The organism is Mariniluteicoccus endophyticus, assembly GCF_054780035.1.
This window is the reverse complement of record NZ_BAAGXC010000013.1, coordinates 113,647-166,728: the sequence shown is the minus strand read 5'-3', so window position 1 is coordinate 166,728 and position 53,082 is coordinate 113,647. Positions and strand designations below refer to the sequence as shown.

49 protein-coding genes, 4 tRNA genes and 1 pseudogene (1 of these 54 only partly in view) are annotated in these 53,082 nt (G+C 70.5%); 25 read left to right on the top strand and 29 right to left on the bottom strand.

The window, feature by feature from the left end:
- The first annotated feature begins 52 nt into the window (after window positions 1-52).
- Window positions 53-847: an LGFP repeat-containing protein gene (locus tag ACYVGD_RS04320; protein WP_460741758.1), complete on the top strand. Its 795-nt coding sequence runs from the start codon at window positions 53-55 to the stop codon at window positions 845-847.
- Window positions 847-1,545 (top strand): hypothetical protein, encoded by a 699-nt coding sequence (locus ACYVGD_RS04315; RefSeq protein WP_460741750.1) that lies wholly within the window; start codon window positions 847-849, stop codon window positions 1,543-1,545. The genes ACYVGD_RS04320 and ACYVGD_RS04315 overlap by 1 nt, the downstream gene beginning before the upstream one ends.
- Window positions 1,546-1,716: 171 nt before the next feature.
- Here ACYVGD_RS04315 and ACYVGD_RS04310 read toward each other — a convergent pair whose 3' ends face one another.
- On the bottom strand, window positions 1,717-1,962 hold the full coding sequence (locus ACYVGD_RS04310; RefSeq protein WP_460741749.1) for a hypothetical protein: 246 nt from the start codon (window positions 1,960-1,962) through the stop codon (window positions 1,717-1,719).
- Window positions 1,963-2,317: 355 nt separating this feature from the next.
- Between ACYVGD_RS04310 and ACYVGD_RS04305 the strand changes: the two genes are divergently transcribed.
- The 3 genes from ACYVGD_RS04305 to ACYVGD_RS04295 all read left to right on the top strand — a co-directional run bounded on the left by ACYVGD_RS04305 (window position 2,318) and on the right by ACYVGD_RS04295 (window position 6,019).
- A complete protein-coding gene (locus ACYVGD_RS04305; RefSeq protein ID WP_460741748.1) occupies window positions 2,318-3,475 on the top strand; it encodes an IS30 family transposase in 1,158 nt (385 codons plus the stop codon).
- A 149-nt stretch (window positions 3,476-3,624) separates the two neighbouring features.
- Window positions 3,625-4,269, top strand: a complete 645-nt coding sequence (locus ACYVGD_RS04300) for a class I SAM-dependent methyltransferase (protein ID WP_460741757.1) — start codon at window positions 3,625-3,627, stop codon at window positions 4,267-4,269.
- Between the two features lies 1 nt (window position 4,270).
- A complete protein-coding gene (locus tag ACYVGD_RS04295; protein WP_460741747.1) occupies window positions 4,271-6,019 on the top strand; it encodes a TM0106 family RecB-like putative nuclease in 1,749 nt (582 codons plus the stop codon).
- A gap of 93 nt (window positions 6,020-6,112) precedes the next feature.
- On the opposite strand, the gene menD is transcribed toward ACYVGD_RS04295, so the two are convergent.
- From menD to ACYVGD_RS04275, 4 genes are all read right to left on the bottom strand, one after another.
- Entirely contained in the window at window positions 6,113-7,741 is a 1,629-nt protein-coding gene (menD, locus tag ACYVGD_RS04290; RefSeq protein ID WP_460741746.1) for a 2-succinyl-5-enolpyruvyl-6-hydroxy-3-cyclohexene-1-carboxylic-acid synthase, read from the bottom strand.
- A complete protein-coding gene (locus ACYVGD_RS04285) occupies window positions 7,738-8,700 on the bottom strand; it encodes an o-succinylbenzoate synthase (RefSeq protein WP_460741745.1) in 963 nt (320 codons plus the stop codon). The genes menD and ACYVGD_RS04285 overlap by 4 nt, the downstream gene beginning before the upstream one ends.
- Window positions 8,697-9,128 (bottom strand): universal stress protein, encoded by a 432-nt coding sequence (locus ACYVGD_RS04280; protein WP_460741744.1) that lies wholly within the window; start codon window positions 9,126-9,128, stop codon window positions 8,697-8,699. The genes ACYVGD_RS04285 and ACYVGD_RS04280 overlap by 4 nt, the downstream gene beginning before the upstream one ends.
- Before the next feature lie 70 nt (window positions 9,129-9,198).
- On the bottom strand, window positions 9,199-10,179 hold the full coding sequence (locus ACYVGD_RS04275) for a hypothetical protein (RefSeq protein ID WP_460741743.1): 981 nt from the start codon (window positions 10,177-10,179) through the stop codon (window positions 9,199-9,201).
- 77 nt (window positions 10,180-10,256) lie between these two features.
- Between ACYVGD_RS04275 and ACYVGD_RS04270 the strand changes: the two genes are divergently transcribed.
- From ACYVGD_RS04270 to ACYVGD_RS04250, 5 genes are all read left to right on the top strand, one after another.
- Window positions 10,257-11,354 carry an AMP-binding protein gene (locus ACYVGD_RS04270; RefSeq protein WP_460741742.1) on the top strand — a complete coding sequence of 366 codons (1,098 nt, stop codon included), beginning with the start codon at window positions 10,257-10,259 and terminating at the stop codon, window positions 11,352-11,354.
- Window positions 11,351-12,238 carry a 1,4-dihydroxy-2-naphthoate polyprenyltransferase gene (locus ACYVGD_RS04265; protein WP_460741741.1) on the top strand — a complete coding sequence of 296 codons (888 nt, stop codon included), beginning with the start codon at window positions 11,351-11,353 and terminating at the stop codon, window positions 12,236-12,238. The genes ACYVGD_RS04270 and ACYVGD_RS04265 overlap by 4 nt, the downstream gene beginning before the upstream one ends.
- Before the next feature lie 30 nt (window positions 12,239-12,268).
- Complete coding sequence (locus tag ACYVGD_RS04260; protein ID WP_460741740.1) at window positions 12,269-12,526, top strand: PLD nuclease N-terminal domain-containing protein; 258 nt, start codon at window positions 12,269-12,271, stop codon at window positions 12,524-12,526.
- A 322-nt stretch (window positions 12,527-12,848) separates the two neighbouring features.
- Window positions 12,849-13,325: a hypothetical protein gene (locus tag ACYVGD_RS04255; RefSeq protein ID WP_460741739.1), complete on the top strand. Its 477-nt coding sequence runs from the start codon at window positions 12,849-12,851 to the stop codon at window positions 13,323-13,325.
- Between the two features lie 80 nt (window positions 13,326-13,405).
- A complete protein-coding gene (locus tag ACYVGD_RS04250) occupies window positions 13,406-14,053 on the top strand; it encodes a PRC-barrel domain-containing protein (protein ID WP_460741738.1) in 648 nt (215 codons plus the stop codon).
- A gap of 347 nt (window positions 14,054-14,400) precedes the next feature.
- Here ACYVGD_RS04250 and ACYVGD_RS04245 read toward each other — a convergent pair whose 3' ends face one another.
- From ACYVGD_RS04245 to ACYVGD_RS04235, 3 genes are read right to left on the bottom strand one after another with little or no spacing between them, the layout of a single operon-like run.
- Window positions 14,401-15,024, bottom strand: a complete 624-nt coding sequence (locus tag ACYVGD_RS04245; protein ID WP_460741737.1) for a CbiQ family ECF transporter T component — start codon at window positions 15,022-15,024, stop codon at window positions 14,401-14,403.
- The gene (locus tag ACYVGD_RS04240) at window positions 15,021-15,719 is read right to left on the bottom strand and encodes an energy-coupling factor ABC transporter ATP-binding protein (RefSeq protein WP_460741736.1); all 699 of its coding nucleotides are present in this window, start codon (window positions 15,717-15,719) and stop codon (window positions 15,021-15,023) included. Before ACYVGD_RS04240 ends, ACYVGD_RS04245 begins: the two co-directional genes overlap by 4 nt.
- On the bottom strand, window positions 15,716-16,306 hold the full coding sequence (locus ACYVGD_RS04235) for a biotin transporter BioY (RefSeq protein ID WP_460741735.1): 591 nt from the start codon (window positions 16,304-16,306) through the stop codon (window positions 15,716-15,718). The genes ACYVGD_RS04240 and ACYVGD_RS04235 overlap by 4 nt, the downstream gene beginning before the upstream one ends.
- Before the next feature lie 167 nt (window positions 16,307-16,473).
- On the opposite strand from ACYVGD_RS04235, the gene ctlX reads away from it, so the two are divergent.
- Window positions 16,474-17,394 (top strand): citrulline utilization hydrolase CtlX, encoded by a 921-nt coding sequence (gene ctlX, locus ACYVGD_RS04230; protein ID WP_460741734.1) that lies wholly within the window; start codon window positions 16,474-16,476, stop codon window positions 17,392-17,394.
- Between the two features lie 10 nt (window positions 17,395-17,404).
- On the opposite strand, the gene ACYVGD_RS04225 is transcribed toward ctlX, so the two are convergent.
- The 4 genes from ACYVGD_RS04225 to ACYVGD_RS04210 are packed head-to-tail and all read right to left on the bottom strand — an operon-like array spanning window position 17,405 to window position 22,015.
- Complete coding sequence (locus tag ACYVGD_RS04225) at window positions 17,405-18,142, bottom strand: ABC transporter ATP-binding protein (protein WP_460741733.1); 738 nt, start codon at window positions 18,140-18,142, stop codon at window positions 17,405-17,407.
- A complete protein-coding gene (locus ACYVGD_RS04220) occupies window positions 18,135-18,986 on the bottom strand; it encodes an ABC transporter ATP-binding protein (protein WP_460741732.1) in 852 nt (283 codons plus the stop codon). Before ACYVGD_RS04220 ends, ACYVGD_RS04225 begins: the two co-directional genes overlap by 8 nt.
- Complete coding sequence (locus tag ACYVGD_RS04215) at window positions 18,983-20,854, bottom strand: ABC transporter permease (protein WP_460741731.1); 1,872 nt, start codon at window positions 20,852-20,854, stop codon at window positions 18,983-18,985. Before ACYVGD_RS04215 ends, ACYVGD_RS04220 begins: the two co-directional genes overlap by 4 nt.
- Window positions 20,855-20,878: 24 nt before the next feature.
- A complete protein-coding gene (locus ACYVGD_RS04210; protein ID WP_460741730.1) occupies window positions 20,879-22,015 on the bottom strand; it encodes an ABC transporter substrate-binding protein in 1,137 nt (378 codons plus the stop codon).
- A 77-nt stretch (window positions 22,016-22,092) separates the two neighbouring features.
- Here ACYVGD_RS04210 and ACYVGD_RS04205 point away from each other — a divergent pair, with 77 nt between their 5' ends.
- Window positions 22,093-23,982, top strand: coding sequence for an FAD/NAD(P)-binding protein (locus ACYVGD_RS04205; protein WP_460741729.1), 1,890 nt, complete (start codon window positions 22,093-22,095; stop codon window positions 23,980-23,982).
- A 22-nt stretch (window positions 23,983-24,004) separates the two neighbouring features.
- Here the strand turns inward: ACYVGD_RS04205 and ACYVGD_RS04200 are convergent.
- Window positions 24,005-24,081: transfer RNA gene (locus tag ACYVGD_RS04200), tRNA-Lys, on the bottom strand.
- 114 nt (window positions 24,082-24,195) lie between these two features.
- On the opposite strand from ACYVGD_RS04200, the gene ACYVGD_RS04195 reads away from it, so the two are divergent.
- Genes ACYVGD_RS04195 through ACYVGD_RS04185 form a run of 3 tightly spaced genes read left to right on the top strand, consistent with a single transcriptional unit; the run spans window position 24,196 to window position 26,611 of the window.
- Window positions 24,196-24,660, top strand: coding sequence for an NfeD family protein (locus ACYVGD_RS04195; RefSeq protein ID WP_460741728.1), 465 nt, complete (start codon window positions 24,196-24,198; stop codon window positions 24,658-24,660).
- 38 nt (window positions 24,661-24,698) lie between these two features.
- Window positions 24,699-25,988 carry an SPFH domain-containing protein gene (locus ACYVGD_RS04190; RefSeq protein WP_460741727.1) on the top strand — a complete coding sequence of 430 codons (1,290 nt, stop codon included), beginning with the start codon at window positions 24,699-24,701 and terminating at the stop codon, window positions 25,986-25,988.
- Window positions 25,989-26,005: 17 nt separating this feature from the next.
- Window positions 26,006-26,611 carry a hypothetical protein gene (locus ACYVGD_RS04185; protein WP_460741726.1) on the top strand — a complete coding sequence of 202 codons (606 nt, stop codon included), beginning with the start codon at window positions 26,006-26,008 and terminating at the stop codon, window positions 26,609-26,611.
- Window positions 26,612-26,697: 86 nt separating this feature from the next.
- Here ACYVGD_RS04185 and ACYVGD_RS04180 read toward each other — a convergent pair whose 3' ends face one another.
- Window positions 26,698-27,051 (bottom strand): metallopeptidase family protein, encoded by a 354-nt coding sequence (locus ACYVGD_RS04180; protein WP_460741725.1) that lies wholly within the window; start codon window positions 27,049-27,051, stop codon window positions 26,698-26,700.
- 289 nt (window positions 27,052-27,340) lie between these two features.
- Here ACYVGD_RS04180 and ACYVGD_RS04175 point away from each other — a divergent pair, with 289 nt between their 5' ends.
- The 6 genes from ACYVGD_RS04175 (at window position 27,341) to ACYVGD_RS04150 (ending at window position 32,708) form a co-directional block, all read left to right on the top strand.
- Window positions 27,341-28,714, top strand: coding sequence for an SH3 domain-containing protein (locus ACYVGD_RS04175; protein ID WP_460741724.1), 1,374 nt, complete (start codon window positions 27,341-27,343; stop codon window positions 28,712-28,714).
- Window positions 28,715-28,769: 55 nt separating this feature from the next.
- Window positions 28,770-31,415 (top strand): glycosyltransferase family 87 protein, encoded by a 2,646-nt coding sequence (locus ACYVGD_RS04170; protein WP_460741723.1) that lies wholly within the window; start codon window positions 28,770-28,772, stop codon window positions 31,413-31,415.
- 46 nt (window positions 31,416-31,461) lie between these two features.
- Window positions 31,462-31,537, top strand: a tRNA-Glu gene (locus tag ACYVGD_RS04165).
- A gap of 189 nt (window positions 31,538-31,726) precedes the next feature.
- Window positions 31,727-31,800: transfer RNA gene (locus ACYVGD_RS04160), tRNA-Asp, on the top strand.
- A 43-nt stretch (window positions 31,801-31,843) separates the two neighbouring features.
- Window positions 31,844-31,920 (top strand) — tRNA-Phe (locus ACYVGD_RS04155).
- Between the two features lie 38 nt (window positions 31,921-31,958).
- Complete coding sequence (locus ACYVGD_RS04150) at window positions 31,959-32,708, top strand: fructosamine kinase family protein (protein ID WP_460741722.1); 750 nt, start codon at window positions 31,959-31,961, stop codon at window positions 32,706-32,708.
- A gap of 6 nt (window positions 32,709-32,714) precedes the next feature.
- Here the strand turns inward: ACYVGD_RS04150 and ACYVGD_RS04145 are convergent, their stop codons facing one another.
- The gene (locus tag ACYVGD_RS04145; protein WP_460741721.1) at window positions 32,715-33,971 is read right to left on the bottom strand and encodes an NAD(P)/FAD-dependent oxidoreductase; all 1,257 of its coding nucleotides are present in this window, start codon (window positions 33,969-33,971) and stop codon (window positions 32,715-32,717) included.
- Between the two features lie 167 nt (window positions 33,972-34,138).
- On the opposite strand from ACYVGD_RS04145, the gene ACYVGD_RS04140 reads away from it, so the two are divergent.
- A complete protein-coding gene (locus tag ACYVGD_RS04140; protein WP_460741720.1) occupies window positions 34,139-35,575 on the top strand; it encodes a short-chain fatty acid transporter in 1,437 nt (478 codons plus the stop codon).
- A 136-nt stretch (window positions 35,576-35,711) separates the two neighbouring features.
- On the opposite strand, the gene ACYVGD_RS04135 is transcribed toward ACYVGD_RS04140, so the two are convergent.
- On the bottom strand, window positions 35,712-36,668 hold the full coding sequence (locus ACYVGD_RS04135; RefSeq protein WP_460741719.1) for an alpha/beta hydrolase: 957 nt from the start codon (window positions 36,666-36,668) through the stop codon (window positions 35,712-35,714).
- A 52-nt stretch (window positions 36,669-36,720) separates the two neighbouring features.
- Between ACYVGD_RS04135 and ACYVGD_RS04130 the strand changes: the two genes are divergently transcribed.
- A complete protein-coding gene (locus ACYVGD_RS04130; RefSeq protein ID WP_460741718.1) occupies window positions 36,721-38,958 on the top strand; it encodes a WGR domain-containing protein in 2,238 nt (745 codons plus the stop codon).
- A gap of 83 nt (window positions 38,959-39,041) precedes the next feature.
- Here the strand turns inward: ACYVGD_RS04130 and ACYVGD_RS04125 are convergent, their stop codons facing one another.
- From ACYVGD_RS04125 to ACYVGD_RS04095, 7 genes are all read right to left on the bottom strand, one after another.
- The gene (locus ACYVGD_RS04125; RefSeq protein WP_460741717.1) at window positions 39,042-39,272 is read right to left on the bottom strand and encodes a DUF3073 domain-containing protein; all 231 of its coding nucleotides are present in this window, start codon (window positions 39,270-39,272) and stop codon (window positions 39,042-39,044) included.
- Window positions 39,273-39,408: 136 nt separating this feature from the next.
- A complete protein-coding gene (gene purM / locus ACYVGD_RS04120; protein ID WP_460741716.1) occupies window positions 39,409-40,470 on the bottom strand; it encodes a phosphoribosylformylglycinamidine cyclo-ligase in 1,062 nt (353 codons plus the stop codon).
- A complete protein-coding gene (gene purF, locus ACYVGD_RS04115; protein WP_460741715.1) occupies window positions 40,463-41,935 on the bottom strand; it encodes an amidophosphoribosyltransferase in 1,473 nt (490 codons plus the stop codon). Before purF ends, purM begins: the two co-directional genes overlap by 8 nt.
- A gap of 56 nt (window positions 41,936-41,991) precedes the next feature.
- A complete protein-coding gene (locus tag ACYVGD_RS04110) occupies window positions 41,992-42,456 on the bottom strand; it encodes a DnaJ family domain-containing protein (protein ID WP_460741714.1) in 465 nt (154 codons plus the stop codon).
- A complete protein-coding gene (locus ACYVGD_RS04105; RefSeq protein WP_460741713.1) occupies window positions 42,449-43,783 on the bottom strand; it encodes a M20/M25/M40 family metallo-hydrolase in 1,335 nt (444 codons plus the stop codon). Before ACYVGD_RS04105 ends, ACYVGD_RS04110 begins: the two co-directional genes overlap by 8 nt.
- A 479-nt stretch (window positions 43,784-44,262) precedes the next feature.
- Window positions 44,263-44,460: a hypothetical protein gene (locus tag ACYVGD_RS04100; protein WP_460741712.1), complete on the bottom strand. Its 198-nt coding sequence runs from the start codon at window positions 44,458-44,460 to the stop codon at window positions 44,263-44,265.
- A 478-nt stretch (window positions 44,461-44,938) separates the two neighbouring features.
- The gene (locus ACYVGD_RS04095) at window positions 44,939-46,603 is read right to left on the bottom strand and encodes an HNH endonuclease signature motif containing protein (RefSeq protein ID WP_460741711.1); all 1,665 of its coding nucleotides are present in this window, start codon (window positions 46,601-46,603) and stop codon (window positions 44,939-44,941) included.
- 318 nt (window positions 46,604-46,921) lie between these two features.
- On the opposite strand from ACYVGD_RS04095, the gene ACYVGD_RS04090 reads away from it, so the two are divergent.
- On the top strand, window positions 46,922-47,137 hold the full coding sequence (locus tag ACYVGD_RS04090) for a GNAT family N-acetyltransferase (RefSeq protein WP_460741710.1): 216 nt from the start codon (window positions 46,922-46,924) through the stop codon (window positions 47,135-47,137).
- Entirely contained in the window at window positions 47,138-47,302 is a 165-nt protein-coding gene (locus ACYVGD_RS04085) for a GNAT family N-acetyltransferase (RefSeq protein ID WP_460741709.1), read from the top strand.
- A 490-nt stretch (window positions 47,303-47,792) separates the two neighbouring features.
- On the opposite strand, the gene purL is transcribed toward ACYVGD_RS04085, so the two are convergent.
- From purL to ACYVGD_RS04055, 6 genes and pseudogenes are all read right to left on the bottom strand, one after another.
- Window positions 47,793-50,051, bottom strand: coding sequence for a phosphoribosylformylglycinamidine synthase subunit PurL (purL, locus tag ACYVGD_RS04080; protein WP_460741708.1), 2,259 nt, complete (start codon window positions 50,049-50,051; stop codon window positions 47,793-47,795).
- A gap of 127 nt (window positions 50,052-50,178) precedes the next feature.
- Complete coding sequence (locus tag ACYVGD_RS04075; protein WP_460741707.1) at window positions 50,179-50,793, bottom strand: hypothetical protein; 615 nt, start codon at window positions 50,791-50,793, stop codon at window positions 50,179-50,181.
- Between the two features lie 38 nt (window positions 50,794-50,831).
- The gene (locus ACYVGD_RS04070) at window positions 50,832-51,407 is read right to left on the bottom strand and encodes a hypothetical protein (RefSeq protein WP_460741706.1); all 576 of its coding nucleotides are present in this window, start codon (window positions 51,405-51,407) and stop codon (window positions 50,832-50,834) included.
- A gap of 111 nt (window positions 51,408-51,518) precedes the next feature.
- Window positions 51,519-52,202, bottom strand: coding sequence for a phosphoribosylformylglycinamidine synthase subunit PurQ (gene purQ, locus ACYVGD_RS04065; RefSeq protein WP_460741705.1), 684 nt, complete (start codon window positions 52,200-52,202; stop codon window positions 51,519-51,521).
- A gap of 143 nt (window positions 52,203-52,345) precedes the next feature.
- Window positions 52,346-52,585: pseudogene (purS, locus tag ACYVGD_RS04060) on the bottom strand (phosphoribosylformylglycinamidine synthase subunit PurS); the annotation flags it as partial.
- Window positions 52,586-52,629: 44 nt separating this feature from the next.
- Window positions 52,630-53,082 carry the 3' portion of a hypothetical protein gene (locus ACYVGD_RS04055; RefSeq protein WP_460741704.1) on the bottom strand. The gene runs 684 nt beyond the window's last position, so only the last 453 of its 1,137 coding nucleotides appear in the window; the start codon falls outside the window, past its right edge; it ends in the stop codon at window positions 52,630-52,632.

The window sequence follows — 53,082 nt, the reverse complement described above, 5'->3', positions numbered from 1 at the left end:
CTATCCCCGGACCGACGCGCCCACACCGCCATCGACCGCTACACCCTCATCTGTGAAGAGCCGGATAACTAGGATCCTTACTACAGCGTTGCTTCTGCCCCTCGTTGCGGCCACCACGTTCATCAGTCCGCCCCCGGCGCAGGCCGAAACCACCGTCACCTTCACCTGCGGGCTACGCAACTATGGCTGTTACTCGCACAATGGGGGGGTCTCTATCTATGTTGGCCCGCCCGGGGCCCACACGATCGCGGGCCTGATCCGAGACAAGTATCAGTCCACCGGGTGGGAAAATGGGTTCCTGGGTTATCCGACCAGCAGCGAGTTCTGTCACCTGCGCGACGGGGGGTGTGGGAACAGGTTCGAAGGGGGACTGGTACTTTACAGTCAGGCCACCGGAGCGCATTACGTACGTGGCCTGATTGGCGACAAGTACGCCTCGATGGGATGGGAGAACTCGTCTTACGGATACCCCACTTCAGATGAGTTCTGCGGGCTCACGCGAGGGGGTTGCGGGCAACATTTCGAGAACCATCAAAACGGTTCAATCTACTGGTCTCCGGGGTCAGGGGCGCACTCGGTGCAAGGGCTCATCAAGGACGCTTGGGCTGGTGCAGGGTGGGAGAACAGTTGGACGGGATACCCGATCAGCGATGAGATGCCCGAGGGCGATGGACGAATCTCGAAGTTCGAGTACGGGTTCATCTCTTGGCACCCCGCTACCGGGATCTACGGCGAGGGGTACCTCGACAGCGCACGCAGCGACCGGACGTCAGCCGTGCCGAGGATCGGCACGCCACCCCCCGCTCCTGAACTTGAGAGGATCCGAGCGGCGGCCGGACGCCGATGATGGACGAGCGCCCCGCTGATCTCACGCCCTGGCCCGATGTCAACGAACGCATCACCATATGGGCCAATGAGCGGGCCTCGCTGAAACGTGAGGCCCGCGCAGATCAGGCGTCCTACCCTGCTCTCCTCGACAAGGCTCACGGCTGGGTCCGGAGCAAGGAGTCCGACCTGGTCATCCAAGCCAGGACAACAGCCTGCACGATCGCCAGCAAGTCCGAAGACCCCGAGACCGTCAACAGCGCGCTGGAGCTGTTCACCTCCAGCCTCCACATCCCCGTCAACGCCCCACCTCAGAGCGAGAAGTACCTCGACTACAGCTTTTGGGGCGTGGAATGGACTGACGTCCGCCTCGACTGGAGCGGCGTCACCTTCGACAACGCATGCATCGGGATCGAAATGAGCCAGGTGACCGGCTCGATCATCGACCTCAGCGGCACCACGTGGAAGAACGGAGCGGTGATCGCGTTCGGCGCCACCGTGTGCGAACGCAGCCAGTTCCGCTTCGTCGACGCACATTTTGAAGGGAACCAAGGCATCGGCGTCGCCCGCTCACACCTTCACGACTGCCGCATCGACCTCACCGGAGCCACAGGACTTCCACTTCGCGCCGTTACAACCAGCTTCGACAACACCCAGATCGTCCCGACCCCCGACGGCGAGCCCACTCCCGGACGATTTCTCAAATGCAGATGGGCATAGACCCGCCAAGGTTGCAGAGCCATCACCCTCGGCCTGCTCGAACAGCAAGGGATTGCCAGATGTCCAGTCCGGTCACGCCGCCGCTGGTCCATAACCACAATTGCGAGACAGCCACTCAACAACAGTGCGTCTGCCTTTGCAGTTCCGTGCAACACCAGAGCCGCGTGGTTCCTAGGCTCGGGACGGTGCGTGCGGCTCGTTCGATGTCTGCTGCAGTGGGTGGCCAAGCGGACAGCCCAGCATCTCTGCGCAGGTCGGTCTGATCAGTCGCTCGAAAAAATCGAGAGTATGACCGGCGGCCACGAAGAAGCTCGTGATCAAGGCCATGGTGGCCGCCGGTTCCCTCGGGTCCTTCTTGTCCTGGTCCTCCTCATCGTCGTCATCATTGTGGTTGCGCTTGTTCGTGGCTGCGTTCATACGCACCCTCCGTTTCTGGACGTCTGGCGTCCCTCGGGAGGGGGGCACTAACCACTTTAAGGGCGGTGTCTCCCGCTGTCGCCTGCGCATCCACAGGTTTCTGAGAGATCCTCAGAAAAAATGCTCATATACGAGGAAACAGGCCCGAATGTGATGTTCATCATCACCAGATACAGACCGAAGAGGACCGCCACGAGCGCGATGAGCGCGGCAGCAGAACTCAAAGCCTTGCCCAAGCGGTCCAAGTAGAGCGAGACCAGAGCCGCCACCAAGTCACTACGGAACGGGCGGATTCAAGCGGTCAGCGCAACGAGTCCTGTGAGATGAGGCAGTCACTGTTCACAGGAGGATTCAGATGCAGGGCAAGCACGGTCATCTCAGCCGGGAGCAGAAGCAGCTGGCGCTTAGGCTCCACGCGAGGGGTTGGCGGCTGGTCGACATCGCCCAAGAGATCGGCTGCAGCGCGCCGATGGTTGGGATCATGGCCCGCACCGGCAGGCACGTCGACGCACAGCCGTTCGGCTGGGAGCCACGCCAGGGTTGCCTGACGATTGACGAGCGCGAGCAGATCCTGGTGGGGATCAATCGTGGCGACACCTTCACCGCGATCGCCGAGCACCTGGGGCGTGCGGTGTCGACTGTCAGTCGTGAGGTGAAGCGTGGCGGGGGTCGCTGCGGCTACTCGGCATGGCATGCGCACGAACGTGCTCGCGATCAAGCGCGTAGGCCGAAGCCGTTCAAGCTCGCGTCGGGTCGGCTGCTCGAGGAGGTCGCCAGCCGACTGGAGCAGTTGTGGTCGCCGCAGGAGATCGCGGCGCGCCTACGGTTGGATTACGCCGATGATCCGGAGATGCGGGTGAGCCACGAGACGATCTATCAGTCCCTGTTTGTCCAGGGCCGAGGCGCGTTGCGCCGCGAGTTGGCGCGGTGTCTACGCTCCGGAAGAGCGGCCCGCAAGCCCCGCGGCACCACTGATGGTCGCGGCCGTATCCCCGGCATGGTGATGCTTAGCGAACGCCCCGCAGAAGCCGACGACCGCGCCGTGCCCGGGCACTGGGAGGGCGATCTCATCCTTGGTGAGGGCAGCCGCAGCGCGGTGGGGACGCTCGTCGAGCGCTCGACACGAATGACGCTGCTTCTGCACCTCCCAGATGGCAAGAGCGCAGAGCAGGTCGAGGCAGCGATGCGCGCCGCGATCAGCAAGCTGCCATCCTCGTTGACGCGCACGATCACCTGGGACCAGGGCGCGGAGATGTCGCAGCACGCCGCGTTCACCACCGCCACGGGTATCCCGATCTACTTCTGCGATCCGCACTCGCCCTGGCAGCGCGGGAGCAACGAGAACACCAACGGTCTGATTCGCCAGTATCTACCCAAGGGCACCGACCTGAGCATCGTCAGCCGGGAGGAGTTGGACGCGATCCAGGACAGCCTCAACGGACGCCCACGCAAGACTCTGGGCTATCTGACACCATCAGAGAAACTCGCAGAGTTCCTTGCGCTCACCGCTTGAATCCGCCCTGGTGAACACCCCCATCGTTTCCCAGTTCGGCCCCGTCGCTCCGAGAAGCACCTCGTGTCGGTGCCATCCCCTAGTCTGTGGACGTGCCGAAGTCCGATCACCGTGCCACCCTTGCCAAGCGCCGCGCCGATGTCGCGGCCATGTTCGACGGGGTCGCGCGCCGCTACGACCTGATGAACGGCCTGATGACCGGGGGTCTCCACCTCGCGTGGCGCCACGCCACCGTCGCCGCCGTCGACCCGAAGCCGGGCGAGAAGGTCCTCGACCTCGCCGCCGGCACGGGCGTGTCGACCCAACCGTTCGCCGACGCCGGCGCGACCGCGATCCCGTGCGACCTGTCGCTCGGCATGCTGAAGGTCGGCAAGGAGCGCCTGCCCCGGCTTCCGTTCATCCAGGCCGACGCGCTGAACCTGCCGTTCGCCGACGCCGCGTTCGACGCGGTGACGATCTCCTACGGGCTGCGCAACTTCGAACACACCGTCGACGCGCTCGCCGAGATCCGCCGCGTCACCCGGCCCGGCGGGCGCATCGTCGTGCTCGAGTTCTCCACGCCCGTGGTGCCCCTGGCCGCGCCGGTCTACAAGAACGTCGTCCTCGGCGCCATCCCCCACCTGGCCCGAGCGTTCGCGTCGAACCCGGCGGCGTACGTCTATCTCGCCGAGTCCATCGCCGCGTGGCACGACCAGCAGACCCTCGCCGGGCTGATGGCCGAGGCCGGCTGGCGCGGCGTCGAGTGGCGCAACCTCACCGGCGGCATAGTCGCGCTCCACCGGGCGGTCGCCTGACATGTCGGTCGGCGGTGACGCGCGGCCCGACGTCGTCCTGGACGCGTACGCCGCCCGCACGTGCGCGGTCAAGACCTGGAACCGGTTCGCGCCCGGGGTGGAGGTCCCCCGTCCCAGCGAGGAGATCGACAAGGCCTCCGGTGACGAGGCCCTCCGCGAGGGCTTCGACGGGGGCCAGTCGTTCACCGACATCGTGCTGGCCGACCTGCTGGCGCGCTGCCCGGGACCGGTCACCGACCTGCGTGGGTTGGCCGAGCAGCCCTGGGCGCGGCAGGAGCAGGAGTGTTCGGCGGCGATGGACCGGGGGGACGCCGTCATCATCGGCGGTGTCCTGCCGCTCGACCTCGACGGCCACCGCTCCGGCCGCGCGACGTTCTGGGTGCGGGGCGCCGACACCGCCGACGGGCGGCCCGGCTACCACCCGGTGGTCGTGAAGCGGCGCCTCCAGACCGAGAAGAGGCAGTCGGGCCGCGAGACCCACTGGGCCGTGCCCGTGTCGACGCTCGACCGCCCCTCCCCCGACGACGCGACCGAGTGGCCCGACCGCACGATCCGCACCGGCCGCGACGGCGACCTCCTCCAGCTCGGCCACTACTGGCGTCTGCTCGAGGCCGCCGGCCGCGCCCCCCGCAACCGCCTCGGCGGCATCGTCGGGACCGACATGCGACCCGACGACGACCGTTTCATGATCGCCTGGGTCGACCTGGCCGAACCCCTGATCCGGACGTTCTCGCGCTCCAGCGAGACCGGCTGGCGGCTGCGTACCGTCCTCGAACGCTACGACCACGAGCACGACTTCCGCGTCCGCGTCGCCGAGAACGCACTCACCGGCGGCGACCCGCTCGTCCTGCCCATCCGCAACCGCGAGTGCGATTCCTGTGACTGGTGGGAGGTCTGCCGGCCCACGCTCGGCGAGGACGACCTCTCGGTCCGCATCGACAAGGCCCCCCTCGACGTCCGCGAGATCCAGGCGCTGCGCCGCCTCGGCGTACGCACGATCACCGACCTGGCCGCCGTCGACCTCGACGCGCTCAAGCCCGACTACCTGCCCGAGGTCCGCCACCGCGACCGCGCCGAGCAGCGCCTCGAGACCGCCGCCCACCGGGCGCGGCTCATGGTCGACGAGGTCGACCTGGAACGCATCTCCACCGGCCCCATCGACATCCCCGGAGCCGACCTCGAGATCGACTTCGACATCGAGACCGCCAGCGACGAACGCGTCTACCTGTGGGGATTTCTCGTCAACGACACCCGCACCGATGACCCGCCGCGGTTCGTCGCGTTCAGCCGCTGGCACGACATGTCGCGCGACGAGGAGGGCGAGCTCGCCGTCGAGGCGATGACGTGGCTGCGATCGCTCGTCGAGTCCGACGCGACGGTGCGGGTCTACCACTACTCCAGCTATGAGGTCGTACGCCTGGGCCAGGTCGCCGCAGCCTATGACCACCCGGTGCTCGACTGGGCGCTGACGTACGCACGCTCGGAGTTCGTCGACCTGTTCCAGACCATGAAGGACCACTGGTTCGGCGCCCGCGGGCTCGGGCTGAAGGTGGTGGCGCGGCTCGGTGCGGGCTTCGAGTGGCGCGACGAAGACGCGGGCGGTCTCAACTCGCAGGCCTGGTACGACGAGGCCTGCCACGGTGCCACCGACGAGGCCCGGGACGCGGCGCGGCGACGCGTGCTCGAGTACAACGAGGACGACGTACGCGCCACCTGGCAGCTCCGCGACTGGCTCCGCGGCCAGGACTGATCCACCCCCTCCCAGATCCCCGCACGCCCCGCCCCGAACCCCAACTTGTGCCCAAACACGCTCGAGCTGGTCCGCGGGAGGCGCGGGAGGGGGTCAGGCGTCCGTGCCGAGGCCGCGGATACGGGCGTCGAGGGCGCGGCGGTCGGTGCGCTCGATGGGCACCTCGACGATCGACGTGCCGCGTACGGGCTCGGCGAGCAGCGCGGCCAGTTCGTCGCGCGACGCGGCCTTCGCGTACGCCCAGCCATACGCCTGTGCCAGCGGCTCCAGCGCCACCCCGGTGGGCGTGCCGAAGACGCGCTCGAAGGAGGCCGCGTGCTCCGGCGCACCCTGTTCCAGGGTGTGGAAGATCGAACCGCCGTCATCGTTGGCGACCACCACGCGCAGGTCGGGGCGCCGCTCTTGAGGTCCCACGAGCAGGCCGCCGACGTCGTGCAGGAACGTCAGGTCACCCATCAGCGCGGTCGTCGGCAGGCCGGAGCTGAGCGCGATGCCCTGCGCGGTGGCGATGGTGCCGTCGATGCCGGCGAGGCCACGGTTGGCGTACGCGGGGAACGGCTCGGCGGGGACCGGCGCGAGGTCGAGGTCGCGGATCGGGTTGGACGAGCCGGCGACGAGCACCGAGGGCGCGGACGCGACGACCTCCGCGGCGACCACCGGGCCGGTGAGGCCGACGGCGAGTACCTCGTCGAGGCGTGCGGACAGCTCTGCGTCAGCGGCGGCCCAACGCTCGCGCCAGTCGGTACGCGACGGCTTGGCGGTCACCCCCGGCACGATGACCGCGTCACCGCGCGGCACACCCCACGAGGCGGTGCCCGCGACGACGACGAGCTGGACGTCGGCCCGGGTCAGCAGCGATGACACCGGCCGCGAGAGCGTCGGGTGACCGAACACGACCACGCGACGGATCTCCTTGCCCAGTCGCGTGCCGAGCACCAGGCGGTAGGTGCGCACGGCATCATCGCAGCGGGCGTTCGACGTCGGCTCGGCCAGCAGCGGCAACCGGGCGTCTGCGGCGAAGGTGCGCGCACGCTCCCCGATCGCAGGCGACGCGTCGCCGACGAGCACCACGGTCGGCACGTCGCCGTGCAGGGCGTACGCGTCGTCGGTGACCAACGGCGGGTGGACGTGGCTCGCGATCGCGGGCGCGTGAGCGGGGCCCTTCGCCACCAGCGGCGGGGCCAGCGACACGTTGAGGTGGACCGGACCGGGGTCGCGGGTGAGCGTGCCCGACGCTAGCGCCGCGAGCCGGGAGACCTGGAACGACCACGTCGACGGGTCGCCCTCGCGGTCGGAGATGCGCGCGTCGCCACGCACGAAGCCGCCGAACAGCCGCACCTGGTCGGTGGTCTGGTTGGCCCCGGTGTGGAGCATCGACGACGGCCGGTCGGCCGACACCACCATCAGCGGCGCGCCGGAGTGGGCGGCCTCCATGACGGCGGGCAGGAGGTTGCCGACGGCCGTGCCCGAGGTGGTGATGACGGGCACGACGGGGCGTACGTCGTCGTCGACGTCGGGCAGCTCGCGGGCGAGCCCGAGCGCGAGGAAGCCGGCGGCCCGCTCGTCGATGCGGACGTGGAGCTCGATCGCACCCTCGCGCGCCGCCTCCTCGAGCGCCAGCGCCAGGGGTGCCGAGCGGCTCCCGGGGCACAGCACCGCGTGGCGGATCTCCAGCGCGCGCAGCGTCTCGACGATCGTGCGGGCGCACTGCGTGGCACTCATCGGGCCTCCAGCCGTCGGGTCGTCTCGTCCAGGCGCGTACGCCAGCGCGCGGCCTCGGTGTCGTCCGCGGCGGTGCGCGCGAGGGTCTCGGGCGTGGGCTCGACCGGGCGCACGGGCAGCGTGCCGTCGACGGCGACGAGCGAGTCGTCGACGACGTCGTCGACCAGCAGGGCACGGGTGTTGAGCCCGCACGCGTACGGCAGCTCGGGAAGCGCTGCAGCGAGCGCGACGCCCGCGGCCAGCCCCACCGAGGTCTCCAGCGCCGACGACACGACCACCGGAAGGCCGAGGTCGTCGGCGAGCTGCAGGCAGCGGCGTACGCCACCGAGGGGCTGGACCTTCAGCACCGCGACGTCGGCGGCCTCGAGGTCGCGTACGCGCTCGGGGTCGCCGGAGCGACGGATCGACTCGTCGGCGGCGATCGGCACGCCGATGCCCTTCCGCGCCAGCGTGCGGCGCAGCGTCGCGAGGTCGTCGACGGCCATGACGGGCTGCTCGGCGTACTCGAGGTCGTACCGCGCCAGCTCCCGCAGCGCGGTCTCGGCGTACTCGAGGTCCCAACCGCCGTTGGCGTCGACGCGTACGCGCCCACCCGGCCCCAGCGCATCGACCACGGCCTCGACGCGCGCGAGGTCGTCGGCGAGCGTCTGCCCGGGCTCAGCGACCTTGATCTTGGCGGTCCGGCAGCCGGAACCGGCGGCGATGGCGTACGCCTTCTCGGGGCCGACCGCGGGGATCGTGCAGTTCACGGGTACGAGGTCGCGCACCGGCTCGGGGAAGCCGAGGTCGGCGGCCTCGTGCGCGGCGGCGAGCCACGGGACGATCTCGTCACCGTGGTAGTCGAGGAACGGGCTCCACTCGGCCCAGCCGGCCTCACCGCGCCACAGCACGCCCTGCCGGCGCTCGATGCGGCGGAAGCGCGTGGTGAGCGCGATGTCGTAGGTGTGCAGGGCGCTCACTTGACCCGGGTGACCAGGACGTCGCACTGCGCGTGCTGGACGAGCTGTTCGGAGACCGAGCCGAGCAGGAGCCGGTCGAATCCGCCGAGGCCGCGGTTGGCGACCACCAGCAGCGAGGCGTCCTTCGACGCCTCCACGAGCACGCGGGCGGGCTTGCCCTCGACGACCTTCAGCTCGACGGTCACGTCGGGGTGGGAGGACAGCAGCGGGGCGAGGTCGGCCTCGAGGCGTCGGCGCGTGTAGGCCTCGAGCTCGTCGATGGTGGGCACGGACCCGAACGGCAGGTCGTCGGGCCAGTCGCTCTGGCGCAGGCCGAACACGCGGACGACGACGACATCCTCACCCATCGCGGCGGCGACCCGCAGGGCCTTCTCGACCGCAGCCTGGGCGTTCTTCGAGCCGTCATGGCCCACGACGATTCCGGACATCTCGACCTCCTTGGATGGTGTGGACGATCCTATCCGTCACCCGGCGGGGCGTGTGGGCACGGGCCCGGGCTCACAGCGGGTTCCCCTTCTCGTCGAGCTCGACGGAGCTCCACTGCCGCGAGTCCTCGACCCGGTAGACGAGCTTTCCGTCGCGGCGCTGCAGGATCCCCTTCCACGAGTCCGGTCCCGCGCCGAGGCGCGTACGCCCCTTCTCTACCACCGCGTGGTCGTAAGCGGACAGCGGGAACAGGTTCGGCGGCACCGGCGCCGGGTCGTCCCGGACGGTCAGCGAGAACGCGTCGCGCTGCGCCTTGCCCCGGTGGAGGCTGGCGTACGCCGGGTCGGCGTCCTTCGGCCCGAATCGGGCGTCCCACGGCGTGACAACGCTGGCGTTCGAGGCGTGGACGAGGACCTGGCTGACCTCGGTGACACCGCCGAGCTCGGCCAGCTCCCGCACGGCCGTGGCCACGTCGGAGGCCCGGTTGAGGTCGAGCGCCGGGACGGGCCGGTACGCCGGGTCCACCTGCACGCCGCGCGGACCGTGGTGGGTCATGTAGGCGGCGGTGCCGATGGCGGGCCCCCACGTCTGCTCGGGCGACACCTCGAGGTGGAACATCCCGTCGTCGACCTCGGGATGGGCGGCCTTGAGGCGGGGCAGCAGGGTGGGCCACGAGTCCAGCGCCCAGCCGTCGACGTCGATCGGCCGCCGGTCGGGGTGGTCGCGCTCCTGCTCCTTGAGGACGTCGCCGGTCAGCGTCACCCTGCTGGTGGCGTACGTGACCTCGATCCGGTCGTGCCGCACGGCCAGCGCGTACCGATCGCCCCCGCCGACGTGGTCGTGGATGCGGCGCAGCGCCGCCGGGATCGACCCGGGCGCCTCCCAGGCCGACGCCCCGCTGGGCGGGGGCGGTGGGTACGGGTAGGGCCCCCGCAGGGTCGGCGTGGATGAGGGCGGGTTGCCCGGTGCACGCCACGGGAACACGCAGGCGGTCAGCGCGTGGGCGCCTGCGGCTGCTGCGGCGACCAGCAGGCCGCGGCGGGTGATGGTCATTCCTCAACGGTAGGAAGTCACGGGTTCACGTTCGCGAAGATCGGGCGCCCGTGAGGCGGGCGGCGTACCCTCACCCCGTGCCGATCTCCGCCCTGTCCGTGCTCGACCCGCGCTTCCTGGACGCGTTCGCCGCCGCGCTCGACGGCGGCCCGACGCTCGCGCCGCTGCCCGGCGACGACCGGTCCGCCGCCCCCGTGCGCGCGATGCTCGCCGCCGACGACGACCCCGGAGACGCGGCCCTGATCGTGGCGACGTCGGGCTCGACGGGCACGCCGAAGGGCGTACGCCTGTCCGCGGCCGCGATCCGCGCCTCGGCCGAGTCAACGCACCGCTTCCTCGGCGGCCCCGCCGACTGGACACTGTGTCTGCCGCTGCACTACGTCGCCGGCGCCATGGTCGCCGCCCGCGCCCACGTCGCCGGCACCCGCCTGGTCCAGGTCCGCCCGGACCTCGCGGGACTTCCCACGCCGACCACGCCCGCGTACGTGTCGCTGGTGCCGACCCAGCTCGCCCGCGCGCTCGACCACCCCGCCCGCACCGAGGCGCTCGCCGCCCACCGGGCGGTGCTGCTGGGTGGCGCGGCCGCCGCACCCGACCTCCTCGCCCGCGCCCGCGACGCCGGGATCACCGTGGTCACGACCTACGGCATGTCGGAGACGTCGGGCGGCTGCGTCTACGACGGGACACCGCTCGACACGACCACCGTCACGCTCGACGACACGGGCCGGATCGACCTCACCGGTCCGATGGTGTTCTCCGGCTACCACGGCCGACCCGACCTGACCGCCGAGACGCTCGTCGACGGCACGGTCCGCACCCGTGACCGCGGCGAATGGGTCGACGGCCGGCTGCGCGTCCTCGGCCGCATCGACGACGTCGTGGTCTCGGGCGGCGTGAACGTCGACCTGGCCGCACTTGAACGCCTGCTGAAGCAACACCATCCCGAGGCGGTCGTGGTCGGCGTGCCCGACCCGGAGTGGGGTACGCGCATCGTCGCCACCGGACCGATCGACCTGCCGCTGCGCGAGCTGCGCACCCGCCTCGACGTCGACGGCCCGGCCCGGCCGCGCGGACTCCTGCGCCTCGATTCGCTTCCGCTGACCTCCAACGGGAAGATCGACCGTCAGGCCCTCGTCGCGGCCTGGGAGTCGACCACCGACAAGGAGATCTGGTGAGCACGCTGTCCGACTGGGTGGAGGGCGCCCGCCCGCGAACGCTGCCCGCCGCGCTGTCGCCCGTCCTCGCCGGCTCCGGCGTGGCCCACTGGGCCGGCGGCTTCGACCTCGGCATGGCGGTGCTGGCCTTCGTCGTCGCGCTGGCCCTGCAGATCGGCGTGAACTTCGCCAACGACTACTCCGACGGCATCCGCGGCACCGACGAGGAACGCGTCGGGCCGATGCGGCTGGTCGGGTCGGGCGCCGCGAGCCCGAAGGCCGTCAAGACCGCCGCGTTCACGTGCTTCGGCATCGCCGCCGTCGCCGGGCTGGCGCTGACGCTCTGGTCGGGCCACCACTGGCTGATCGCCGTCGGCGTGATGTGCATCCTCGCCGCCTGGTACTACACCGGTGGCAAGAAGCCCTACGGCTACATGGGTCTGGGAGAGGTGTTCGTGTTCGTGTTCTTCGGGCTCGTCGCCGTGTGCGGCACCGCGTACGTGATGCTCGACCGCGTACCGCTCGCCGCTGTGTGGAGCGCCTGCGCGATCGGCTTCCTCGCGTGCGTGATCCTCGTCGCCAACAACCTGCGCGACATCGCCGGTGACGTCGAGGCCGGCAAACGCACGCTCGCCACGCGTTTGGGCGACCGGGGTACGCGCCGGTTCTTCGTGGGGCTGCTCGCCGCCGCCGCGGTTGCGGTGGTCGCGACGGCGCTGGCCAGCACGCCATGGGCGCTGCTGGGCCTGGTCTTCGTCCCGGTGGCGGCGCCCGCGACCGTACGCGTGCTCCGCGGCGCACTGGGCCCCGACCTGATCCCCGTGCTGAAGTCGACCGGCTTCGCCGAGCTCGCCTGCGCGGTCGGGCTGCTGGCTGGTCTCGTGTTGGCCGGCCTCGCGGGCTGAACGCGACCACCACCGGCCTACACTCGCCCCATGGGTCGCGTACTGGCTGTCGTCGTCGTCATCTGCCTGACGATCTTCTGCGTCGTCGAGGTCGCCCAGGCCTCCCCCGACGAGGTACGCCGCGCCCCCCGCTGGCTGTGGGCGGTGGCGGTGATCTGCCTGCCGTTGGTGGGCTCGCTGGCCTGGCTGGCGCTGGGCCGCCCGAACGCCGAGTCGATCGCCGAGGCCGAGCGTGACCGTCATCCCTCCGCTCCCGACGACGACCCCGACTTCCTGCGCAGGCTGTGACGTTCCACCCGTGCGGCTACGCTACGTGCGCCGTAGACGACTCGAACCCCAGAGGACGTGATCCCATGCGACGCATCGCTGCCCTGGCCGTCGGCCTGACCCTCGCCGTGACCGCGTGCGGAGGTGACAGGGCCGCCCAGGAGCCGCCGGAGGAGAGCATGCCCCCCGAGACCTCGTCGCCGGCGCCGGCCACCAGCGAGGCACCCACCTCGACCGGCGAGCCGACCCCGGGCCAGCCCGGCCAGAGCGGGCAGCCGGGCAGACGTCGCCCGGCCAGACGGCCCCCGAGAAGCTCGACGACGCGCTCCTGCAGCCCGCCGACATGACCGGCTGGGAAGCGACCGAAAGCCTCGGTGACTACGCCGAAACCACGGTCGACCCCGAGGCGTGCACGGCGCTGCACCACGCGACGATCGGCAAGGTCGCCTCCGACATGGGCGCCACGAAGGCCTACACGAAGGAAGACCTGTTCTTCCAGGAATACCTCGAGGTCGTCGACAAGGGCGCCGACACCGTCGCCGAGGTCGAGAAGATGGTGGCCTCGTGCACGGCGTTCACGATGGTCGACCACGACGAGCGCACGCCCGTGACCGTCGCGAGGTTCGACGCACCGGGCATCGGCGAGAAGTCCGTCGGCGTGAAGCTGACGATGCAGGGCGAGGCGCCGGTCGACCTGCTGGTCGTCGTCGCCGGCTCGAAGGACGTCGTCATGACCACCACGCTGCAGGGCGAGAACACTCCGCAGCCCCAGGCGGTAGAGCTCGCGAAGAAGTCGATGGAGCGGCTGAAGAAGATCTAACGCGACCCGCTGGCGGGTCGCGTCCGCGGCCTGCTTGACTGGTGACGAGACCGGTGGCCCTGACGAGACTGGAGGACCCGATGACCGACAACAGCGCCCTGTACGAAGCTCTTGCCTCGGCGAAGGTCGTGGACGAGAACGGCAAGGAGGTCGGCGAGGTCGGCCAGCTGTTCCTCGACGACCAGACCCACAAGCCCAGCTGGGTGACGGTGAAGACCGGGCTGCTCGGAGGCAAGGAGTCGTTCGTGCCCTACGAGGGCGCCGACTACCACGACGGCCAGATCCGGGTTCCCTACAGCACCGATTTCATCCATGGCGCCCCGTCCGTCGGCCCCGACGGCCACTTGGGCCGTGAGGACGAGGACAAGCTGTACGCCTACTACCGCATCGACGCCACCCGTGCTGACGCCCGCGACCAGAGCGACCCGATGCACGACATGGTGCCGCCCTCGCAGCGCGACACCGACGGCGCCCTGTTCAACAACACCGCCGGCTTGACGGAGCCGCGCCCGGTCGAGGCCGAGCGCACGAGCGACGCCGACGGCGGCATGGACAAGCCCGTCGTCCCCGCCGCAGCGGCGATCCCGCCCGAGGTTGGCGCCGAGGGTCCCTCAGTGACCGCCCGCCAGGGTGACGGTACGCCGGGCTTCCGTGGCGAGCAGGGCCTCAGCGGTCAGGGCTCGTCGAAGCAGGACGTCATGCGCTCGCCGGAGCAGGACAAGATCTGATCCGTCCGCAGACGGAGCGACCACGGTCGGGGCGCGCAGGTGCCCCGACCGTGGCAATTCTCCGGCCTTCAGCGGAGGTTCCGAACGAGTGGTTTGCGAAGGTGCGGAGCGCGCTGAATCGGCGAAAAGTTCTGCTCGGCGCGCCGCCCTAGGGCATCTGGAGGCAACTCTCTGATGATTTGGCACGGGTCCCTCAAAGGGCTTCGGGGGCCAGCCACGACCCGCGACCACCCCACCACTTCAATCCCACGTACCCGCGTGGTCCACAGGGGAGACCCACGCGTCGCTTCAACGCCTCACCGCCCTGGCACTCCGCTCCCCCGCAGGCACTCCGCTCCCGCGCGGGCTCAGTCGTCACCCTCGCCGAGGCCGCGCGCGGCGAGCGCATCGCCGGTGGCCTGGGCGTAAGCCACGGCGTCGACGACCACCGGAGTGACGCGGGCGAGCATGTTGCGCTCGAGCCCGCGGGCGCGGGCGGCGTCGCGCACGTCGTCGAACGAGCCGAGCAGGTAGGGCACCGAACGCAGCATGAGCGCGGCGGCGAGGCCGACGCGCTCGGGGTCGACACCGACCACCCGCAGCGGCCGCACCACGGTCACGAGGGTGTCGAGCAATGCCGGCACGGGCGAGGTCAGGGTCAGGGCGCGGCTGGAGTACAGGCAGCCGATCACGTTGGCCGCGACCAGCGCGCCCTCGACCCACGAGGTCCAGAACAGCTGCGCGACGAACAGCACCGCCAGCACGACCAGCAGCGACCACGGGATCCACAAGGCCCGGCGCACGGGCAGGCGGGCGGCCAGCAGGCCGACCACCACCACGGCGCAGACGGCCGCGGACACGGCCAGCGAGCGGGGCACCACCATCAACAGCGAGACCAGCAGGACGCCCAGCATCTTGGCGCCCGTGGGCGTGCGGTGCAGGAAGGAGGTGCCGGGGACGTACAGGCCGAACAGCTCGTGCTGGGCGCTCATCGCATGAGCTCCCGGTAGTGGGCGATCGCGTCGGCCGCAGGCCCGTCGAAGACGAGGCGTCCACCGTCGACGACCAGGGCTCGGTCGGCGTCGGCGGCGAAGTCGAGGTCGTGGGTCGAAAACACGACCTGCTGGTCGAGCCCGGCGAGGGTGTGCCGCAGGCGCTCCCGGTTGCGCAGGTCGAGCAGCGTCGTGGGCTCGTCGGCCACGACGACGGCCGGTTGTACGGCGAGCACGGCGGTCAACGCGACCTGTTGGCGTTCGCCGCCGGACAGGTCGTAGATCGACTGCCGCGCCACTGGTCCCAGCCCGCGCGCCTCCAGCAGGGCGTACGCGGCGGCCTCCCGCTCGCGCCGGCCGCGTACGCGCTTGCGCAGCGACAGCTCGACGTCTTCCAGGGGCGTGGGCATGACGAGCTGGGACAGGGGGTCGGTGAACACGAACCCGACGCGGCGGCGTACGGCCCTCACGTCGTCGAGGGTGTCGTGGCCGTCCACTACGACCCGACCGCGGGTTGGCCGGACGAGACCGTTGAAGAGGCGCAGCAGCGTCGACTTGCCCGACCCGTTGGCGCCGATGACGGCGATGCGGCGCTCGGCGAGCGTCACGTCGACGCCGTCGAGGAGGGTCTTGCGGGTGGGCGTGCCGAAGGTGAAGTCCTCGACGTCCACCCCGACGCCGCGCAGCTCGATCACGCGCCGGCGGGCTCCGGGTCACGGACGGTGTCACCGCGCAGCAGGGCCGGGAAGGCCTTGTGGACGCTGACGGCGATCGCCGCGGCGGCCAGGTTCTTCAGCACGTCACCGATCCAGAAGCCCAGGTCGGTGGCGAACGCCTTGGCGAACGGCATGTGGGCGTTGACCATCAGGCCGGCGATGCCCATGGGGTGGACGATGATGAAGCTCGCGGCCAGGCCTGCCAGGAACAGCCAGACGTAGCGCGGGCCACCACGCCGGATGAACAGGTACGCCAGGCCGCCCGCGATCGCCGCCGCGATCGGGAACGACAGCAGGTAGCCGGCCGATGGCTTGGCCAACACGCCGATCCCGGAGGTGAACTTCGCGAACACCGGCAGGCCGACGAAGCCCAAGACGAGGTAGAGCAGCGTGGCGAGGAAGCCGCGCAGCGGCCCCAGGCACAGGCCAGCGGTCGCGACGCCGAGGGTCTGCAGCGTGATGGGCACCGGCCCGATGTCGAACCCCGGCACGAGCGAGAACGCCGTGATCAGGGCGGCGAAGACGGCCACGAGCGCGAGGTCGGTGGCGGTGGAGCGACGGTGCATGGTTTCCCTTTCAGCGTTTGAACAGTGTTCAACCAGACAGAGCATAGTGCGTAGGTGCCGGTGGGTGCGCACCCTTGTCGAATCTCGCCGCGTAGGCCACCCTGTGGGACGGGCTACGAGCCCGCAGCCCCAGGGCCACGAGCCCCGTAGAACCACAGGAGACACCCGTGCAGGCACCCAGCGCCGTCGTGATGGTCCGCCCCCATCGCTTCGCCCCCAACCCGTCCACGCTGATCGACAACAGCTTCCAGCGCGAGAGCGATGAACCGGCCGACGTGCTGGCGACGCGGGCGTACGCCGAGGTGACCGCCCTGGTGGACACACTCGAGGAGATCGGCGTGCGCGTCCACCTGTTCGAGGACGACTCCGACCTCACGCCCGACTCGGTGTTCCCCAACAACTGGTTCTCCACCCACGCCACCGGCGACATCGTGCTCTATCCCATGACGGCCGAGAACCGGCGCCTAGAGCGCCGGCCCGAGGTGATGCTGGAACTGCGCCGCGAATACGTGGTGAACTCGATCGTCGACTACTCGGTGATGGAGGACTCCGACGCCTTCCTGGAGGGCACCGGGGCGATGGTGTTCGACCATCCCAACCGGATCGTCTACGTGTGCCGGTCGACGCGCGCCACCGAACGCGCGGTGAACACGTTCACCAACGACTTCCGCTTCGAGCTGGAGATGTTCGACGCCGTCCACGGCGACGAGGCGATCTATCACACCAACGTGATGATGTCGGTCGGCAGCGAGGTCGCACTCGTCGGCTTCGACGCCATGCCCGACGAGGTGGAGCGCGCGGCGGTGCGCGCTCGCCTCGAACAGACCGGCCACGAGATCATCGAGCTGACCGACGAACAGCTCGAGAACTTCGTGGGCAACGCGCTGGAGGTCCAGGGCACCGAGGCCCGCCACCTCATCATGTCGAAGCGCGCCGAGCGCCACCTCACCGCGGAGCAGCGTGCAGTGCTCGAGAAGTATGTCGTGATCACCTCGGTGGACCTGCCGACCATCGAGCTGGCCGGCGGGTCCGCCCGCTGCATGATCGCCGGCGTACACCTGCTGCCGAAGATGCGCCCGGAGGGCTGAGCCCGACGCCTCAGTGGGCCGGCGCCCCGCCCCCCAAGTAGGCCTCCCGCACCTCGGGGTCGTCGATCAGTTCTCGAGCCGGCCCGCTGAGGCGTACCACCCCGTTGTGCAGCACGTAGCCGCGGTGGGCGATCGACAGGGCGAGCTCGGCGTTCTGCTCGACCATGAACACCGCCACCTGCAGCTCCTGGTTGATGCGCTCGATCGTGTCGAGGACCTGCTCGACGACTTTGGGCGCCAGGCCCATGGTCGGCTCGTCCATGCAGATCAGGCGCGGCCGTGACATGAGCGCGCGGCCGAACGCCAGCATCTGCTGCTCGCCGCCCGACATGGTGCCAGCCTGCTGGCGGCGGCGCTCGGCCAGGCGGGGAAACAGGGCGTACTGCTCGTCGAGGAGCGCCCTGAGCTCGCGCCGATCACGCGTGTACGCCCCCACCAGCAGGTTGTCCTCGACCGTCATCTCGCTGAACACGCGGCGGGCCTCCGGCACCGAGGCGATGCCGCGGCGGACGGCGTCGGCCGTGGTCGCGCCGAGCAACGACTCACCGTCGAGGCGGATGTCGCCCGACGTGGGGTCGACCAGACGCAGGATCGACTTCATCGTGGTCGACTTGCCCGACGCGTTGCCGCCCAAGAGGCAGACGATCTCGCCTGTGTCGATGGTGTAGGTGACGTCCTGCAGGGCGTGGAACGCGCCGTAGTGCACGTTCAGCCCGACGACATCGAGCAGCGGTGTTGTCTCAGCCACGGTGGGCCTCCTCCCTCACGCGGCGTGTCCCGAGGTAGGCCTCGATGACCGCCGGGTCGTTGCGGACCTCCGCCGGGGTGCCGGAGGCGATGATGCGACCCTGGTCCATGACGACCACGCGATCGGAGACCGTCATCACCAGGTCCAGCTTGTGCTCGACCAGGAGCATGGTCTGGCCGGCGGCCTTCAGGTCGAGCAGCTGGTGCAGCACCTCGTTGGTCTCGGAGGTGTTCATGCCGGCCGTCGGCTCATCGAGCACGAGCAGGCGGGGACGCGACGCGAGCGCGCGGGCGATCTCGGTGCGGCGGCGGTTGGCGTACGACAGGGTCGAGGCGAGCTGGTGACGCCGCGGTTCCAGCCGGGTGCCGAACCGGGCGACCTCCTCGTCTACGCGGGTCCGCGCCTGCTCGTCCTCCCGACGCAGCGCCGGGCTGCCGGTCACCGCGAGGGCCAGCTCGGCCAGCAGGGAGACCCACCGCAGGCCGGGGATGCGGCGCAGCCCCGCGAACGGCCGACCGGCCGTCAACACCGGCGTCAGCCCGACCAGGACGTTCTGGTCGACGGTCGAGTTGCCGAAGACGCGCCCGTTCTGGAACGTACGCCGCAGCCCCGCCCGGGCCACGTCGTCGGGCGACGCCCCGGTGATGTCGCGTCCGTCGAGCAGGACGCGTCCCGCGTCGGGGCGCAGCTCGCCGCTGACCAGGTTGATCGTCGTGGTCTTGCCGGAGCCGTTCGGGCCGATGATCGAGACGACCTCACCCTCGGCGACGGCGAACGACGTACCGTCGACGGCCTTGAGCCCGTCGAACGCGCGAGCGAGCCCGGTGACCTCGAGAACGCTCATCGCTCGGCCCCTTCCACCGCGACCGCGGTGCGCCGGCGCAGCCACGTCGGCCTGGCCGAGCGCGTCCACAGGCCCTGGGGCCGGAACCGCACGAGCAGAAGGAGGACCAGGCCGTACGCGAGGAGGCGTACGTCGTTCGCCGCCCGGAACACCTCGAGCCCACCCACGAGCACCAGGGCACCCAAGACGGCACCGAACGGGCTGAGCATGCTGCCGAGGACGGCGATGGTGACGATCTGGAAGGACATCTGCGGCGAGAAGATCGTCGGGTCGATGTAGCCGTACTGGGTCGACCAGAACGCGCCGCCGAGACCCGCGAGGAACCCCCCGACGCCGAAGGCCAGCGACTTGTACTGCGGGGTCTCGAGGCCGGCCGCCCGCGCGGCGACCTCGTCGTCGCGCAGCGCACGCCAGGCCCGGCCCACGCGCGAGCCGAGCAGGCGGTGCACCAGCGCGAGGCTGGCCAGCAGGATCGTCAGGCCGAGCAGGTAGACCTGCCAGGTCTCGACGAGCGGGATGCCGAAGACCTCCGGGGCGGGGATCATCGACAGGCCCGAGCCGCCGCCCGTCAGCGGCGTCCAGACCAGCGCGACGGCCGAGATGGCCGCCCCCGTGGCGATGGTCGCGATGCCCGGGTAGTGGCCCGACAGCTTCCAACTGGGGGCGGTCAGCAGCGTGATCACGACCGCGGCGAGCAGGCCCGCCGCCAGCAGCGCCACCGGGAAGGGCCACCCGAGGTGCTTCATGAGCAGCCCCGCGGCGTACGCCCCCACGGCGACGGGACCCGCCTGGCCCAGGGAGAGCTGGCCCGCCGCGCCCCCGATGACCACCATCGACAGCGAGACGAGCGCGAAGGCGACGACCTGGATGCCGATCTGCACCGCGTACCCCTGGAGGAGGCCCGGGACGCCGGGCAGCACCGCGAGAACGATGAGCAGCGCCACCTGCCAGCGCGTGAACCGGAGAGGTTCGGCGCGGGCGAAGAAGGTGCCCGTCAGCGGTTCGGAGCGAACCGCGCGACGCCCGAGGAGGCCCTGCGGTCGCACCCAGAGCACCAGCAGCAGAACCCCGAACGTGACCAACTGGCGAGCCGCGTCGCCCCACAACGTGACCCCGACCGCCTCCAGCAGCCCGAGGAGCAGGCCGCCGACGACCGCCCCAGGAAGCGAACCGAGCCCGCCCAACGTCGCCGCCGCCAGCCCGGCCAGCCCGACCTGGAACCCCTGCTGCGGCCCGAACGAGGTGAAGTACGCGGCCACCAGCACGCCGGCCAGGCCACCCATCGCCGAGGCGATGACGAACACCAGAGACTGGACCCGGCGCACGGGCACACCCATCTGGGCCGCCGCGTCGCGGTCGAGCGCGGTGGCGCGGATGGCCCGCCCCAGTCGTGTCGACCGCAGGAACAGCGCCAGCACGACCATCAAGGCCACCGAGGTGGCGAGGATGATGACGTCGATGAGGCCGACCGCGACGCCACCGACCTGCAGCCGCGACTGCGGCAGGCCCGAGGAGAACCGTCGGATCTGCGGACCGAAGACCATCTGCAGCCCGCTGTCGAGCATGATCATCACCGCGATCGTCGAGAGCACGGCCGCGACGGGGGCCTTGCCCGACACGGGCCGGATGGCGACGACGTCGATGAGCCAGCCGAGCAGGCCGGTCAGCACGACCGCCGCCAACACGGCGGCCGCGAACGGCAGGTGCAGCCGCTCCATCGCCCACCAGCCCACCAGTGCGCCTGCAGCGAAGACCGAGCCGTGCGCGAAGTTGATGACCCCGGCCACGCCGATCACCAGCGAGAACCCGAGCGCCACGAGTGCGTAGGCGTTGCCGTTGACCAGCCCCACCCAGACCATGTCGAGCATGTTGACCTCCTTGAGGCGCGCGGCTCAGCGGGTGGGGTCCGACTGGACGAACCGGCCCTGCTGGACCTGCAGCCAGGTGAACGTGGGGTTGTCGATGCGTCGAGTGGAGTCGTAGCGCACCTTGCCGTAGATCACCGACGGGATGTCGGCGTCGGTGGCGAGCACCTTCTGGATGCCCTCACGGGTGCCATTGCCCTTGCCCGCGGCGTACGCCAGCTGGAGCACGCCGTCGTAGGCCACGGCGTTGAACGAGTTCGGCTCGTGGTGGTACTTGGCGGTGAAGTCCCGGACGAAGGCGCGCGTGGCCTCGTTGGAGCTGCCGGGGAAGAACGCCGTCGGCAGGCGTACGCTCTCGGCGCCGTCCTTGGCGAGGTTGAGGAACTCCGTGGAGTAGTTCGAGCTGACCGCCACCTGCGGCACCGCGCCGAGGCCGACCTGGTCGGCCTGCTGCACGAGCAGGGATGTCGTCGCGTAGTAGGTCAGGAAGACCACGACGTCGGGCTTCGCGTCGCGGGCCTGGATGAGCTGCGGGCGGAAGTCGGTGGACGCCTCGGCCACCGGGGCGGTGGACACGATGGTCATGCCGTCCTTCTTCGCCTGGTCGGCGAAGACCTTGTACGCCGTGTTGCCCCAGTCGGTGTTGAGGTGGAAGACCGCGACGTTCTTGCCGAGCTTGGCGACGCCGTCGGCGAGGAATCGCTGCTCGACCTCCTGAGTGATCGACGGGGCGAAGATGTAGTCGCCGGCCTTGGTGAAGTCGGGGTGGGAGTTGGTGATCCCCAGCTGGACGAGCTTGCCGCGCTGATAGATGGGGCTGGCGACCATGGAGGTGGCGGAAGAGAAGTCACCCATGACCGCCGAGATCTTCGAGTCCGAGACGAAGCGCTGCGCGATCGTGCTGGCCTGGGCGGCCTCCCCCTGAGAGTCCTGGAAGTCGATGGCAACCTTCTTGCCATTCACGCCGCCGCGGGCGTTGATGGTTTCGACGGCCAGGTCGAAGCCCTCCTGCCAGTCGGCACCGTAGTGGGCCTGGTTGCCCGTCTTCGGCCCGGAGACGCCGAAGGTGATCGTGTCGCTCCCGCCGGTGCCACCCGCGCACCCGGTGGCCCCGAGGGCGGCGACCACGGAGGCGGCGATGAGGGCGCGTACTCGTCTCAACATATTTCCCATTCCTATGCATTGATTGCTTCCTGCAATACTCGCCGTACCCAACCAGCCCCGAGTAGGATGTGTTCCCCGTGACCACACTGCGAGACGAAGTCCGACCCGCGATCGCGATCGTCGGGATGGGCCCGCGCGGAACCTCGACCTTGGAACGGATCGCGGCACGCGCGCCGGCCGGGCCGCTCGACCTGCACCTCATCGACGACGCCGAGCACGGGCCGGGGCGTGTCTGGCGCACCGACCAGACCCCCCTAATGTGCATGAACACCCTCGCCGGCGCGGTGACCCTGTTCACCGACCCCTCGGTGGAGATGTCTGGACCCGTCGCCGAAGGACCGACCCTTTTGGAGTGGGGGCACCTGGCCAGCGAGATCCTCGCGCGCGGCGGCCGCGCCGGCCTCGCTGGGGCGGGCCTGGACGATCGCCTGGCCGACTTCGCCGCCGAGCTGGCGGCACTGCGTCCCGAGTCGCACCCCTCGCGCGCGCTCTTCGGGCACTACCTGCGCTGGTGCCACGCCCGAGCTCTCGCCGCGCTGCCGTCGGATGTCCGCGTGACCCACCACCACCAGCGTGCCGTCGGTCTCGACGACGCCGAGGGACGCCAGCACGTGCGGCTCGCCGACGGGACCGGCGTGGCGGTGGACGCCGTCGTCTGGGCGCCGGGCTGGCTGCCGCGCGAGGACTCCCCGACCGACCTGGCCCTGTTCGGCCACGGCACTCGCGTGGCCCCCGACTCGCCCATCGACCAGGACCTCGCCGCGGTGCCCGCCGGCGAGCCTGTCCTCGTCCGCGGACTGGGCATGGGCTTCTTCGACACGCTCACTTTGCTGACGCTGGGCCGCGGCGGTCGCTTCGTGCCGGGGGCCGGAGGGCTGGCGTACGAGCCGTCGGGGCGCGAACCTGTGGTGCACGTCACCTCGCGACGCGGCGTACCGTTCCGGGCGAAGTCGCGCTATGGCGGGCTGCCACCCAAACCGGAGCACCGGTTCCTCCGGTCGGTCGACTGGGCCGCCCGGCGCCGGGAGGCCAGGGCGCGCCCCATCGACTTCACCACCGAGATGTGGCCGCTGATCCAGCGCGATGGCTACGCGGGCTTCGTGCGCACCCTGGCCCGCGTGCGCCCCCAAGCCGCACCCGGGGGGTTTCTCGAGGTGGAGGGCGCCGTGACCGACTCACCCCTGTCTGAGCTGCCCGGCGTGCTCGCGACCCTGCTCCCCGACCCGTCCGACCGCTTCGACCTACCGGCGCTCATGCACCCCGCCGAGCGCCCCTTCGACTCGCCCGCCGCCTTCGACGCCTTCGTCGAGTCCTACGTCGCCGACGACCTCGCCGAGGCCGACCTCGGGCTGGACAGCCCGCTCAAGGCGGGCCTGTGGGAGATCCAGTCGGCTCGTCGGTTCGTCGCCGAGACGCTCTCGTTCGGGGCGGGCGATCCGACGGCCCAGCGGACCACGCAGCGCGACTTCGCCGCCTTCGGGGGCATGGTCGGCAGCGGTCCGCCGGCGTTCCGCAACGAGGAGCTACAGGCCCTGCACCGGGCGGGCGTGGTGCACTTCGTGGGCCCGGGCGCCACGGTGGCCCACGATGGCGAACAGTTCAGCGCCGCGTCGCCGTGGGTCGAAGACTCGCGGGTGACGGCGACGGTGCTCGTGGACGCCTGGATGCACGCGCCGGCCCACGCGGAGACGACCGACCCGTTCGCCCGCGACCTCGCCGAGCGGGGCCGGACCCGGGCCGTACGCCTGGCCGACGGCAGCCAGGGCCGGGGCTGGGACATCACCCCCGAAGCGGCCGTGGTCGGCGCCGACGGGCGGCCCGACGATTCCTTGTGGCTGCTGGGGATCCCGGTGGAGGAGGCGCGCGGCGACACGACCATCTCGCCCATGCCGAATGCCAACGCGACCATGCTGCGCGAGACGGACGCCGCCGCCGCCGCGGCCCTGGCTCGGGCAGCGCTTCGATGACAGCGCCGCACTGCGCCGCCGCTGGTGCCCCCAGTGGGGCTCGAACCCACGACCTACGGATTAAAAGTCCGCAGCTCTGACCAACTGAGCTATAGGGGCCCGGTAAGCGTAACCGAACCGTGCCCCACGTCAGAACTTCGCTACCGCGAGGTGACCTGAGTCGTCTGGGACAATGATGAGAAGTTTCTTGGGGCGCGAACGAACGGGGGCGGCATGGAGTGGATCGGTGACCACACCTGGGCGGCTTGGCTGTGCCTGGCCCTGGGCCTCGGCGCAGCCGAGATGCTCACGGTCGACCTGACCCTGCTCATGCTCGCCCTGGGCGCGCTGGCCGGTGGCGCGACGGCGCTCGTCGCCCCCGACCAGTTCGTCGTCCAGGTGGCCGTGGGCGTCGTCGTGGCGCTGGCCTCAGTGTTCCTGTTGCGCCCCCCGCTACTTGCCCGCGTACGCAGCGCCCGTGGCTACCGTGGCTCGGTCGATCAGCTGGTCGGCAGCCAAGCCGTCGCCGTCGCACCTATTGCACCGGGGGGCCGCGGCGAGATCAAGGTCAACGGCGACACCTGGACGGCCCGCTCGTGGGCCCCGGGCGTCGCCGTGCGCGCGGGCGAGCAGGTCGAGGTCGTCGAGATCGACGGCGCTATCGCCGTGGTACGCCCCCTGTTCGACCAGCTGACCTGAACCCGCTGACCCACCCGCCATCCCGTCAAGGAGCAACCGTGGAGTTCATCCTCCCCCTCATCCTCGTCCTCTTCGTGATCGCGCTGCTGACGAGCGCGGTGAAGGTCATCCGCCAGCAGCAGGTCGGTCTGGTGGAGCGGCTCGGCAAGTTCCACAAGACCCTTGAGCCGGGCCTCCACTTCGTGGTGCCGGTCATCGACCGCATCTCCTACAAGATGGACATGCGCGAGAACGTGGTGTCGTTCCCGCCGCAGGGTGTCATCACGTCCGACAACCTGATGGTGGGCATCGACTCGGTGATCTACTACCAGATCGTCGACCCGGTGCGGGCGGCGTACGAGGCCCAGAACTACGAGGCCGCGATCGAGCAGCTGACCATGACGACTCTGCGCAACATCATCGGCGGCCTCGACCTCGAGCGGACGCTGACCTCCCGCGAGGAGATCAACCAGCAGCTGCGCGTCGTCCTGGACGAGGCGACCGGCAAGTGGGGCATCAAGGTCAACCGCGTCGAGCTGCGCTCGATCGAGCCGCCAGCCACCATCCGCGACGCCATGGAGAAGGGCGCCCGCGCCGAGCGCGACAAGCGCGCCTCGATCCTGCTCGCCGAGGGCCAGCGCCAGTCGCAGATCCTCTCGGCTTCGGGCGACAAGGAGTCGTCGGTCCTGCGGGCCCAGGGCGAGCGCGAGGCGGCGGTCCTCCGCGCCCAGGCCGAGCGCCAGTCGGCGATGCTGCGCGCAGAGGGCGAGGCCCAGGCCATCACCACCGTCTTCAACGCCATCCACGCCGGCCAGCCCGACCAGGCGCTGCTGGCCTACCAGTACATGCAGATGCTGCCGAACCTCGCCCGCGGAGACTCCAACAAGATGTGGATCGTCCCGTCGGAACTCAACGACGCGCTCAAGGGCCTGGGCCAGACGGTCACGCAGCTCAACAACGGCATCCCGGCCGAGTCGACCGTCGACCGCAGCCAGTTCAAGACGCCCGAGAAGGTCGACGTGTTCGCCGAGATCGAGGAGCAGAAGCAGGCCGACAAGGAGGAGGCCGATCGCACCGTCGCGCAGGCCATCGAGGAGGCCCAGAAGCTCGAGAACCCGCAGGGCAAGCCGTCCAACAGGCGTCAGACGGAGCAGGACGGGCAGCCGCAGGGCGGGCAGCCGCAGGGCAACCCGCCGCTGCCCCAGTACGGCGGCCAGCCGTACGGGCAGAGCTCGGCCAACCAGGCGTACGAGGGCTACGGCGCGCCCCAGCAGGGCGCCCAGGCGTACCAGCCGGGCTACGGCACCCCGTCGCAGCAGTGGCCGAACAACCCGCCGGAGCAGGGCTGAGCGGCTGAGGAGCCGGGATGGAGGCGTGGCAGGTCGGCCTCGTCGTGATGATGGCGGTGGGCGTCGGTGTGATCCTCGCCGGCGCCCTCGCCGATCGTACGCGGCGTCGCGCCCGTGAACGGGCGCTCGTGTCCCCGCCGGAGCGTCTGGGGATGCCCGACGTGCGCCCGGCGTACGTCGGGGTCGACGAGCTCGCCGCCACCCCTCCCCCGGCTTCCGACGACGTCGACCTCACCTGTGCGGAGACGGTGGTGGCACCGAGCGCCGCAGGTGACCGGCTGGTGGTGATCGGGACGCGCGTCCTGCTGTGCCCCGACACCGTCGGGACCGTACGCGAGCTGATGGGCGTGGTGGCGCGTCACGACCCTCTGGTCGTGGCCGCTGCGGGGTTCGACGCCGAGGTCGTGGCGACGCTGGAGGCCAACCGGCGGCGCGGGCTGCACCACGTCGTGCCGGTGGTCGCCGACGCGGACGCCGCGGGCCGCATCGCCGGCCTCACCGGCGCCCGCCCGCTCACGCGCCGCGACCTGCAGTCGGGCTGGCACCCCGACGCCCATCTCGGTAGGGCGGCCACGTGGGTGGCCGACGCCGACGGGAGCCGGGTGTGCAGCACACAGGACTGACAGGATCGACCGAACCTTCACGCATCACTTGAGACTTTTCTCGCCGGGCGCCCTTCGGGGCGCCCGACGCGTCTGCGGGGACAGGTCTAGTCGTAGCCGAGCTCATGGAGCTTGGCGTCGCCGATACCGAAGTGGTGGGCGATCTCGTGGACGACGGTGATGTGGACCTCGTCGATGACGTCCTCGATCGTGTCGCAGATCGCAAGGGTCGGGTCACGGTAGATGAAGATGCGGTCCGGAAGGACCATCGAGTACGTGGAATCCCTTTCTGTCAAAGGGATTCCGTCGTACAGGCCGAGCAGCTCCGGCTCGCCCTCGGGGGCCTGCTCCTCGACGATGACGATGCAATTGTCGATCAGCGCGACGAGCTCGTCGGGCACCGTGTCGAGCGCGTCCTCGACCAATTGCTCGAACTCCATCAGGGACATCTCGAGGGCCATGGGGCCGAACCTACCCGGTCGTCGGCCACCGTGAATGACACCGCTGTAATTTTTCACCCGCGCACGGCGTGTCGCGTTGCACAAGGGGCCAATGTGACTCCACGAGATTGTCGTGACACCTGAGAAGTCCTTAGAGTCGTGTGCAATCCGGGGCAGGTGGTTCGGACGTGGTGCTTGATACCGGGGAAACGTCCACCTCCCACCTGCCCCGGAAGAACAACCCTGCGCACTCGATCGAGCGGCGCAGCCAACACGGTGGTCCGGGAAGGCCACCGGGGAGGAAAACACAGTGAACGTCCTGCGCAAGACGCGGGCTGCGATCGCCATCGCTGGCGCGACAGCCCTCCTGACCACGACCGGCGCCGCCGCAGCCGTGGTCATGGCCCAGTCGGCCGCCGCCGACCCCTTCACCGTGAAGGCGAACGGCGGTCTCAACGTCCGCTCCGCCCCGAGCCTGCGAGCCTCGATCATCGGAGCACTGCCCACCGGCTCGCGCATCGACTCGACCGGTCCGGCGGAGAACGGCTTCATGCCGATCCGCTACGGCAACCGCACCGGCTGGGTCTCGGCCACCTATCTGGCCTCGCAGGGCATCGGTGACACCCCGTCGTCCGGCGTACCCGCCGCCCGGGGCACCTCCTACACGACCGCCGCGCTGAACGTCCGCACCGGCGCCGGCCTGTCCTACCGCGTCGTGACCGTCCTGGCCAAGGGCACCGCGGTGCAGACCACGGGCGCCAACGCCAACGGCTACACCCAGATCGTCCACGACGGGCAACGCCGCTGGGTCTCGAGCCAGTACCTGTCCGCGACCGCCGCGGCCCCCGCCGCCCCGGCCGGCCCCGGTCTGCCCGCCGTCACCGGCACGGCCACCGCGACCGCCGAGCTCATGATCCGCACCACCCCCGACAACCGTTTCGTCAAGATCGTCGACGTCCCGCGCGGCACCGTGCTGTCACTGACCGGCGTCACCGAGAACGGGCGTACGCAGGTCATCTGGGACGGCCAGGTCCGCTGGGTGAACTCCCTCTACCTGTCCGGCTCCAGCGCCGTCTCCAAGCCCGTCGGCTCCACGCCGCGCGTCGTCGGTACGAAGTACGCCACGACCGCCCTGATCCTGCGTTCCTCCTCGGGCGACCAGTTCACCTCCTACGGCGACGCCCCCGCGGGCGCCCAGCTCCAGATCACGGGGGTCACCGAGAACGGCCGCGCCCAGATCGTCTACAACGGCGCGATCCGCTGGGTCACCGCGAAGTACCTGTCCGACAGCGCCCCCGCGCCGATCTCCGCCGGCGGCGGATCGGCCGGCCGGGTCACGCTCCCGGGCCTGCGCCCGGCCGCCGCCCAGATCGTCGCCGACGCCCAGGTCCGCTACCCGCGGATCTCGACCTACTACGGCGTACGCCAGGACCCGCTGCCCGACCACCCGTCGGGTCGCGCGGTGGACATCATGATCCCGAGCTACCGCTCCAACGTGGCCCTCGGTGACGACGTGGCCCAGTGGCTGAAGGCCAACGCCAGCCGCTACAACATCGAGTACGTGATCTGGAACCAGCACATCTGGTCGGTCGCCCGCTCGTCGGAGGGATGGCGCTACATGGCCGACCGCGGCGGCGACACCGCCAACCACAAGGACCACGTCCACGTGACCGTGAAGTCCTGATCGGATGGCCGGGCGTGGTTCCCACCTTCGGCCGCGGGCGTGACACGATGGCCGGATGGACGGCATGAGGGCTCTCGGCGCTCGCGCCGGCGTACTCGTCGAGTCCGCCATGGACCGCCTGGGACCGCTTTGGGCGGTCGCGTCGAAGAGCCCACGCCATCCCCTGCTGGGGCACGTGGGGACGTTCGCCGGCCTGGCGATGGCCCTGCTCGGCACCGCTTGGGTCATCGCCCTGCGCCGTAGCTTCACCCCGTGGGACCCCGCCCTGTCGCGCATGCGGACCCTCGCGTACGCGGCGGGACGCATCATCCGCGACGCCCCCGCGTACACGAAGCCACCGCGCATCGAGGCCTTCCTCGAGTCGCCGTTCGCCGCGTGGGCCGGCGTGCTCATCGCCGGTCCGAGCTCGGTCGTCCCGCTGTACTCGGCCATCCTGTGGACGGTCCTGCACGCGGTGGGCCTGTGGGGCCTGTGCCGCCTTCTCGGCGTGCGCGACTGGCGCGCGGGCTTCCTGGCCGCCGCCCTGGTCAACCTCGAGGTCACCCGCACCCTCGTCTCGCTGGGCGATGCGCGCGTCCTGCTGATGCTGATGGTCACCTTCGACCTGGCGATCCCCTGCGCGGGGCCGGACGAGACGCGCCGCTGGCGGCTGTGGGCCGAACGCGTACGCGGGGCCCCGACCGCCGTCGCCGCGGCCTGGGACCCGATGCTGCTGCCGTTCGCCGCGCTGCTGTGGGCCGCCCGTCACCGGCGGCCGGCGGTGGTCGCGGGCGCCGGGTTCCTGCTGCTGACGGTCGCGGCGGCCGTGCTGTCGCCCCGCAACACCGTCACCTACTTCACCCAGGTCTTCCCCGCGCGCTTCCAGCTGACGAAGGCGTCCGCGACGGCGGTGGCCAACCAGTCACCCCTGGCGGCCTACTACCGCTGGTTCGAGGTCCAGCCGGCGTACGCGTTGCGTGCCGGACTGGTGCTGCTGGCCCTGGTGGGCCTGGCGACGGCGTATGTGCTGGCCCGCAGGGGGCAGCTGCTGCTGGCAATCGCGCTGGCCGGCACGAGCCCGCTGCTCGCCCAGACGCTGACGTGGTCACAGAACCACGTGTGGACCGTGCTCGGCGTCGCCGCCCTCCTGCGCGGCCGGGTGCCCGTGGCGACGCGGGTGGTCGGCCTGCTGGCGTTCGGCTGGGGCATGGCCCAGCCGTGGCGCGCGATCCGCAACTGGCACACGGCACCCTTCGAGCTGAACGCCGTCGACAACCTCGTCGCCAACTTCGTGCCCGTCATGCTGGCCCTGACGGTCGTGGTGGCGGCCGTCGACGTGATCCGCCTCCCGCCCGGCAGGTCCTTCGGCGGCACGCGCGCCGAGCAGTTCTTCGTCCGCGGCGTCCTCTCGGCGCTGCCGTGGCTGGTGGCCCTGTGGGTGGCGGCGTCCTTCCTCGGCCCGAAGTCCTCCCTCTTCCCCTGGCACGGCGCGATGCCCGACTTCGAGGTGTACGCGCGCACGGGCCGCGACTGGCTCAACGGCCGCGACTTCTACGACCAGGACGGCTGGCCGTTCCTCTACCCGCCGTTCGCCGCGCTGTTCACCCTGCCGATGGGGCTGGGCTTCCGCGACGCGAGCGCGATGGCGCTGCAGCTGCTGAACGCGCTGGCGTTCTCGCTGCTGTTCTACCGGGCCGGGTTCCGCGGCTGGCAGGTGCCGTTCGCCACGGGCGGCGCGTTCCTGATCATCCAGGTCCTCGGCGATGACCTCCGCATGGGCAACATCCACGGCCTGATCATCGCCATGGTGTTCCTCGACACGGTGCCCGGATCGGGCGCGCTCAAGCGTTTCCTGCCGTTCTCGTGGGCCAACCGGGAGCGACTGCTGCCCCAGGGCGTCCTCACAGGCATCGCGACCTCGATCAAGATCCTGCCGGGCCTGTTCATCATCCACATGCTCCTCACCCGCCGCTACCGGGCCGCGTTCACCGCGCTGGCCACCACGGCCGTCCTGAGCACCATCGGCGTGCTGGCCATGCCCAGCCGCGGCCTGCAGTTCGCGAAGATGGTGCTCGAGGGGCGGCTCAACGACGCCATCGAGGGCCCGCTGCTGCACTACATGTCGTTGGTGAGCGCCCTGCAGCGCTTCACCGGTTACACACCCGAGGCCCACAGCACCGCCACGCTCATCTCGTACGCCGTGGGCCTGGTCGCGTTCGTCGCGTCCCTGCGCTGGTACCGGGCTGGCCACGAGTGGTTCGGCTCGGCGCTGTGCGGGATCGCGACGATCTACCTGTCGCCGGTCGCGTGGAACTACTACTACATCTGGCTCGTGCCGGCGGCCCTCGCGGTGGTGGCTCCCCATCTCGACGACTCGGTGAACGTCCCGGGCGAGGGTCGGGCCGCGCGTACGCGTCACGACCTCCCGGAGTCCGTGGCGATGGTGACGCTGTTCGTCCTGGGCTGGGCGACGTTCCAGTTCCACCTCCACCTGGGCGGCGGCAACCGCGTCGAGTACAGCTACAGCCCCATCCAGAAGGTCTCGGCCGGCATGCTGCCGTTCGCCACGGCGCTGCTCGCGGTGGTTGCCGCCGTCGCCCAGCGCCCGTGGGGCCGGCAGAAGGCCCTGGAGCCGCCCGCGGTGACCGCCGACGACGAGGGAGGCGTACGCGGTGTCGCCGAGGCCGAGACCGGCGGCATCCCCGTCGTCCGTCGCACGTGAGTTGGGGCGCCGCCACGCTGAGCCCTATGATGGGCGGGCGTCACAGGTCCCCTTCGTCTAGCGGCCTAGGACACCGCCCTTTCAAGGCGGCAGCGCGGGTTCGAATCCCGTAGGGGATACCAGCACGGGCGTCGGCGACACATGGGCGAGAACACCGTCCACCGCCCCGGCGGGAGCGTCGGAGCCCTGACCCGATCCACTGGACGAGGGGTCGCCCGAGGCGCCGCCGAGTCGGATTTTGCACGTCCGTCGCGTTGCGCTACAGTTCTCGGGCTGGCGCAAGTCAGCAAGGGCCCGGATCTCCGGTTCCAGGCCCCGTAGCGCAGTTGGTTAGCGCGCCGCCCTGTCACGGCGGAGGTCGCGGGTTCGAGTCCCGTCGGGGTCGCGAGAGCGGTGATGCGAATGCATCGCCGCTTTTGCAATAACACGGCCAGGTAGCTCAGCTGGTAGCAGCGTTCGCCTGAAAAGTGAAAGGTCGCCGGTTCGAACCCGGCCCTGGCCACCACCGCCCTCCCGGCTCGTCCGGGAGGGTATTTTCGTTCGATGGCCACCCACATCAAGCGTGATCCGTCGATGCCTCCCGCCTACTTCCGGGCCGAGGCCGCCTCTTTGGACTGGCTCGCCGAGCCCGGCGCGGTGAAGGTCGCCCGCGTCCTCGAGGTCGGCGACGACCACCTGACCCTCGAACGCGTGGCGAGCGTCTCTCCCACCGCGGCCGATGCCGAGCGGTTCGGTCGCGAGCTCGCCGCCCTCCACTCCGCGGGCGCGGACGCGTGGGGCGCGGGACCGGTCGAGGTGGCCTTCCTGGGCACGCTCGAGCAGCGCAACGACCCCGCCGAGCGGTGGGGCGAGTTCTTCGCGACGTCCCGCCTCATGCCGTACGCACGGCTCGCCCACCGCTCGGGCGGGCTGGACGACGCCGGGCTGGCCGTCGTCGAGCGGCTGTGCGAGCGCCTGTCGTCCGGGGACCTCGACGACGCCTCGGCCCCGGCGCGGCTCCACGGGGACCTGTGGGCGGGCAACGTGCTCACCTCGGCCGACGGCTGGACGCTCATCGACCCGGCCGCGCACGGCGGCCACCGGGTCAGCGACCTCGCAATGCTGGCACTGTTCGGCAACCCGCACCTGAAGCGGACGTTCGCCGCGTACGCCGAGGCAGCGCCCGACCTGCCCGACGGCTGGCGCGACCTGGTAGACCTGCACCAGGTCCACCCGCTGCTGGTCCACGCCGCGCTGTTCAACGGCGGCTACGGACATCGGGCCGTAGCGGCCGCGCGCCGCTACGCGGGCTGAGCGCGGCTACTTGAGCTCGCGGGGCGCGTCCTCGAGGTCGCCGACGATCGCATGCGCGTTGCGCGGGTAGAGCAGGTAGCGCGAGCCGAGGTTGATCATCGCCTGGATGCGGTTGCGGCCACCGAGCAGGAAGTACAGGTGGAGCGTCACCCACATGGCCCAGGCGGGAAAGCCGGTGAACCTCGGCCCGTCTTTCAGCTGGACGACCGCGGAGCTGCGGCCGATGGTCGCCATGGTGCCCTTGTCGGTGTAGACGAAGGTCGAGGGCTGCTCCCCGTCCTCGACCGCACGGATGGTCCGCGCGACGTGGGCGCCCATCTGCATGGCGGGCTGGGCGAGCTGGGGCAGCGGGTTCGACTCGATGAGCGCGGCGTCGCCGGCGGCGTACACGCGCTCCATGCCCTTCACACGCAGGGATTCGTCGACGACGATGCGACCACCCCGGCCCTGCGGGACGTCCCACTTCTTCACGCCCTCGTGGCCGCCGACACCGGCGGCCCAGACGACGAGGTCGGCCTGCTGGGTGGTGCCATCGGCGAACGTGACCTCGCCGGCGCGCACCTCCTCGATGGCGGTGTTGAGCCGGACATCCACGCCGCGCTGCTGGAGCTGACGCAGTGTGTAGTCGCGCAGCGACTCGTCGAACGGCGCGAGGAGCGTCGGGCCCATCTCGACGAGGATCACCTCGACGCGGGCGGGGTTGATCTCGGGGTACGCGATGGGCAGCCCGATCGACTTCATCTCGGCGAGCGCGCCGGCCATCTCGACTCCGGTCGCGCCGCCGCCGACCACGAGCGTGACGAGTCGCTGCTTCGAGTCGGCCGTGGTGAGCTTCTCGAGCTCGCCGAAGATCACGTCGCGGACCTCGAGCGCCTCGGCACGGGTGTAGATCGAACGGGCGTACTCGGCGGCGCCGGGGATGCCGAAGAAGTTGGCGCCGACGCCTTGGGAGAGCACGAGGTGGTCGTACGCGATGGGGTCGCCCTGGTCGACGAGCACCTGCCGGTTCTCGGGGTCGATGCCGGTGACGCTGGCGCGGCGGAACCGCATGCGGGAGCGGTGCTGGGCGCTCAACGAGCGCAGCGAGTAGGTCACGTCGCCGGGGTTGAGCCCGCCGGTGGCGACCTGGTACAGCAGCGGCTGGAAGGTCGTGTAGGGGTGACGGTCGACCAGAGTCACCTGGAAGCCGTCCTGAACGAGGTTGCGCGCGGCCGCGAGGCCCGCGAAGCCAGCGCCGACGATGACGACATGCGAACGATCCATGGCTCCATTGTCGCAACGTGTGCCAAGCAGATCTCAGGACCCCCCTACTCGGGGGTAACGTCACAGTCGCGCATCGACCCCGGACAGGGTCTCGCGCCGCATTCCTCGGCCTCCCTAGATTTCTCCCTCGTCGCGCACGCGCGCGACCGAGTCACGAAGGAGTGTGGATGTCCAGCACGCCCCCCGCCGAGGCGCACGAGAAGGAGACCGGCCTCGCCGCCGTCGCCCAGACCCTCGCACGGTTCACCGAGAAGTGGTTCCCCGACGCGTTCGTGTTCGCCGCGTTCGGCACCGTCCTCGTCGCGATTCTGGTGCTGCTCAACGGCGGCAGCCCGGTCCAGACCGTCAAGACGTTCGGCGACGGGTTCTGGGACCTGACGGCGTTCACCCTCCAGATGGCCATGGTCGTCGTGACCGGCTATGTCGTCGCCACCTCGCCGCCCGCCACGCGCCTCATCGAGGCGCTGGCCCACATGCCGAAGACGCCCCGCGGTGCCATCGCCTGGGTCGCGTTCATCGCACTGGTCGTCTCCCTGCTCAACTGGGGCCTGTCGCTCATCATGGGCGGCCTGCTGGCCCGTGCCGTCGCACGCCGCAAGGAGCTCCAGGTCGACTACCGCGCCCTCGGCGCGGCCTCACTGATGGGCCTGGGCGCCGTCTGGGCACTGGGCCTGTCGTCGTCGGCCGCCCAGCTGCAGGCCACGAAGACCTCGATCCCGGCCGCCCTGCTGCCCATCACCGGCGTTCTCGACTTCGGCAAGACGATCTTCACCTGGCAGTCGATGGTCTCGGCGGTCGTCCTGATCGCGCTGACGGTGGTCGTGGCGTACGCGTCGTCACCGAAGGGTGCCGCCGTTCGCACCGCCGAGGACATGGGCATCGACACCACCGACGAGGTCGCCGAACCGGAGCCGCGGTCGCGCCCGGCCGAGTGGTTCGAGTACAACGCGATCCTGCCGATCGGCCTGGGCATCCTGACGCTCGGCTGGGTGATCTATCAGTTCTCGACCAAGCCGGTCGTGACGGTGCTGTCGAACCTCAACGGCTACCTGATGGTCTTCATGATCCTCGGCCTGTGCCTGCACGGCACCCCGCGCCGCTTCCTCATGGCCGTCAACAACGCCATCCCCGCCGCCGCGGGCATCCTCATCCAGTTCCCGCTGTACGCGGCCATGGCCGCCATGCTGACCAAGGTCAAGGGCTTCGAGGGCCACACGGTCGCCGACCGCCTCGCCACGATCTTCACCACGTTCGGCCACGGCGGCGGCTTCGCCATCGCTCTGGCGGTCTACACGGCCTTCCTCGGCCTGCTGGTGCCCTCGGGCGGCGGCAAGTGGCTCGTGGAGGCGCCCTACGTCATGAAGGCCGCCAACGACCTCGAGTACAACCTTGGCTGGACCGTGCAGATCTACAACATGGCCGAGGCCCTGCCGAACCTGATCAACCCGTTCTTCATGCTGCCGCTGCTGGCGATCCTGAAGCTGCGCGCGCGTGACCTCGTGGGGTTCACGTTCCTGCAGTTCCTGATCCACACGCCGGTGGTGCTTCTCTTGGTGTGGCTGCTGGGTGCGACCTTCACCTATCAACCACCTATCGTCCCCTGATCATGGCCTCGGGAGCCGCCCCTCCCGGAGCTTCCCGGTCTGCAGCGTCGCGGACCGATGACGCTGCCGCGGACCGCCTGGTCCGCGGCAGCTCTCGTTCCCGGATATGGCGGCGACTCGACCGACGGAGCACTCGTCAGCCGACGAAGCCGCGCGTCCAGCGCGCGGTGGTCGCGAAGACCTTCTCGCGGACCTCGGGGCGCGACAGCACGAGGTCGTGCAGGCCTCCCTCGAAGCGGGCCATCGTGACCAGCGGGCCGAGCTTCACCGCGCGCGCGGCGATCTGGTCCACGTCGAGGACGATGTCGGACGACATCACCGCATCCGACCAGCGCCGCGAGAAGTAGGAGTGGCCAGAGGCCATCACCAGCACCGGGCAGTCGATGGTCAGCCCTGCGGCGACGGTCTGGTGGCCGCGGAGCACCGCGCGCAGCCAGCCGGCGCGGATCATCATGTCGGGGGTCGACTTCCAGCGCTCGTCGTAGGTCCACTCCCCCTCCTGCGAGGCCTGCAGCGAGCGGGCGTAGAAGCCGGTGTCGGTGAGCGGGATGACGGTGGTGGGCCGCTGCCCGCCCAGCGCGCTGATGATCGGCGCGCCGATCGCCCGCAGCAGCGGGGAACCCTGCAGGTCGAGCCAGGGTGAGTTCAGCACGAGCGCGGCCAGCTCGCGGTCGGTCTGGTCCGCCCACAGCGCGGCGATGAGCCCGCCGGTCGAGTGACCCATGACCACGACCTCGTCGTGGTCGGCGGCGATCAGGTCGTACGCGGCGTCCAGCTCGGTCCAGTACTCGGCGAGGTCGGTGACGAACCCCATGTACTGGCCCTCGCGCCACGACCGGCCGTAGCGGCGCAGGTCGATCGCATGGAAGTCCCAGCCCTCGCCCACCCAGAAGTCCGACAGGTGGGACTGGAAGAAGTAGTCGCTCCAGCCGTGCACGTAGAGCACCGCCCGGCGCGTCCCGGCCTGCCGGACCGGGCGCACGAGCGTGGCCCGCAGGTCGTCGCCCTCCTCGCCCAGGGCCCGCATCGCGTTCGGGAGGGGGATATCGCGGGCCTCGAACCCGTCCAGGACATCAGGTCGCCACTGCTGCATCCCCCCATTGTGCCGCGACGGGGGCGAACCCGCCGCTTGGCACAGTGAACCCATGGCAGACACGACGCGACTCGAGCTCGTCGACGGCACCCGCGCCAAGTTCTGGGAGATCACCGTCGAGGGCGCCACCGTCACCACCCGCTGGGGCAGGATCGGCACCGACGGCCAGACCAAGGTCGCCCACGAGGCCACCGCCGACGCCGCCCGCACCTCCGCCATCAAGCAGATCGCCGCCAAGACCAAGAAGGGGTACGCGCAGGTCGACGGCGCCGCGGCCGCCCCGGTCGCACCGGCGAAGGCCGCAAGGAAGTCCGCCGGACGGCGGGGCCCCGACAGCGACCTCAAGAGGATCAAGGCGTGGTGGAAGACCCTCCCCACAGACACGTTCGTCCCGCTCTCGGCGCCCACGCGCAGCCGCTACACCCAGGGCGAGCTCCACGAGGACTCGGCGGAGGAGGTGCCGGAGGACCTCGCGTACGCGGGCTGGCACTGGCAGTCCCACGAACGGGCGTTCGACAGGGACGGGACCATGATCGACAAGCTCTACCTGCACTGGGGCGGTGAGTACGAGAACGTGCTAGCCGCACTCGGTGACGGGCCCGAGGGGTTTCAGGTCACCGGCGAGGGCGAGGGCCACGCGTTCGTGCTCGACAAGGTCGGGGCCCGGCGCGCTGACGGCACCCCCGACCCCGCCGACCAGACCTCCGTGCGCAGGGTCCTCGACCGCCTCGACGAGCCGCTGGACCGCACCACGCCGCTGTTCGAGTACGCCGACCCCACACCCGAGGAGGTCACCTGGCTCAAGGAGGCCCTGGCGTTGCGCGGGCTGGCCGACCAGGCACCGATCGTCGACCACCTCGCCCGCCGCTCGCTGTTCACGGCAGCCGAGCTGACCCCGCTGGTGAACCGGTGGACCCAGGCGTACGCCGACGACCTGCGCGGGTGGCCGGCGTGGCCCGAGACCATGATCAATCTTCTGCACGTCGACGCACCCCGGGCCCTCGAACTCGCCGAGCGGATCGGTCCGGAAGCCGACCACGTGCTCGCCCGGCGTCCGAGCGAGGTGGTTCTCGACCTCCTCACGCGACACGTGCTCTCCGACGACGACCTGGACCTGCGTCCCTGGCTGGACGCGTACGCCGCCCTGCACGGGGTCGATCCCTTCGCGGCCACGCTCGCGCTGGTCGATCGGCTCGGCGGAGCCCACCGGCTGACCAAGCAGCGCTGTCGCTGCATCGTCCACGGGCTGGGTGCGATCCTCGCCGACGAGGCCTGGGCCCAGCGCGACGAGACCGCCTGGTTCCCGCACCTGCGCATCACCACCCACTCCGCCCTCCCCCGCGACGTGCGCGACGCCGCCGCCGACTGGGCCCGGCAGGAGGTGCACAACGCCCGGGTCACCGCCACGCGAGACGACGAGCTGGGCGAGATGGCGAAGGAGTGCCTGGCCGCGTACGACTCGCAGCCGCACCCCGTGGTGGGTCCGGACCTGACCGGGTATGCCGGCCACCTCAGCAGCGAGATGGGTCGCTACCGCACGCTCGATGCCCCACACGCCGCCTGGCTGGTCGAACAGCTCGAGGACCCCTCCATCCCCGTCGAGGGCGTCTCGTTCTGCCTGGAGGTGCTGTACGCCCACGGCGCAGGCACCGCGCGGGCCGTCGACGCGCTGGCCAAGCGCTGGAAGAAGGAGCTGGCGAAGAACCACAGGACGACCTACTACGACTGGCGTCACCCGATGGTCACGCTGACGGCCATGGCCCGCGAGCTCGACCACCCGCTCACCGACAAACTCGACGCGTGGTGGGCGCAGGACAGGCCGGCGTGGATCGCGGGCCTCAGGCCCCTGCTGCATGTCGCCGCCCCGTCACCGGAGGGCGCGGACGAGCTGCTGCGGCTGCACCTGGCCGAGCCCGAGCAGGACACGCTGCGGACGTGGATGCTGGTGCGCGCCGCCGCCGATGGCTGCCGGCCCGCCGACGTGGCACCGATCGCCGGGCAGGCAGGTGTTCCCCTCCATCGCATCACTGATGCACTCGTCTCGGTCTGGGACCCGCAGCAGCCGCTGTGGCACTACCTGTTCGACGAGACGGCGCTCGGCTGGCTGGACCGCGGCCTGGAGGTCGCCGAAGACGCGTCGGTAACTCAGGAGATCCGGCTCGAAGCCCTCGGGCTGGTCGCGCGTCACCGCCTCGTCGCCCACCCGGAGTCGGGCCCCCGGGTCACGGACGAGCAGCGCAGGGCGTACGTGGACCGGATCGACAAGGTCCGCAGCGCGCTCGCCCACTGAGCGGCACGCCGAGCACCTCGATGAACCATCGAGGAGTGAGGACGCAGAGAGACGCCGGTGACCGTGGTCGCCGGCGTCCTGCGTCAGCTGGTCTTGCGGAGGTCTCCGTAACCGTCGTAGCCGTCGTCGTCGGAGTCGTAACGCTCCGCGAGATCGGCGTACGCCTCAGGGACTTCGTACGTGTCCTCTTCGACCTGGTCGCTCGAGGACCCCTTGAGCTCACGCTCGAGCGCCGTCAGGTCCATGTCGAAGGACTGGTACTTCAATTCGCGAGCGACCTTGGTCTGCTTCGCCTTTGCACGGCCGCGCCCCATATGGGTCGACCCCCTCGCACTCGTTTGCCGCTGGTCAGAGCCGCGGTCTAATGATGGTTGATGTCGTGGGGCATAGGCTACCCAATGAACCGGTGTTCACCAAGCGGTGGTCCGCCACCCCAGACCTGCCCGGGCCTCAGGCACGCGGGTGGTCGCCGACCATCTCGACGGTGCCACCGGGCGTGTCGAGGACCTCACCGGCGTGCCACGCGCGTACGCCACGGGCGTCCAGCACGCGGACGGCGTCGTCGGCGAAGTCGGCGGGGACGAGCGCGATCATGCCGACGCCCATGTTCAGCGTCGCCTCGATGTCGGCCTGCGGCACGTCCCCGACCTGCTGGACGAGCCCGAAGACCGGCTCCGGGGTCCAGGTGGCACGGTCGATGCGGACCGACACCGACTCGGGGAGCACGCGGGCGAGGTTGTTGGCGAGGCCGCCGCCGGTGATGTGGCTCATGGCATGGACCTCGACGGCCTCGATGAGCGCGAGGCAGTCCTTGGCGTACACCTTGGTGGGCGTGAGCAGCGTCTCGCCGAGCGCGCCACCCAGTTCGGGCACGTCGCGGTCGAGCGCCCAGCCGGCCTCGTTGAGCAAGACGTGACGCACCAGCGAGTAGCCGTTGGAGTGGAGGCCCGACGACGCCATGGCGATCGCCACGTCGCCGGGACGGATCAGGTCGGCGCCGAGGATCTTCGACTTCTCGACCACACCGGTCGTGGCACCGGCGACGTCGTACTCGTCGGGGCCGAGCAGCCCCGGATGCTCCGCCGTCTCGCCGCCGAGCAGCGAGCAGCCGGCCTCGATGCAGGCGTCGGCGATGCCCCTCACCAAGGCGGCGATCCGCTCGGGGTGGAGCTTGCCGCACGCGATGTAGTCGGTCACGAACAGCGGCTCGGCGCCACAGACGACGAGGTCGTCGACGAGCATGCCGATCAGGTCGTAGCCGATGGTGTCGTGGCGGTCCATGGCCTGCGCGATGGCCACCTTCGTGCCGACACCGTCGGTCGACGTGGCCAACACGGGGTGCTCATAGCGGGCCAGCGCCGAGGCGTCGAAGAAGCCCGCGAAGCCGCCCAGGCCACCGAGGACCTCGGGCCGGTAGGACCTCTGGACCGACGCCTTCATCAGCTCGACGGCGCGGTCACCCGCCTCGATGTCGACGCCGGCCTTCGCGTACGCGCTCTGCTGCTCAGTCATCCTCATCCTCCAAGGTGGGCTGGGACTCGCCGCGGTTGGCGGGCGGGACCGGTACGGGGTAGACGCCGTCGAAGCAGGCCCGGCAGAGCTCGTCGATCGGTCGGTGGGTGGTCTGGACGAGGCCCTCGAGCGAGATGAACCCGAGCGAGTCGGCGCCGATGGCGGTGCACATCTCGTCGACGCTCATGCCCGGCGCGAGCAGCTCGGCGCGCGTGGCGAAGTCGATGCCGTAGAAGCACGGCCACTCCACCGGCGGCGCGGAGATGCGTACGTGGACCTCCTTGGCGCCCGCCTGGCGCAGCATGGCGACGACCTGGCGCTGGGTGTTGCCGCGCACGATCGTGTCGTCGACGACGACCAGGCGCTTGCCAGCCACGACGTCCTTCAGCGGGTTGAGCTTCAGGCGGATGCCGAGCTGGCGGATCGTCTGCGAGGGCTGGATGAACGTACGCCCCACGTAGGCGTTGCGGACCAGGCCCAGTCCGTATGGGATGCCGGACTGGTCGGCGTATCCGATCGCGGCGGGGATGCCGGACTCGGGGGTGGGGATGACGAGGTCGGCCTCGGCCGGCTGCTCCTGCGCCAGCAGCTTGCCGATCTTGACGCGCACGTTGTGGACGCGGCGGCCCTCCAGGAGCGTGTCGGGGCGGGAGAGGTAGACGTACTCGAACAGGCAGCCCTTCGGCGCGGCCTCGGCGAACCGGGTCGAGCGCAGGCCGTCCTCGTCGATCACGATCATCTCGCCCGGCTCGACATCGCGGACGAACGTCGCACCCACGATGTCGAGGGCGGCGGTCTCGGACGCGACGACCCAGCCGTGCTCCAGCCGGCCCAGGGCCAACGGGCGGATGCCCTGGGGGTCGCGGGCCGCGTACAGCGTGCGCTCGTCCATCCAGACCAGGCAGAACGCACCCCTGAGCCGCGGCAGGACCTCGAGCGCGGCCTCCTCCAGCGGGCAGTCGTAGGTCGCCAGCAGCGCGGTGACGATCGACGTGTCGTTGGTGGAGTCCATGCGCTCCTTGTGGGGCACGGGCTCGCCGTCGTTGCGCTCGGCCAGGCAGGCCTCGAGCTCGTCGGTGTTGGTCAGGTTGCCGTTGTGGCCCAGCGCCAGCCCGCCGTTCGGCGTCGAGCGGAACGTCGGCTGGGCGTTGTGCCAGACGCTGGCACCCGTTGTCGAGTAGCGCGCGTGGCCGATCGCGAGGTGGCCGGTCAGCGAGTTCAGCGTCGGCTCGTCGAACACCTGCGAGACCAGGCCCATGTCCTTGAAGACCATGATCTGGGAACCGTTGCTGACCGCGATGCCGGCGGACTCCTGGCCGCGGTGCTGCAGCGCGTACAGGCCGTAGTAGGTGAGCTTCGCGACCTCCTCGTCGGGGGCCCACACTCCGAAGACGCCGCACGCGTCCTGGGGGCCACGGTCGTGGGGATCGATCTCGTGGGTCAGAAGACCATCCGGGCGAAGCACCCGCTCAGCCTACCCCGAAGCGCCTGCCCACGCTCCCGCGCGCGCCCCGGAGTGCCTCAGCCGCGACGCCGCCTCCACTCGGCGATCGTCTCGTCGACGTTCAGCGTGCGGACGAACACCCGCGGGCCCTCGGTGCCGCGCAGGATCGAGTCGCGTACGCGGGCGTTGAAGTCCTCGACGACTTCGCGTGCCTGCTGCTCGGAGGCGATGTCGGCGAGCGTGGACTGCATCTCCTCGCGCTCCTTGCGCAGCTGCAGGCCCGACGGCAGCGGCGGACTGATGCCCTCGCGCTCGAGCTTGCGACGGATCCACCAGTTCTCGTCGCGGTCGTCGAGGTGGGTCAGCGGCTTGCCCATGCCGGGCAGGTCGTCGAACTCGCCGCGCTCGATCGCCTCGCGGACCTGGCGCTCGATCCAGCCCTCGAACCGTGGCCGGGCGTAGGCGTCCCCGGGCGGGCGGGGCCGGGACGAGGAGGACTCCCCCTCGTCCCCGTGGCGGCCGTCCGGGGAGCCGTCAGGCACGGTCGGCGAGCTCCTTCAGGAACAGCGCCTCGGCGCGGCACGCCTTCGCGAAGTCGCCCAGGTGGAGCGACTCGTCGATGCCGTGCATGCGCGAGTCGGGGTCGACGACGGCCGTGACCAGCACCATCGCGTCCGGGTGGAGCTGCATGAACTCCTGCGTGAGCGGGATCGAGCCGCCCATGCCGATGCGTACGGGCTCGACGCCGAAGCCCTCGGTGTAAGCGGCCTGTGCCGCCTCGGCGTACGGCCCTTCGAACGGGATCTCGCACGGGTGACCGTAGTCGCCGCCGGTGACGGTGATCCTCGCACCGAATGGGGCGTGGGCCTCGAGGTGGCGGGCGACGGCCTCCTGGGCGCGTACGGGGTCGTCGCCGGGGCCGATGCGCAGGCTGAGCTTGGCGCGCGCCGACGGGATGAGCGTGTTCGAGGCCTTCGCGACGGGCGTGGTGTCGACGCCGATGATCGTGACCGACGGCTTGGTCCACATGCGCGAGACGGCGGAGTCGTCGCCGATGAACTCGGCGCCGTCGAGCACGCCGGTCTCGGCGCGCAGGCGGTCCTGCGGGTAGTCGAGGTCGGGGCCGGCGCCGCGGACGAGACCCTCGACGGCGACGTTGCCACGTTCGTCCCACAGGGAGTCGAGCGTGCGCACCAGCGCGAGCATGGCGTCGGGCACGAGGCCGCCGTACTGGCCGGAGTGGAGCGCGTGGTCGAGCGTCGCCACCTCGACGGTGATGTCGGCCATGCCGCGCAGCGTGGACGTGAAGGCCGGCTTGCCGACCTCCCAGTTGCCGGAGTCGGCGATGACGAAAACGTCGCAGGCGAGCTTGTGGCCGTGCTGTTCGAAGATGCGCCCCAGCGACGGCGAACCGATCTCCTCCTCGCCCTCGACGAAGACGGTCACGCCGACCGGCGGCTTCCCGTCGAACGCGCGCAGCGCGGCAAGGTGTACGCCGATGCCGCCCTTGTCGTCGGCGGCTCCCCGCGCGTACAGGCGGTCGCCGCGCTCCGTGGCCTCGAATGGGCCGGTGGTCCATTTCGCCTCGTCGCCGGTCGGCTGGACGTCGTGGTGGGCGTACAGGGTGACCGTCGGCCTGCCCTCCGGCGCCGGGAACCGGCCGATGACCGCAGGATGGCCACCCTCCGTGACGACCTCGACGTCGGGGCAGCCGACGTCGCGCAGCTGCTGGGCGACGAAGTCGGCGCTGCGGCGTACGTCGTCGGCGCGTTCAGGGTCGGAGCTGATCGACGGGATGGCGATGAGCTCGGCGAGGGTCTCGCGGACGGACGGCAGGACACGGTCAACGGCGGCAGCGATCTCGGACATGCATCCGACCCTATCCCCGCCCCACCGACCGACGGACCCCGCGGCCGGCCTTGCCGGAGGCGTCGGCCTGCGTTGACGGAAGTCGTCTCGGCCTGGGCGTCGTCGCGACGACCCACAGACGCCTCGACCTGCTGGCCGGCGGTGAGCCCCGTGACCGTGAAGACGAAAGGATCGGTCTGCGAGTTGGCCGACGAGATCTTGATGGAGGCCTTGGCGGACGCGGCCGGACGCGTGGCGCCGGGGGTGGGCGTGGGCGCTGCGAGCGCCGGGACGACGCCGCAGGCGAGCACGGCGGTGACGGCGAGGCGAAGGCCAACGGGCGAGCGATGGGCATGATGGCTCCTGGTGTCTGCGGCGCGCGGGGTGCAGCGGCGCTCTGAACACAGAGCTAGGCGGACACGGGGTCGTGCCAGACCCCGGACGGGGGGACGACGGGCCTTCGACGCATCCTTGTCCGCCGGCCCACGCCGGGTCGCCGCTCAGCTGGCCGGGGTAAGGAAGGTCTCGGTCACGGTCTTGCCGTTGTTGATCACCGAGACGCGGTGGCGCTTCAGCGGCTCCCACTCCCCCTGCGACCCGGTCACCCTGACCGAGCCTTTGCCGTTGGCGGCGATCGTGCCGTTCGACTCGAACGACTCGTTGCCCTTGCCGTCGGCCTTGGTGACGGCGACCTTCACGTTGCCCGGCGTACCGCCCTGGACGGTGACGAGGAGCGGTGCACCGGAGTTGTGCGGCCTGGTGAGCCGGACCAGATGGAGCCCGTCACATGGATGGAGGCCGGGACAAGGTGGCTCATCCGAGCGACCCGTCCCCGACCCCTCAGCTCAAGCATCTCGACCCTGAGGCACTCAAACACCGTGCCGCTCAACCCCTGAGGCGCCCAATGAGCCACTCAACCCTGAACCGCTCAGCCCTGACCAGCCCTCCTCGACAGCCGCTCACGGCCCGCCCGACTCCATCGCCTTTCGGGCACGCTGAAGGGCCGTCCACCCTTAGGGTGACGGCTCAGCGCAGCGAGGTCGCTCCGGAGCGGCAGCGGCGGCGGGTGAGCAAACTACTTGTGGGAACCAGCCGTGCCCCTCGGGGCCGCGACATCCTGCAGTTCAGGCGGTCTGGCCCTCCGTCCAGTTCAGTCGGTCGGGCCCCCCGTCCAGTTCAGGCGGCCTGGTTACCTGCCGCGGGTCGGTGGAGGGCGGGGTCGAGGGGGATGAGTTCGGGTGCTCGTTCGAGGAGTCTGGCGGCGGCCTGTCGGGCATCGGCTTCGAGTGCGGCCCGCGCGTTGTCTCGCGCGAGTCGGGCTGCTTGGCGTGTCGCCGCGCGCGTGCGTCGTCGGACACCGTTGGGGTCGAGCTTGCGTTCGACGGCCGGGTCGTCGGTGAAGGTGCCATGCGGGGACACCCAGTAGGTCTGCCCGGTGGGGGTGGTCCACTTGACCACGCCGGGTCGGACGGGTTCGACGCGGAACCGGCCGTGGGTCTTGGCCCGGTGCGCCCGAGGGTCGAGCGGGATCAGGTTGTGCGTCGCGGTCTGCCCCACCGGCCACGGCACCACATGATCCAGATCCGCAAACCTTGACCGGGAACTCCTGGTCGCGAACGGGAACGCCACCACTTGTTCCCGTGCCAGCACCTCCCAACGCTGTGCCGGTGTCGGGGCGTAGCCGGAGGTCTGGTGATCGGCGTTGAGGTCCACGACTGGGCGCACGATGACCTTCGACGCGTCTGCGAGGAGCTGGTCGAGCTGGGAGCGTGCGACCACACCCAAGCCGGTGACCTCTCCGCCGGCACCGCGGGCGGTCTCGTCGGGCCGGACCCGCACCTCCAGCTGCAGCACCATGTCACCCGCCGTCCCAGTTCCGGCAGTGGTGTGGATTGTGTTGGAGGTGGCCGGGGTGACGCCGGCGCAGTCCGTGCCGTCCGGGCCGATGCGGTCGGTGCGGCCCGGGCCGGTGTGCTGCGTGCCGCTGTGGTCTGTGCCTGCGGCGGTACGACCTGCGGCGAGGAGGGCTGCGGCTTTGGCGGGGGTGCCGAGGAGCTCAAGGGCTCGGGCACGGGGGCTGCGGTCGGCTCCGGCGGGCCACGCCACCAGAGCGTTCTGCTCTGTAGTGGGGAGTGGGTCGGGCTGGTCGGCGAGGATGCCGGCGAGTTCGGTGATGGTGGCCTCGAGTCGGAGTCCGGCTGGGCCGTCGAGCCGTGCGGACAGCTCGATGACCCCGCCTCCTGCGGGTTGGGTGTTGACGTAGCGTTCGTCGAGCGCCCGCTGGCGGCGGTGTTCCTCGCCTTCGGGGTCGATGACCGCACACAGGCGTTCGGCCTGGTTGACCATCTTGGTGGTGCCCCAGCCCGGCGCCCACGGCGCCAACCGCTCGTCGACCCGCAGCGCCTGCGCCTGCGGGAGGCCGCGCGCGGCGACGGTCTGCGCGACCTTCCTCGCGGCAGCGAACCGGACGTGTCCGGCGATCACGTGCGCCCACAGGCGCGGGTGACGGTGCTGCAGGTTCAGCACGTCGGTGATCTGCTGGGATGCCGCAGCCGGGCTGACCCCCAACGCCGGCCCGACCTCCAACACCAGGAACTCGGCCACATCGGGGGTCCCGTCAGCCCCGACCGGTAACAGGCGTTCGCCGTGGAGGACGCGGGCGTCGGCGTCGTGGTCGGCGTACTCGTCGATCCAGGAGTAGGCCTGGGCGCAGGCGGCGATCAGGAGCAGCTGGTCGATCTCTGCCTGCCGGATGCGTTCGGCGGTGTCGCGGAGCCCGCCGATCAGAGCAGGCCTGTCGGGTAGGGATTGCAGGGTCGTGGCGACGGGGGCATCGCACATGCGCCCTCTCCTTTCCGGATGTGTACTGATGTTCTAATCGTAGGGATCGGTACTGACAATTCCTGATCCGTGTACGTGGTCGGGAAGGATTGCGGGCGGGCTGGCTGCTCGTCTCGGCCGTGGGCGGCCTCGCTCGGAGAACAGTGGGCTTGGTGGTCGCGGGCTTGGGCTCCTCCGTGGTCTCGGCATTCCTGCTCACGGGTGCAGCAGCGGGCGTAGCCCACCCGTCGGCCATTGCGCGGTGGAAGCGCTCGACCCCACCGTTGGCCTGCGGGGTGCCACGGCCGCATCTTCTCTCGAATCGAGAGGGCCTCGCAGGTGTCGCGAGCTGGGCGCGGTCATGTCCACGCGCCGCGACGCTCGCCCGGCGATCCCGTTGCACCACCGTCGTGTGGGCGGCCCCTCCGCCTGCGTTTTCGCTGCATAACCGAGCACGACATCGACGCCATGTGCCAGCTCCTCGGTGACCCCAAAGTGATGGAGCACTACCCCCACCCCAAGTCACGCGACCAGGTGCGGCGCTGGATCGACTGAATGAAGAGCAACTACACCAAGCACGGCTTCGGCCTGTGGGTCCTTGAGGATCGGGCCACCGGCGAGTTCGTTAGTAATTGCGGCCTGACCGTGCGGACCGTTGACGGCCAGCAGATGATCGAGGTCGGCTACCACGTCCTGCCCAGGTACCAGCGGCAAGGCTAGGCCACCGAAGCGGCCAGAGCCCGTGTGGCTCACGGCTTGACCGAGGTGGGAGCAACCGCCGTGACGGCGATCATTGTCCCGATAACCTGGCTTCTCAGCGGTGGCGGAGCACTGCGGAATGACGATGAGCCAAGTCACCCAAGAGGCGGCTGGACACCCCGTCCACGTCTACAGCTCCAGCCAGCTTCTCTAGCGTTGAGTTCAGGGGGGCGGGCCCCGTCCGATGCCCACGGCCCAGATTCACCAAACCACGCGGATTGAGAGACCTAGGCACCCGGACGGCCGCGACCAGTCCGCTGAAGACGAGACAGGGAACGTCCACCGCTGACACCGAGGAGCTCGACATGCCCCGCTTCTCGTGTTGCCCTGCTGCGGCCAGGTCAACGCAGGCGAGCTCCTCGTCCCAGCCGCAGACGGCCTTGCTCGGAGAGCGGGACTACAGGCGGCCTCGCCCGGAGGACGGGTACGGCGGGTGCCGCAGGTACCGGGCTCAGCGTCCCATCGCCGCCGGGATCGTGGCGGTCCACGCCTCGCGGAGCTCGTCGAGCGACCAGCCGCACAGACCCTCGATGTCGAGGCGCCCCGAGTCGCGGACGGTCCCGAGACGACGGATCGGCAGGCGCGCGAGCGAGCCCTGTGCCGACTCCTGGAACCGGGCCGACTGCTCCGGCGCGACCGACACCAGCACACGGCCGGTCGACTCCGACCAGAGGGCGACGGTCGGGTCGCCCTCGATCTCGACCAGCGCGCCGAGGCCCCTGCGTACACACGACTCGAACAACGCCTGGGCGAGACCGCCGTCGGCGAGGTCGTGGGCCGAGCGCAGGAGCCCCTCCGATGCCGCCCACACGAGGTAGTCGGCGAGTCGGCGCTCATGATCGAGGTCGAGCGACGGCGGCATGCCACCGAGATGATCATGGACGACCTCGGCCCAGGCCGAGCCCGAGAGCTCCTCGCGCGTCTCGCCGATGAGCCAGATCTCGTCGCCCTCGTTCGCGAAGGCCATCGGCGTACGCCGCGCCACGTCGTCGATCACACCGAGGACGCCGACGGTCGGCGTCGGCAGGATCGTCACGTCACCGGTCTGGTTGTAGAACGAGACGTTGCCGCCGGTCACCGGCGTACCGAGCTCCTGGCAGCCCTCGACGAGACCCTCCACGGCCTCGACGAACTGCCACATGCAGGCCGGGTCCTCGGGCGAGCCGAAGTTGAGGCAGTCGGTGACCGCGACGGGCTGGGCACCGGCGGTCGCGACGTTCCGGTACGCCTCCGCGAGCGCGATCTTCGCACCCTGGCGGGGGTCGAGGTAGGCCATGCGGCTGTTGCAGTCGGTCGACAGCGCGACGCCGAGATTGGTGTCGGTGTCGATCCGCAGCATGCCGGCGTCCTCGGGCTGGGCAAGCACCGAGGCACCGCGGACGTAGCGGTCGTACTGGTCGGTGACCCAAGCTTTGTCGCACAGGTTCGGGGAGGCCACCATCTTGATCATGGTCTTGGTGATGGCGTCACCCTCGTTGTCACGGCGCAGCGCGTTGGCCGAGTCGGCCTGGACGCGGTCGATGCCGTCGGGACGGGCGTACGGACGCTCGTAGACCGGGCCGTCGTGGGCGACCGTACGCGGCGGGACATCGACGATGGTGTCGCCGTGCCAGGTGATCGTCAGGCGGTCGCCGTCGGTGACCTCGCCGACGACCGTGGCCAGCACGTCCCACTTTCGGCAGATCTCCATGAACTTCTCGACGTGCTGCGGCTCGACGACAGCCATCATGCGCTCCTGCGACTCGCTCATGAGGATCTCCTCGGGCGAGAGCGTGGAGTCGCGCAGCGGCACCGTGTCGAGCTCGACGTGCATGCCGCCGTCACCGGCCGACGCCAGCTCCGACGTGGCGCACGACAGGCCGGCGCCGCCAAGGTCCTGGATGCCGGAGATGACCTTGGCCTCGAACAGCTCGAGCGTGCACTCGATGAGCAGCTTCTCCATGAACGGGTCGCCGACCTGGACGCTCGGACGCTTCGCGGGACCGTCGGCGTCGAACGTCTCGGACGCGAGCACCGAGACGCCGCCGATGCCGTCACCGCCGGTCGCCGCGCCGTAGAGGATGACCTTGTTGCCCGCTCCGGAGGCGTGGGCCAGGTGGAGGTCCTCGTGGCGCAGCACGCCGACGCACAGGGCGTTGACGAGCGGGTTGCCGGCGTATGTCTTGTCGAAGAACACCTCGCCGCCGATGTTGGGCAGGCCGAGGCAGTTGCCGTAGCCGCCCACGCCCGCGACGATGCCCGGCATCACGCGGCGCGTGTCGTCGGCCCCGAGCGGGCCGAAGCGCAGCGGATCCATGACGCCGATGGGGCGGGCGCCCATGGCGAGGATGTCGCGGACGATGCCGCCCACGCCGGTCGCCGCGCCCTGGTAGGGCTCGACGTAGGACGGGTGATTGTGGGACTCGGCCTTGAACGTGACCGCGTAGCCGTGGCCGATGTCGACCACGCCCGCGTTCTCACCGATGCCGGCCAGCAGCGGGCCGCGCGGCGTCGTCTGGTCGAGCACGCCGAACTTCTTCAGGTGGACCTTCGACGACTTGTAGGAGCAGTGCTCCGACCACATCACCGAATACATCGCGAGCTCGGCCGACGTCGGGCGGCGGCCGAGGATCTCGCGGATCCGCGCGTACTCGTCCTGCTTCAGCCCGAGGTCCTTCCAGGGCTGCTCGACGTCGGGGGTCTTCTTGGCGTTGTCAACGGTGTCGGCCACGGCGTCAATCTATCGCGTACGCAGCGGCACGGCTCGCTTTCGCCACACGGTGCCGGGCTCCTCGTCTCGCTGGCGCTCGCTCGGAGAGCGGAAGGACTGGCGCTCGCTCGGAGAGCGGAAGGACAGGTCAGCGTCCGGTGCGCGCCAGGCCCCCGCGATCCGACTTCGGCGCCTGGGCCGGCGCCTGGACCTTGGGGCCGGACTGCGCCGCAGGTGCAGCACCGGCGGCACACGCCGCGGTCGGGGCCACGAACACGCCCGACCAGTCTCCGGCCGGGGACGTCACGGTCAGGTGGTAGGTGGCGCCGGGGACGAACCCGCCCTGCGGCAGGAAGGTGTCGACGCGGGTCGCGGGGTCGCCGCCCTGCTGGAGCTGTCGCGTGATGACGCTCGTGCCCGCGGGCGTCCAGCCGAACTCGGCCCACGCACCGCCGGTCTCCACGCTGGCGCGGGCCGGCTGCGTGGTGCAGGTGGGCACCTCGATGCGCAGCGACCGGTCGGAGTTGTCGCGCGACCCCTCGCACGCCCCACCCCGGAAGGTGAACGAGGCGCTGCTGCCGCTCGCGGTGACCGTGTAGCCCTGACCGTCGCGCCAGCCCTGGCCCTGGCCGGGGGCGGCGAAGCCGACGGACGCCGTGCCGTTCGCGTCGGCGACGGCGGAGCGCGTCTCACGGATGCTGGTGGCGCCGGTCAGCAGGACGATCTCGACCTGCGCGCCGGGCGTCGCTCCCGTGACCTGCACGGTGGCCGCCTCGCCGGAGCACGTCGGCGTACGCACCGTCACGACCGGGCGGGCCGCCTCGTCGCCGGGGTCGGGATCGGGGTCGGGGCCGGCGTCGGGGCCGGGCCCTGGACACCGGCGCGGACCTCGAACCCGCCGCGTGCGGCGTTGGTGGAGCCGTCGGGCGTGAACGCCTGGAAGTAGTAGCTGTGCCCGGCCTTCCAGCCGCCCGCGGGCGCGGCGAACTGGAGGGTGCCGATGCCGCCGGAGCCGATGTGTCCGTTCAGCTCACCGACCCACTGGTCGGTCGTGGTGTCGATGACGATGCCGCCGATGGCGCGGGCGGCCGGGCCCTCCACCTGCATGACGGCGGGGCCCGTCGCCGACGCGGGCGGGAACACGTGGGCGCGGAGGCGCTCGCGGGTGAAGGTCGGCTCGGGGGTGGGCGTCGCCGTGGGGCTCGGCCTGCGACCACGACGCGGTGGCGCGGAACGCGTGGTTGTAGACGGCTTGTGGTGGCGGCGGAACAGCGTCGCGAAGTCGGCCTCGACGGCGTCACGCAGGCCCTCCCACAGGTCGTGGTCGGTCGGCTCTGTCGTCACGTCGTCGTCCCGACAGGCGGCGAGTGGTGGCATGGGCGGATCCTTGTCATTGGTCTCGCCCCGGTGGAGTGCGGCGACGATCCCCCGGTTCCGCCGAAAGGTCTCGGTTTGGTCGCGGTGCGTGACCGCGACCCGGCGTACGCGTCAGCCGGCGACCGCGGCCAGGAAACGCTCGACCGAGCCGAAGATGCGGCGCCCGTCGAGCGTGGGACCGACGAGCTCCTCCACGTTGTGCTCCGGGTGGGGCATGAGGCCCACCACGTTGCCGCGCTCGTTGGTGATGCCGGCGATGTCGTTGATCGAGCCGTTGGGGTTGCCGCCGATGTAGCGGAACACGACCTGGTTCTCGCCCTCGAGGCGCTTGACGGTCTCAGCGTCGGCCTGGAAGTTGCCCTCGCCGTTCTTCAGCACGATCGTGATCTCGTCACCGTCGTCGAAGCGGTTGGTCCACACGGTGTCGTTGGTCTCCACGCGCAGGCCCTGATCGCGGCACACGAAGGTGCGGACGTCGTTGCGGATCAGCGCGCCGGGCAACAAGTGAGCCTCGCACAGCACCTGGAAGCCGTTGCAGATGCCGAGGACGGGCATGCCCTGCTCGGCGCGACGGATGATGTCGGCCATGACCGGCGAGAACCGGGCGATGGCGCCGCAGCGCAGGTAGTCGCCGTAGGAGAAGCCACCCGGCAGGATCACCGCGTCGACGTGGTCGATCGTGTCGTTGGCGTGCCACAGCGGCACCGGCGTCATGCCGCAGACCTCTACGGCGCGCAGCGCGTCGCGGTCGTCGAGCGTGCCGGGGAAGGTGACGACACCGATGCGTGCGGTCACTTGTCGGCCTTCTTCTCGACCGCTTCCTTCACCGGCTGGGCCCCGGCGGGGGCGGCCTTCACCGGCTGGGTGGGCTGGGCCTTCGTCGGCTCGATGCCGGGACGCGGGGCCGTGACCGCCTCGGCCTTCTCGGCGACGGCCTGGTCCTCGACGTGGACCTCGAAGTTCTCGATCACGGTGTTGCACAGCAGCTTCTCGGCGGCCTCGCGCACCTTCGCGACGGCGGCGTCGTCGATCTTGCCGTCGATCTCGATCTCGAATCGCTTGCCCTGTCGGACCTGGAGCCCGGCGAAACCGAGGCGCTCGAGAGCGCCGGTCACGGCCTTCCCCTGGGGGTCGAGGATCTCGGGCTTGGGCATGACTTCTACGACGACACGGGCCATGCCGCGATCCTAACGTGTTCGGCGCATCTCGTGGCCGAAGCAGCTCACAGCGGTCGCCACGAGCCGATGATCTGATCCTCCATCGATGCGGGCATCTCCTGGTCGATGCCGATGTGGCGGGTGATGACGAGCATCGCCTTCTGGTTGGCCGACATGGGTGCGGTGGCGATCGTGATGCTGTAGCGCGGGGCCGGGCAGTCTTCGTCGGGGACGGCGACGTCGAAGGTGACGTTGGCGACGTCGGCCTCCGCGGCACCGCCGTTGATCTGCACGGTGCGCCGGGTGGGCTCGGGGACGGGGTGCTGGGTCTTGGTCTTGGTGTCGAACTGGGCCAGCCGGCCCCAGCGGCGGATGGCCTCGTCGACGTTGTCGTTCGGGTTGGACTTCGAGCCGATGGTGATGAAGCCGACCCGGCCGCGGTCGGTGAACTGCTTGCCGCACGTGCCCTGCAGGTAGACGCCGGCGCAGTGGGCGAGCACGATCTCGTTGTTGTCGCC

Bases quoted from the DNA above. Each gene is read 5' to 3' on its own strand.
- ACYVGD_RS04315 (WP_460741750.1), top strand. From the start codon at position 847: ATGGACGAGCGCCCCGCTGATCTCACGCCCTGGCCCGATGTCAACGAA.
- ACYVGD_RS04310 (WP_460741749.1), bottom strand. From the start codon at position 1,962: ATGAACGCAGCCACGAACAAGCGCAACCACAATGATGACGACGATGAG.
- ACYVGD_RS04305 (WP_460741748.1), top strand. From the start codon at position 2,318: ATGCAGGGCAAGCACGGTCATCTCAGCCGGGAGCAGAAGCAGCTGGCG.
- ACYVGD_RS04300 (WP_460741757.1), top strand. From the start codon at position 3,625: ATGTTCGACGGGGTCGCGCGCCGCTACGACCTGATGAACGGCCTGATG.
- ACYVGD_RS04295 (WP_460741747.1), top strand. From the start codon at position 4,271: ATGTCGGTCGGCGGTGACGCGCGGCCCGACGTCGTCCTGGACGCGTAC.
- menD (WP_460741746.1), bottom strand. From the start codon at position 7,741: ATGAGTGCCACGCAGTGCGCCCGCACGATCGTCGAGACGCTGCGCGCG.
- ACYVGD_RS04280 (WP_460741744.1), bottom strand. From the start codon at position 9,128: ATGTCCGGAATCGTCGTGGGCCATGACGGCTCGAAGAACGCCCAGGCT.
- ACYVGD_RS04275 (WP_460741743.1), bottom strand. From the start codon at position 10,179: ATGACCATCACCCGCCGCGGCCTGCTGGTCGCCGCAGCAGCCGCAGGC.
- ACYVGD_RS04260 (WP_460741740.1), top strand. From the start codon at position 12,269: ATGGGTCGCGTACTGGCTGTCGTCGTCGTCATCTGCCTGACGATCTTC.
- ACYVGD_RS04255 (WP_460741739.1), top strand. From the start codon at position 12,849: ATGACCGGCTGGGAAGCGACCGAAAGCCTCGGTGACTACGCCGAAACC.
- ACYVGD_RS04250 (WP_460741738.1), top strand. From the start codon at position 13,406: ATGACCGACAACAGCGCCCTGTACGAAGCTCTTGCCTCGGCGAAGGTC.
- ACYVGD_RS04245 (WP_460741737.1), bottom strand. From the start codon at position 15,024: ATGAGCGCCCAGCACGAGCTGTTCGGCCTGTACGTCCCCGGCACCTCC.
- ACYVGD_RS04235 (WP_460741735.1), bottom strand. From the start codon at position 16,306: ATGCACCGTCGCTCCACCGCCACCGACCTCGCGCTCGTGGCCGTCTTC.
- ACYVGD_RS04220 (WP_460741732.1), bottom strand. From the start codon at position 18,986: ATGAGCGTTCTCGAGGTCACCGGGCTCGCTCGCGCGTTCGACGGGCTC.
- ACYVGD_RS04215 (WP_460741731.1), bottom strand. From the start codon at position 20,854: ATGCTCGACATGGTCTGGGTGGGGCTGGTCAACGGCAACGCCTACGCA.
- ACYVGD_RS04210 (WP_460741730.1), bottom strand. From the start codon at position 22,015: ATGTTGAGACGAGTACGCGCCCTCATCGCCGCCTCCGTGGTCGCCGCC.
- ACYVGD_RS04195 (WP_460741728.1), top strand. From the start codon at position 24,196: ATGGAGTGGATCGGTGACCACACCTGGGCGGCTTGGCTGTGCCTGGCC.
- ACYVGD_RS04185 (WP_460741726.1), top strand. From the start codon at position 26,006: ATGGAGGCGTGGCAGGTCGGCCTCGTCGTGATGATGGCGGTGGGCGTC.
- ACYVGD_RS04180 (WP_460741725.1), bottom strand. From the start codon at position 27,051: ATGGCCCTCGAGATGTCCCTGATGGAGTTCGAGCAATTGGTCGAGGAC.
- ACYVGD_RS04170 (WP_460741723.1), top strand. From the start codon at position 28,770: ATGGACGGCATGAGGGCTCTCGGCGCTCGCGCCGGCGTACTCGTCGAG.
- ACYVGD_RS04150 (WP_460741722.1), top strand. From the start codon at position 31,959: ATGGCCACCCACATCAAGCGTGATCCGTCGATGCCTCCCGCCTACTTC.
- ACYVGD_RS04145 (WP_460741721.1), bottom strand. From the start codon at position 33,971: ATGGATCGTTCGCATGTCGTCATCGTCGGCGCTGGCTTCGCGGGCCTC.
- ACYVGD_RS04140 (WP_460741720.1), top strand. From the start codon at position 34,139: ATGTCCAGCACGCCCCCCGCCGAGGCGCACGAGAAGGAGACCGGCCTC.
- ACYVGD_RS04135 (WP_460741719.1), bottom strand. From the start codon at position 36,668: ATGCAGCAGTGGCGACCTGATGTCCTGGACGGGTTCGAGGCCCGCGAT.
- ACYVGD_RS04130 (WP_460741718.1), top strand. From the start codon at position 36,721: ATGGCAGACACGACGCGACTCGAGCTCGTCGACGGCACCCGCGCCAAG.
- ACYVGD_RS04125 (WP_460741717.1), bottom strand. From the start codon at position 39,272: ATGGGGCGCGGCCGTGCAAAGGCGAAGCAGACCAAGGTCGCTCGCGAA.
- purM (WP_460741716.1), bottom strand. From the start codon at position 40,470: ATGACTGAGCAGCAGAGCGCGTACGCGAAGGCCGGCGTCGACATCGAG.
- ACYVGD_RS04105 (WP_460741713.1), bottom strand. From the start codon at position 43,783: ATGTCCGAGATCGCTGCCGCCGTTGACCGTGTCCTGCCGTCCGTCCGC.
- ACYVGD_RS04095 (WP_460741711.1), bottom strand. From the start codon at position 46,603: ATGTGCGATGCCCCCGTCGCCACGACCCTGCAATCCCTACCCGACAGG.
- ACYVGD_RS04085 (WP_460741709.1), top strand. From the start codon at position 47,138: ATGAAGAGCAACTACACCAAGCACGGCTTCGGCCTGTGGGTCCTTGAG.
- ACYVGD_RS04070 (WP_460741706.1), bottom strand. From the start codon at position 51,407: ATGCCACCACTCGCCGCCTGTCGGGACGACGACGTGACGACAGAGCCG.